Origin of the sequence: Campylobacter sp. W0066.2 (assembly GCF_024723515.1) — a bacterium.
GTDB lineage: Bacteria > Campylobacterota > Campylobacteria > Campylobacterales > Campylobacteraceae > Campylobacter_D.
The window spans coordinates 1-54,406 of record NZ_JANQCV010000011.1 but is presented as its reverse complement, the minus strand read 5'-3'; the positions used below and the strand labels follow the sequence as shown (position 1 = coordinate 54,406).

Below are 54,406 nucleotides of genomic sequence, written 5' to 3'. Positions count from 1 at the left end.
AGCAAATAAAGAAGGTGCTAAAAAAATAGCAGCTGAATTTGCAAAAGTTTTAAAAGCTAAAAACATAGAAGAAGCAGTGTTTGATAGAAATGGTTATTTATACCATGGTGTGATTGCAGCATTAGCTGAAGCACTAAGAGAAAACGGAATCAAACTATAACCCAAAAGGAAGATCGATGGAAAAATATAATAGAGAAGAATTTGAAGAAGTAATCGTCGATATCGGCAGGGTTACTAAGGTTGTTAAAGGTGGTAGAAGATTTAGATTTACTGCTTTAGTTATCGTTGGAAATAGAAAAGGTTTAGTTGGTGTGGGCTATGGAAAAGCTAAAGAAGTTCCAGATGCTATAAGAAAAGCAGTTGATGATGCTTTTAAAAACATTGTTGAAGTTAAAACAAAAGGTTCAACTATCCCTCATGATGTAGAAGTAAAATACAACGCAAGTAGAATTTTACTTAAACCAGCAAGCGAAGGTACAGGGGTTATTGCAGGTGGTTCAACACGTCCTATCGTGGAACTTGCAGGTATTAAAGACATTTTAACTAAGTCTTTAGGTTCAAATAATTCAGCAAATGTTGTGCGTGCTACTATCAAAGCACTTACAATGCTTAAAGGATAATCAATGAATTTAACAAAAGCACCAGGTTCAACACACAAAACCAAAAGAATAGGCCGTGGTCAAGGTAGTGGTATGGGTAAAACTTCTACTAAAGGTGGAAAAGGCCAAACTGCTAGAAAAGGTTATAATGAAAAAAGAGGTTTTGAAGGGGGTCAACAACCACTTCAAAGACGCTTACCAAAAGTAGGCTTTACTTCTAAATTTGAAAAACCTTATGTGATTAATGTTGAAAAAATCACAGCAATCAAAGAGCTTAGCGAAATTACATTTGAAACAATCAATAGCATTCATAAGCTTTCAAAAAATGTAAATAAAGTTAAGCTTATTGGGGCAAGCGCTAAAGATCTTGCTAGTAAAATTAAAGACGAGAAGATTACTTTTAGCGGACAAAAATAATGAATAAAACATTGACAAATAAAATTCTCATAACATTAGCTTTTTTATTCGCTTATAGAATATTAGCTTATGTTCCAGTTCCGGGGGTTAATGTCAGTGTTATCAAGGAATTTTTTGATTCTAATGCATCTAATGCATTAGGCTTGTTTAATATGTTTAGTGGGGGTGCTGCTGAAAGACTTAGCATCATCTCTCTAGGCATTATGCCTTATATTACTGCTTCGATTATTATGGAGCTTTTAGCGGCAACTTTTCCTAATATAGGAAAAATGAAAAAAGAACGCGATGGTATGCAAAAATATATGCAAATTATCCGTTATGCTACTATAGCTATCACTTTGATACAAAGTATAGGCGTTTCTATAGGTTTACAAAGTCTTCATGGAAAAGCAGGTCAATCAGCCATTATGATTGATATGAATACTTTTATCGCACTTTCTGCTGTTTCTATGCTTGCAGGTACCATGCTTTTGATGTGGATAGGTGAGCAAATCACTCAACGCGGTATAGGAAATGGTATTTCTTTAATCATCTTTGGTGGTATTGTTTCTACAATTCCAGGTGCAATTAGTGGAACAGTAAATTTGGTAAATACAGGTGAGATGAATTTCTTGACTATCATTGCCATTTTAGTTGTAATTTTACTTACTATTTGGGCTATTATAGTAGTAGAGCTTGGAGAAAGAAGAATTCCTATTTCTTACTCAAGAAAAGTAATCATGCAAAATCAAAACAAACGCATTATGAATTATATACCTATTAAGATCAACTTAAGTGGGGTAATTCCTCCTATTTTTGCAAGTGCGATTTTGATGTTTCCAAGTACTATTTTGCAAACAAGTACAAATGAATATGTGTTAAAAATTTATGACTTTTTAAATCCAAACGGATTTTTCTTTCATTTTTTAACATTCTTACTTGTTATTTTCTTTGCGTATTTTTATGCATCAATTGTATTTAACGCAAAAGATATAGCTGAAAATCTTAAAAGACAAGGTGGTTTCATACCAGGTATTAGACCAGGTGAAGGAACTGCAAATTATCTTAATGAAGTAGCGTCAAGACTTACCTTGTCAGGTTCTATTTATTTAGGGCTTGTAGCTACATTACCATGGCTTATTGTGAAGTTGTTTGGTGTGCCTTTTTATTTTGGTGGAACTTCTGTTTTGATCGTAGTTCAAGTAGCACTTGATACTATGAGAAAAATTGAAGCTCAAATTTATATGAATAAATACCAAACTTTAAGTGCAGTAGGCTTATAAGAAAGTAGATTTTCTACTTTCTTCTCTTTTAAGGATTTTGATGAGACTAGGCGTTTTTGATAGTGGTGTAGGTGGGCTTAGTGTTTTAAAATCTTTACTTCAAGCAAAACTTTTTAAAGAATATATCTACTATGGGGATACTGCAAGAGTGCCTTATGGGGTTAAAGATAAAGAAACTATCATTAAATTTTCTCTAGAAGCTTTAGAATTTTTCAAAGAAAAAAAAGTAGATATGCTTATCATTGCGTGCAATACAGTTAGTGCGCATGCTTTAGAAATTCTAAAAGCAAATGCACCATTTCCGGTTCTTGGAGTTATAGAAGCAGGAGTTTTAGCAGTTAAAAACTCTTTAGAAGATAAAAACTCTAATATATTAGTCATTGCAACTCAAGCTACCGTGGATTCTCACGCTTATAAGCAAGCTTTAATCAAAGAAGGCTTTTTAAAAGTAGAAGAAAAAGCAACGGGGCTTTTTGTACCTATGATTGAAGAAGGGATTTTTCAAGGAGATTTTTTAAAAGCCGCTTTTGAGTATTATTTTAATAAGCTCAAATTTCATCCTAATGCTCTAATCTTAGCATGCACGCATTTTCCTTTAATCGCTCATTCTTTGGAAGAGTATTTTGGCAAAAACACAAAACTTATTCATTCAGGTGAAGCTATAGCTTTGCAATTACAGCAAGAATTTAACTTAACATCAATCCAAGAAGAAGCTAATATCGAATTTTATGCTTCAAGTGATGTAGAAAAACTAAAAAAAATTGCAAATTTATGGCTTTAAATTAATAGCTATTTACTAAAGTATTTTTTATATTAATAATTTATTTTTATTTAAACATAGTTGCATTATAATCTTTATCATTTCTAATGAAAGGACTAACATGAAAAAAATGTTAATGTGTGCAGCTATGGCACTAAGTTTAGGAGCAGGAATTTTGGAAGCAAAACCAAAAGTTGCAATTTTAGCTACAGGTGGAACTATTGCAGGTTCGATTGATAGTTCAGTAGCTACTACAGGTTATACAGCTGGTGTTTTGGGGGTTGATACTTTGATTAAAGCAGTACCTCAAATTCAAGATTTAGCGGTAATTAGCGGAGATCAAATTGCTAATATTGATAGCAAAGATATGACAAATGAAATTTGGCTAAAACTTGCTAAAGAAGTTAATAGACTTTTAAAATCTGATGTAGATGGAGTTGTAATTACCCATGGTACTGATACTATGGAAGAAACTGCATATTTCCTAAATTTAACTGTAAAAAGCGACAAACCTGTTGTTTTGGTTGGTGCAATGCGCCCATCAACTGCAATTAGTGCAGATGGTCCTAAAAATCTTTACAATGCTGTAGCATTAGCAGCAAATCCACAAGCAAAAAATAAAGGCGTAATGGTAGCTATGAATGATAGAATTCAAAGTGCTAGGGGCGTTATGAAAACCCATAGTTTAAATGTAAATGCATTTAGCTCACCAGATATGGGTGATATGGGTTATATAGTAGATGGAAAAGCATTTTTCTATAATACTAATACAAAATTACACACTAAAAAATCTCCATTTGATGTTAGCAAACTAAAAGAATTACCAAAAGTAGATATTCTTTATAGTTATGCAAATGATGGTAGCGGTGTTGCAGCAAAAGCTTTGTTTGAAAATGGAACTAAAGGCATAGTTGTGGCTGGAACAGGTGCTGGTAGTATTCATGATTATCAAAAAGATGTGTTAAAAGAATTGCTTAAAAAAGGTCTTAATGTAGCGGTAAGCTCACGCGTAGTAGCTGGTAGAGTTGCGGTAAGTGATGCTGATGCAAAACTTGGTTTCATTGATACAGGTGATATGAGTCCTCAAAAAGCTAGAGTATTATTAATGCTTGCTCTAACTAAAACAAGCGATCCTAAGAAAATCCAAGAATATTTCTTAAAATACTAAAATCTTAAACACCCAAATGCTAAAATAACATTTGGGTGGATTTTTCAATCAAAACCTTAATTAATCACAAGGATATTAAATGAAACAATATGAAAGTTATAAATGCCAAAAATGTGGCAATGAAGTAGAAGTGCAAAATGTAGGCGGTGGAAAGCTTAGTTGCTGTGGTCAAGAAATGGAGTGTATTACTAAAGATCTAACAGCTGTAAATTTAATGAAAGCTTTTGCTGGCGAATCTATGGCAAGAAATAAATACGATTTATTTGCAGATATTGCTCAAGAAGAAGGTTGGCATGCTATTGCGAAACATTTTAGAGAAGCTGCAGAAAATGAAAAATGGCACGCAAGAGCTGAGTTTAAAGCTTATCATGAATTAGTAGATGGTAAAGCTTTAGAAGAAACTGCTAAAAATTTAATTTGTGCAGCAGAAGGTGAAAACTATGAGCATACCACTATGTATCCAAATTTTGCAAAAATCGCAGAAGATGAGGGCAAAAGAAATATAGCAAGATTATTTACAGCTATAGGTAAAGTAGAAATTGAACATGAAAGAGAATATCTAGCGCTTAAAAAAATGCTTGAAGAAGAAGATTTCTTTAATTCAGAAGTAGAAGAATTATGGGTTTGTGAAGTTTGTGGGCATATACACCGTGGCAAAAAAGCACCAAATGCCTGTCCTTTATGTAAAGCTCCAAAAGAATACTTCAAACGCGAATTTTTAGGATAATTTTAAAAACCTTGATAAAAATGATAAAATATTTTATTTTTATCAAGGTCTAATATGCAAATTCTAACTCATCCTTTTGAACCTTTTTTTGATGAAAACTCAAAAGTTTTGATACTAGGTTCTTTTCCATCTATTAAATCAAGAGAAGAAAATTTTTATTATCAACATAGTAAAAATCGTTTTTGGCGTATTTTTGAAATATTATTTGAGTGTGAGTTAAAAACAGTGCAAGAGCAAAAGGCTTTTTTAAAAGCAAATCATATGGCGCTTTGGGATGTTATAGCAAGTTGTAAGATAAAAAATTCAGATGATAAAACTATTTCTTATGCTAAAGCAAATGATATAAATATTATTTTAGATAAAGCAAATATAGAAAAAATTTATGTATTAGGTAAAGTTGCAAGTAAATATTTTACTAAATTTCATCCTGATAAAGATTTTTTTGAACTTCCTTCAAGCTCTCCTGCTAATATGAATTATTCTTTAGAAAATTTAGTAGAAAAATATAGCATTATAAAGGAAAAATAATGGCTTTGGTTGGAGTAGATGAGGCCGGGCGTGGAGCTTTGGCTGGAGATATGCACATAGGAGCTTGCAAGCTTTTAAAAAATATTGATGGTTTGGCTGATTCTAAAAAATTAAGTGCAAAAAAAAGAGAAGAACTATATGAGCAAATTCTTCACCATTCAAATTTTTTAATCCTTGCTTTTTCGCCTTTGCAGATTGATACTTTAGGGCTTAGTCAGTGTTTGCAACTAGCTTTAAACATCATCAAAAAACATTTTAACCAAGATGAGATTTTATATGATGGAAATTTAAATTATGGTGTTTTGGGCATAAAAACTATGATTAAAGCTGATATGAAAGTACAAGAAGTTTCAGCAGCTAGCATATTAGCCAAAGTAAGTCGTGATCAAAAAATGTGTTATTTTTCTAAAATATATAATAATTATGATTTTGATAAACACAAAGGTTATGGTACAAAAGCTCATATAGAAAAGATTAAAGTATTTGGTTATTCTCCCTTGCACCGCAAAAGCTTTATGTTAAAGTGTTTTGAGAAAAGCTTATTTGATTAAATTGTGTGATTTTTACACTTTTGTATTTTGAATTTTACTTTCTTTTAAAAATAATAGAATGTTTTAATATTTGAAATATTATTATTAAGATAAAAAATATAGTCAAAAAATATTTTTTTAATAATTATTTATTAAAAATAATAATATTAGTCAAAATTGCTATATGTTTTAAGAAAAATTAATTTTTTTCTATTATAGTAATATAAAAATATTTCAAGGGGTATTATGTCTTTACTTTTAAGTGAGCTAAAGATTGGAAATTTTTATGTAAAAAATCGCATTGTAATGCCCCCTATGGATATGTATGAAACGCAAGTTTTAGATGGTAAGATTAATCAATTTCACTTGATGCATTATGGAGCTAGAGCTTTGGGTGGTGTTGGGCTTATCATAGTTCAAGCTTGTGCGATCAATGAAAATGCAAAAATTGCTGATAATGATATAGGTCTTTGGGGGGATTTTCAAATTCAAGGACATAAAGAGCTTGTTGAGCTTTGCCATCATTTTGGTGCTAAAATTGCCATTCAGTTAAATCACAGTGGCCGTAAAAACTCGTGTAAAGAAGCCGTATCAAAAGCTCCAAGCAATATAGCTTTTAGTGAAAAATTTTCCAAACTTCATGTTTTAAGCAAAGATGAAATTTTACAAATAGAGCAAGAATTTATTCAAAGTGCTAAAAGAGCCAAAGAAGCAGGTTATGACGCAGTAGAGCTTCATAGCGCTCATGGGTATTTGCTTAGTTCGTTTTTATCGCCTTTATCAAATCAAAGAGACGATGAATATGGTGGTAGTTTTGAAAATAGAATTCGTCTTTTGTGTGATATTATTAAGCGTATAAAAAATGAAGTTGATATTACTTTGTTTGTAAGAATTTCAGCTACAGAGTGGCAAGAAGGTGGTTGGAATTTAGAAGATAGCAAAAAACTCGCCTTGATTTTAGAAAAATTAGGCATTGATATGCTAGATGTTTCAGCAGGAGGAAATATCAACAAACCTTCTTTGGTGCCCAACATAGCACCGCTTTATCAGGCTCCTTATGCTAAGGCCTTAAAAGAAGTTGTTAAAATTCCTATATCTTGTGTAGGGCTTATAAATAGTGCTAGCGAAGGTGAGGCTTTGCTTTTGGGTGAGGTGTGTGATTTGGTTTGTTATGGTAGAAAATTACTAAGAAATCCAAATTTTGCAAATGAAGCCGCAGTTGCTTTAAATGAAAGAGAAAAAATTATGCCAAATTATACTAGAGCGTATTTGTAAAATAATACAAAAAGTTTTTTAGGTAAAAGCTTTTTTTATTATTTTTTACAAGGAGAAAATGTGGACAATCTTAAGTGGAATTCTTTTGATACGCGTTGGATGCTTTCTCTTTTTGGGACTGCAGTTGGTGCGGGGATTTTATTTTTACCTATTAAGGCAGGTGTTGGTGGCTTTTGGCCGGTTGTTGTAATGGCTTTGATTATTTTTCCAATGGTATATTTAAGCCATAGAGCTTTAAGTCGTTTTGTGTGCCAAGCAAATGGTAATGATAAAGACATTACTCATGCAGCTGAAGAGTATTTTGGTAGAAAAGTAAGTATTTTTATTTCTGTGCTTTATTTCTTTGCAATTTTCCCAATTTGTTTAGCATATTGTGTAGGTATAACTAATACTTTTGAGAGTTTTATTTATAATCAATTCTTACCACTTTTAGATCCAAATGGTTCTTTTGCAAGTGCAATTAGTGCTATGTATCAAACAAGTGTTAATGAGCAAGGAAAAACTATAGCTAATTTGCTTCCTTTTTATAGAGCAGTTTTTGCTTTTGTTTTGGTAAGTATTTTTATGCTTATTATGCTTTTTAGTGAAGAATTAATCACTAAAGTATGTGAATGGCTTGTGTATCCTTTATGTGCTATTTTATTTTTATTTTCTTTATATCTTATCCCACAATGGTCATTTGAAAGTTTTAGTGCTATTCCTGGAACAAAAGAATTTATTACTATAGTATGGCTAACTTTACCAGTTTTAGTGTTTTCTTTTAATCACTCACCAGCAATTTCTACTTTTTCTTTAAGTGTAAAAAGACAATATCCTGAAAATTCAGTACAAAAAGCAAATCAAATTTTGCTTAGAACCTCTGTAATGTTGCTTGCTTTTGTTATGTTTTTTGTGGTATCTTGTGTGCTTTCTTTAACTCCTGCAGAACTTGCTGAAGCTAGAGCGCAAAACATACCTGTTCTTTCTTATTTTGCTAACAAACTTGATAATCCATTTATTTCTTATGGTGGTCCATTAATTGCGTTTTTAGCAATTTCTAGTTCATTCTTTGGACATTATTTTGGTGCTAGAGAAGGTGCTTATGGTATAGTTAGAAAATGCTGCAAATTAGCAGGTAATGAAAATCCTGATTTGAAAAGAATCGCAGTTTATTCAACTTTGGTAATGTATATTATTATGTTGATTACTGCTTATGTAAATCCAAGTATTTTAGGCTTTATTGAAAGCTTAGGTGGTCCAATTATTGCTGCGATTTTATTCTTAATGCCTATGATTGCAATTTATACTGTTTCTAAAATGAAAAAATTCCAAAACAAAGCTTTAGATGCATTTGTGTTTATCACAGGTATTTTGACAATCATCACTGTAATTTATACTTTTTAAGGTGCTAGTGAATGAGTAGTAATTTAAGTATATTTAAAGTTGGTGTTGGTCCTTCATCTTCTCATACTTTAGGACCAATGCTAGCGGGTAATATGTTTTGTGAAAAAATCAAAGATAAAATCACACAAATTACAAAAATTCAAATCAAACTTTATGGCTCTTTATCACTTACCGGTAAAGGCCATTTAAGTGATAAGGCTATTATATGGGGTTTGAGTGGATTAAAGGCAAAAGAGCTTAATGCTGCTTTGCAAGATCGCGTGTTTAATAAAATTTTGCAAGATAAAATTTTGGTTTTAAATGCTCAAAAAGAATTAAATTTTGATTATGATAAAGATTTGATTTTTGAAAAAGACTTTTTGCCTTTGCATGAAAATGGGTTAAAAGTAAGTGCTTATGATGAAAATGGAGAAATCATTGCTGAAGAAATTTATTATTCAGTAGGCGGTGGTTTTGTTATGAGTGAAGCTGAGCTTCAAAAACACAAAGATGGAGCTTGTGAGCAAAAACATACTAAATTAGAACTTGATATTAACAATGCAAGCGATGCTTTAAAAATTTGTGAAGAAAAATCATGGGATCTAGCAAAACTTTCTTATGAATATGAGCTTCAATTTCACACCAAAGAAGAAATTAGAGCTTATTGTTTAGAAATTTGGGAAGTAATGCAAGAGGTTTATTATAATGGTATTCATCCAAGTTCAGATTTCCTTCCAGGAAATTTACATTTAAAACGCCGTGCGAAAGGACTTAATGAACGTTTGGCTATGACAAGTGATCCTTTAGGAATTATTGATTTTATTTCTTTATATGCTATTGCTATTGCAGAGGAAAATGCAAGCGGAGCTAGAGTAGTAACTGCACCAACTAATGGAGCATGTGCTGTTGTACCTGCTGTAATGCTCTATCTTAAAAATCACACGGTTGGTTTTAATGATGAAAAGGCTATTAATTTTTTACTTACTGCTATGTTAATAGGCTCTTTTTATAAGAAAAATGCAAGTATAAGTGGTGCTGAAGCTGGTTGTCAAGCTGAAATTGGTAGTGCAAGTTCTATGGCAGCAGGAGCTATGGCTACTGTGATGGGTTTTGATGCAAAGATAGCTTGCAATGCTGCTGAAATTGCAATGGAACATCACTTAGGTTTAACTTGTGATCCAGTAAGTGGTTTGGTGCAAATTCCTTGTATAGAAAGAAATGCTTTTGGGGCGATTAAAGCTATTTCAGCTGCTAGAATGGCAATGAGTAGAAAATCAACTCCAAAAGTAAGTCTTGATGAGGTTATAAAAACTATGTATGAAACCGGCAAGGATATGAACTCAAAATACAAAGAAACTTCTTTAGGTGGCTTAGCTACTAATCTTACAAGTGTATGTTAAAACCTTAAGTTTTAGAACTTAAGGTTTTTTCCTTAAAGCTTTTAAAAGCGCATAAATGCTAAATTTTTAAAAATTTTAAGGAAAATATAAATGATAGAAATCAAAAAACCAGCAGAAATAGAAAAACTACGCAAAGCAAATGAACTTGTAGCTAGAACGCTTGACTATCTAGAAAGTATCATAGTTCCAGGTATGAGTTTAAAAGAAATTGATATTAAAGCAGAAGAGTTTATACTTGATCATGGTGCAAAACCATCTTTTAAAGGTTTGTATGGTTTTCCAGGTAGTATTTGTATCTCGCTTAATCAAGCTTGCATTCATGGTGTGGGCGATGAGCGTATTTTAAAAGAAGGTGATATTTTAGGGCTTGATGTGGGTACTTGTATGGATGGATATTATGGGGATGCAGCAAGGACTATACCTATAGGTAAAATTTCAGCTACTGATGAAGCTTTGATTGCTTGTGCTAAAGATGCTTTGTATTATGCTATAGATATTATCAAAGAGGGTATGCGTTTTAAAGAGCTTTCTTATGAGCTTGGTGAGTTTATTACTAAAAGAGGTTTTGTGCCTTTGAAAGGTTACTGTGGTCATGGTATAGGTAAAAAACCACACGGTGAGCCTGAAATTCCAAATTATTTAGAACCAGGAGCTAGTGCAAAAAGTGGCCCTAAAATCAAAAATGGTATGGTATTTTGCATAGAGCCTATGGTGTGTCAAAAAGATGGCACGCCAGTACATTTAAAAGGCAATTGGGAAGCAGGAAGCAAAGATGGTTTAAATGCGGCTCATTATGAGCATTGTGTTGCTATTATAAATGGCAAGGCAGATATTTTATCTAAGTAAGAAAGTTTAATCTTTCTTACTCGAATGTTTTTAGTTTTTCTGAAAGTTTAGAAGCATTTTCTAAAACATCTTGTGAAATTTGTGTTAAATCAAGGGAGTAATTTTTAACACAATTTGCAAGTTCGGTTACTTTTTCTATATTTTGTTCTAGCTCATTCATTTTAGCTTTTGATTCATCACTTTTTTCTTCCATGATTTTCGTAGAATGAATACTTGTTTTTAATTTTTCTATAGAAGTTCCAACCTTACCTTGTAAGATATTAGCTTTGTTAGAAGTGTCATTCATGGATTGATGAATTCCATCCATTAAGCTTTTATTATCATCGATTTGTTGTACTATGGTTCTTACGGTAGTTTCTATGGCAACCAAAGACTTTGTAGTTTTATCAGCTAGATTTCTAACCTCATCAGCAACCACAGCAAAGCCACGTCCATGCTCGCCTGCACGCGCAGCTTCAATGGCTGCATTTAAAGCTAGTAAGTTAGTTTGATCGGCTATATCTTTTATGGTTGTAGTAACTTCTACTATGCTATCGGCACTTTGCACTAGCATATCCATAGCACTTAAAACACTTTGTTCTTTTTCGCCACTTAATAATATAAGTTCTACTAATTCTTTAAGTGTTGTTTCAACCTCTCCCATCACTTCTTGCATATCATGCATATCATTTATGGTGTTTTTAGCTAAATTTTGTGTTAAGTCTATATGGCTTTCTAAGATAGAGCTTATTTCATGGACATTAGAAATTTGCTCATGCTGTAAAAGTGAGCTTTGCTGTAAAACTTCAGCATTTTGAGAGAGTTTTTGTGAGCTTTTATGGCTTGAATTTGCAGTTTGTATAGCTTCTAAAACTGAATTTTGCACTATTTGTATAAAAGAGTTTATATAGCCAGCACTTGTAGCCAATTCACTTTTTTTATCAATATCTAATCTTGCGCTTAAATTTGCATGCTCACCAGCTAAGTTTGCACTTAGTTTTTCAAGTAAAGATATAGGTATGATTACTTTCTTTAGTGTTAAAAGTATGAAAAAAATCAACACAGCTAAGGTAAATAAGAAAATTCCTATAGCGGTGTAAAGATTATATTTGTTATTAAGATTGATTTCTTGTGCAATTAAATTTTTATGAGTAATGATTTCTTTTTGTAATTCTTGATCAAGAAAACTTTGAGAATTATCTTTTAAAATTTTAATCTGACTGAGTATCATTTTACAATGTGTGCTAAAAAGCTCAAATAATTCTTGTGGCAATTGAGAGTCTTTTGCATTCAAATTTGCGACAAGATTTTGTAGTCTATTTTGTGCTAAAGGTTCTAATATATCCATAGTTCCTATAATACTTAATATATCTCCTATATAATCTATTTGTTTAGCTTCTTGGATAGTGAGTGCTAGTTGATTTGTTTGTTTGATGATTTCTTGTTGAATTTCATAAAGATAAAGTTTTGAATTTATAGCAATAGAATTAGCTGATTTAAAATGCTGTAATTGAGCATTTTTTTTCTCAAAAATGGTTTGTATTTTTTTGGTGTCTATTTTATTAGCTTTTAAAATTGCTAAAGTATTTTCAAAATCTTGTACTAAAGCAACACTAGTATCGTAATTTTGTAAGTTAAGTTTATTTTTAAAAATCTCATCTATTTTGGTATCTAAAATTTCTAATTTTTGAAAAGAACCCATGATGAGTGAATTTCTTTTTGTAGTGTTGTAGGTATTAAAAATAAACAAAGTTAAAGTTAAAAGCAATACCAAAACCACTATAGATAAAGTAATAAATTGTTTTAAAAAAGAAAAAGATTTTTTATTTGAGTGGGTCATGGTATTCTCCTGTTAAAGAATTTAAAAAAGCAACTATATCATCGACTACATTTTGTTCTAAAAATTTACCAAGTTGATAATAAGCCATAAATTGCACACAAGCATCAAGGGTTGGCATAGAGCCATCGTGAAAATAAGGAGCAGTTTTAGCTATATTTCGAAGACTTGGTACTTTTACTACAAATTGATCATGGGGATCTTGAGTAATCTCATAGCGTCCTTTCCAGTTTGTTCCATTATCATAAGGCACAAATACTCCCATTTTTTGATACATATTGCCACCTATATTTTGACCTTGATGGCATGCTATACAACCATTTGACAAAAAAGCATTATAGCCTCTTTTTGCTTGCTCGCTTATAGCGTTTTTATCGCCCTTTAGGTAGCGATCAAAAGGCGAATTTGGAGTGAGTAAGGTTTTTTGAAACTCAGCTAAAGCGTGTGTTATGTTTTCAAAGCTAATTTCTCCATAAAGTTTTTTAAATTCTTTTTCATAAATTGCATTAGTTTTTACTATTTGCACCACTTCATTTGCGTCTTTTAATCCCATTTCTTTAGGGTTTAACAAAGGATGTTTGACTTGATCTTGCAAATCTTTTGCATTACCTCTCCAAAATTGCGCTAGATTAAAAACCGCATTAAAATTTGTAGGAGTATGGAATGGTTCATCTACTATGCCATTAATACCTGTTGAGAAGGTTTTATTATCTACTCCAAAATTTGTAATATCATGACAGCTATTGCAAGATACTTTTTTATCTTTTGATAAACTTGTATCCATATAGAGTTTTTTCCCTAAAATAGCTTTTTCTTTATCATAAGGTATGCTTTCTGGTATGGGTGTGATCATTTCAAGCGCTAAAAGCGGTAGTAAAGAAAATATTAAAACAATAAAAATTTTCATAATCATTTTCCTTTATTTTTATAAATTTATAATTAATAATTTATATTAATTATAACATTAAAATCTTAATCTCTTATAAGTAAATACAGCAGCTAGCAATGTTATTAATGAAAGAAATAAAATATAAATAAAAATTCCATATACAAAAGGATTTTCAGGTTTTATAGCTAAAGAGTGCAATGCAAATACAAGTTGAGGTGTAAAACCACCTGCTATAGCATAGGCTATATTATAAGAAAAAGAAATCCCACTAAAACGAATACTTGGTTTAAAAATTTTACACATTAAAATAGGTGCTAAAGCATTAATACCACCAAAAAAACATGCTATGAAATAAAAATATATACTCAAATGTAAAATTTGTGCATAGAAAAAATAAAAATAAAAAAAGCAAGAAAGACTAAAACCTATTGCAAATACCAAACTAGTCATTAAAAAACCAAATTTATCTACCCAAATTCCAGCAAGCAAGGTTCCGTAAGATAAAATCACTATTGCAATCATTTGTATTAAAATAGCGTCTGTTTTATCAAGAACTAAAACTTCAGGTATAAAATTTGGCATAAGTAAAATAAGTATAATCACACAAGCTGTAAGCATCCATGTTAAAAGCATAGAAGCGATGATATCTAAAAAAATATTTTTTTCTTTAAAAAGTGTTTTTAAAGGAAATTTTTCTAAGTTGTTTTCTTGGTGCATTTTTTGAAAAACAGGTGTTTCTTCTAGAAATTTTCTAAGATATATAGAAATAATGCCAAAAATCCCACCTATGGCAAACGGAATACGCCAAGCATAATCATAAATTGATTCTTGATCAAAGCAATGATTAATTACTAATGCAACAACACATCCTAAAAGGATACCAAAAGCCATGGAAGCATTAATGGCACTGATATAAAAACTATCTTTTCCATCGGGTGCGTGTTCTTTTACAAATACCCAAGCACCAGGTAATTCTCCGCCTATGGCTATGCCCTGAGCTATTCTAACAAGTAGTAAAAAAATAGGAGCTAAGTAACCTATGCTTTCAAAAGTAGGTATAAAAGCTAAAGAAAAAGTTGGCACAACCATCAGCAAAATACTAAGCATAAACATTTTCTTGCGACCAAATTTATCACCAAAATGAGCCATAACTATACCACCAAGTGGTCTAGCTAAATATCCTGCTGCAAAAGCCCCATAAGTATTTAAAAGTTTCCAAAAATCACTTAAATCGCTTGGAAAAAAATTTCTTGAAATATAATTAGCAAAAAAGACAAAAATTACAAAGTCATAAAATTCTAAGGCCCCACCTAAAGAAGATAAGGAAAGTGTTTTATAATCACTTCTTTTTAAACTTTTTGGCATCTAAATACTTTCTTTTTTGTAGTAATTTTATAATTATAGTAAAAAATATCATAGTTTGTTAAAAAATATTAAAAAATTAAAAAGAAAAATTGTGTTAAAATAATAGTTTTGTATTTTATAGAAAGGAGAAAGCATTGGCAAAAGATGATATTATCGAAATCGATGGTAGTGTAATAGAAGCTTTACCTAATGCAACTTTTAAAGTTGAATTAGATAATAAACATGTAATACTTTGTCATATTGCAGGTAAAATGCGTATGCATTATATTAGAATTATGCCTGGCGATAGAGTTAAAGTAGAGCTAACGCCTTATAGTCTTGATAAGGGTCGTATTACATTTAGATACAAATAAGTCTAAGTTGTTTAAAAGCAAAAGTAAAGTATAATTAGCACTTTTGCAGAAATTGCAATAAAACTGTATGAAGAAGTATTTTCAAAATCACCACTTATTTTGAAAATAGTTGGTTGCTCTAAAAACCTGGTGCAGTTGTAAAAAAGTGGAATTTACAATAACAGGAGTAAAGCATGAAAGTTAGACCATCTGTTAAAAAGATGTGTGACAAATGCAAAGTAGTTCGTCGTAAAGGCGTAGTTCGCATTATTTGCGAAAATCCAAAACACAAACAAAGACAAGGATAATTTATGGCTCGTATTGCAGGTGTGGATTTACCAAAGAAAAAAAGAATTGAATATGGCTTGACTTATATTTATGGTATAGGTTTGCATACTTCAAGAAAAATCTTAGATAAAACAGGAATTTCTTATGATAAAAGAGTTCATGAGTTAAGTGAAGATGAAGCAGCAGCTATCCGTAAAGAAATTCAAGAAAACTACATGGTTGAGGGTGATCTTAGAAAACAAGTTGCTATGGATATCAAAGCATTGATGGATCTAGGAAGCTTTAGAGGCTTAAGACATAGAAAAGGCTTACCAGTTCGTGGTCAAAAAACAAAAACAAATGCCAGAACTAGAAAAGGTAAGAGAAAAACCGTTGGTGCAAAATCATAAGGATAGAAAATGGCAAAAAGAAAAGTAGTTAAGAAAAAAGTAGTTAAAAAAAATATAGCTAAAGGTATAGTTTATATCAGTGCAACATTTAATAATACTATGGTTACTGTAACTGATGAAATGGGAAATGCTATCGCTTGGAGCAGTGCAGGTGGTTTAGGATTTAAAGGTTCTAAAAAATCAACTCCTTATGCAGCACAACAAGCAGTAGAAGATGCTTTAAATAAAGCAAAAGAACATGGCATTAAAGAAGTAGGTATTAAAGTACAAGGACCAGGAAGTGGTCGTGAGACAGCGGTTAAGAGTGTAGGTGCTATGGAAGGTATTAAAGTAACTTTCTTAAAAGATATTACCCCATTAGCTCATAATGGTTGTAGACCACCAAAACGTCGTCGTGTCTAAGAATAAGATATAAGATTTAGGAGAATTATAATGGCAAGATATAGAGGACCAGTAGAGAAATTAGAAAGACGACTTGGCGTAAGCTTGGCAATGAAAGGCGAAAGAAGATTAGCAGGTAAAAGTGCTTTAGATAAACGCCCTTACGCACCAGGTCAGCATGGACAAAGAAAAGCTAAAATCAGCGAATACGGACTTCAATTAAGAGAAAAGCAAAAAGCTAAATTTATGTACGGGGTTAGCGAAAAACAATTTAGAAGATTGTTCAGCGAAGCTGCTAGAAAAGATGGTAACACCGGTGCACTTTTAATTCAGCTTTTAGAACAAAGACTTGATAATGTTGTTTATAGAATGGGTTTTGCTACAACACGCCGTTTTGCTAGACAACTTGTAACCCATGGACATATTTTAGTAAATGGCAAAAGAGTGGATATTCCTAGTTATAGAGTAGAAGCAGGTCAAAAAATCGAAGTGATTGAAAAAAGTAAAAACAATCCTCAAATTTCAAGAGCGATCGAACTTACTGCTCAAACTGGTATAGTTGCTTGGGTTGATGTAGAAAAAGATAAAAGATTTGGAATTTTTACAAGAAAACCTGAAAGAGAAGAAGTTATCATTCCAGTTGAGGAAAGATATATCGTTGAGTTGTACTCTAAATAATAAAGGTTTTTGATATGAGACTTATTACAACTTCTGCTTATACACCAACAGAGTTTAGTATTGAAAATATCAGTGATACAATAGCAAAAGTAAGTGCATGGCCTTTTGAAATTGGCTATGCTATTACTTTGGCGCATCCTTTGCGTCGTTTACTTTATTCAAGCACAGTAGGTTTTGCTCCAACAGGAGTTAAAATCAAAGGCGTAGCACATGAATTTGATAGTATGCGTGGTATGCTTGAAGATGTAGCATTGTTTATTATCAATCTAAAAAAATTAAGATTTAAACTAAAAACAGATTCTGAAAAAGAAATCGTAACTTTTAGTTTTAAAGGGCCAAAAGAAATTTGCGGAAAAGACTTAAACAATGAAGTTGTTGAAGTTGTGAATGCAGATAGCTATCTTGCAACGATTAATGAAGATGCGGATTTAGAATTTACTTTAATCATTGAAAAAGGTATAGGTTATGTGCCTTCTGAAGAAATTCAAAATTTCTTAGATCCTGAATTTATAGCACTTGATGCATTCTTTACTCCGGTAAAACATGCAGTTTATGATATAGAAAAAGTGCTTTTTGAAGATAATCCAGATTATGAAAAAGTTGTTTTTACAATCACAACCGATGGTCAAATTTCACCAAGTGATGCTTTTAAAAATGCTTTAGAAGCAATGTATAAACAATTATCAGTGTTTGATAAAATCACTAATGCACAAAGCGTTGTAAGAAGTCAAACACCAAATAATGAAGTAGAACATGTAAAATTACTTCAAAATATAACTGAGTTAAATTTAAGCGCAAGAAGCTTTAACTGCTTAGAAAAAGCAAATGTAGTTTATATTGGCGAGCTTGCTTTAATGAGTGTTAGTGAACTTGCAGATTTAAAAAATCTAGGCAAAAAATCTTTAGATGAGATTAAAAGCGTAATGGAATCTATAGGTTTCCCTATAGGAAATTCAAAACTCAGTGATAGTGCAAAAGAAACGCTAAAGAAAAAAATTACAGAATTAAAAGCACAAAACGAAGGATAATCAATGAGACATAGACATGGATATAGAAAGTTAGGTCGCACTTCTACTCATCGTGCAGCCTTATTAAAAAACCTTACCATTGCTATTATTAAAGCAGGTAAAATAGAAACAACATTACCTAAAGCAAAAGAATTAAGAGGTTATGTTGAAAGATTGATCACTCGTGCAAGAAAAGGTGATTTCAATGCTCATAGAGCAGTTTTTGCTAGCTTACAAGATAAAGAAGCTACAAATAAACTAGTAACAGAAATCGCACCTAAATTTGCAGATAGAAACGGTGGTTATACAAGAATTATTAAAACAAGAATTCGCCGTGGTGATGCTGCAGAAATGGCTTTCATCGAATTCGTAGCTTAATTTTTAGCCTTTTTAAAGGCTAAAAACTTCTTATTTTTATTTATTTACTTACTATTTTTTGTATTTTTATCCATTTTTTGCTACTATTAATCTTTTTAACTACAAAAAAGGAAAAAAATGCAAGAAAATTCAAGATTACGCATAGCTATACAAAAATCAGGTCGTTTAAGTAAAGATTCTATTGCCTTGCTTGAGTCCATAGGCGTAAAACTTCGCATACACGATCAAAGCTTGATTGCTTTTTCTACAAATTTACCTATTGATTTACTTAGAGTAAGAGATGATGATATACCAGGATTAATTTTTGATGGAGTGGTAGATCTTGGCATAGTTGGAGAAAATGTTTTAGAAGAAAATGAGTTAGAAAGAAAATCAAAAAACGAAAATGCAGATTTTATAATGCTTAAAAAGCTTGATTTTGGTGGGTGTCGTTTGTCTTTAGCATTACCAGAAAATAGTGAGTATAAAGGTATAGAAAGTTTTAAAAATTTACGCATAGCAACTTCTTATCCACAGCTTTTAAAGCGTTTTATGGAAGAAAATAACATTCCTTATAAAACTTGTATGCTAACAGGCTCAGTTGAAGTAGCACCAAGTGCAAATTTAGCTGATGGAATTTGTGATTTAGTTTCAAGTGGTGCTACTTTAAAAGCAAATGGGCTTAAAGAAGTTATGGTGATTTATAAATCAAAAGCTTGTATTATCCAAAGAAAAGAAAGTTTAGCTTCACACAAACAAGAATTAATCGATAAATTACTCATTAGAATTCATGGAGTTATGCAAGCAAGAGAGTCAAAATACATCATGTTGCATGCTCCTATTGAAAAGCTAGAAAAAATTACAGCTTTATTACCAGGTGTTGAAAAACCTACGATTTTACCTTTAGAAAATGATAAAGCTAGAGTGGCATTACATATGGTAAGTCAAGAAAATTTATTTTGGGAAACTATGGAAGCTTTGAAAAAAGAAGGTGCAAGTGCGATTTTAGTTTTACCTATTGAAAAAATGCTCTCTTAAAGGATAAAAATGCAAATACTTGATTTTGAAAAATTAAACCAAAGCGAACAAGAATTAGCACTCAAGCGTCCTGCTATGAGCGCTAATGCACAAGTTAAAACCATAGTAGAACAAATCATTGAAGATGTTAAAACAAATGGCGATGAAGCTTTAAAGCAAATGGCTGTAAAGTTTGATAAAGTAGAGTTAAATTCCATCAAACTAAGTGATGAAGAGCTTAGTAATTTAGCAGATCAAATTGATGATGAGTTAAAACAAGCTATTAAAATAGCTTATGAAAATATCTATAAATTCCACAAAGCCCAAGAAAGCCAAACCATAGAGGTTCAAACCTTTGAAGGGGTAACTTGTAAGGTGCTAACAAGAGCTATCGAAAAAGTAGGGCTTTATATACCAGGAGGCTTAGCGCCACTTTTTTCAACTGCACTTATGCTAGTTATCCCTGCTAAAATTGCAAAGTGCAAATTCATAGCCTTAGCTTCCCCAGCACCACTGCACCCTGCTATTGCTTTTGTAGCAAAGCTTTGCAAAGTTGATGCAGTGTATCAAATAGGCGGAGCAGGAGCCATAGCAGCGCTTGCTTATGGAACGCAAAGTGTGCAAAAAGTAGATAAAATTTTTGGCCCAGGAAATGCCTTTGTAACTGAAGCCAAAAAGCAAGTTAATAATCATGGAATGGCTATTGATATGCAAGCAGGGCCTTCTGAGGTTTTAGTTTTAGCAGATGAGTTTGCTAATGCTAAATTTATAGCTTCGGATTTACTCTCACAAGCTGAGCATGGAGCAGATTCTCAAGCGATTTTAGTTTGCACAAGTGAAAAACTAGCCAAAGAAGTAGATAGTGAAGTTGCTTTACAGCTTGAAAAACTCTCGCGTAAAGAAATTGCTTCAAAATCTTTAGCGCACTCTAAAATCATTCTTGCAAAAGATATAAAGCATGCCATAAGCATTTCAAATGACTATGCACCAGAGCATTTGATCATTCATACACAAAATCCATCTAGTTTGCTTGATGATATTATGCATGCAGGTTCGGTATTTTTAGGTGAGTATTCTCCAGAATCTATGGGAGATTATGCAAGTGGAACAAATCATGTATTGCCAACTTATGGTTTTACTAAGTCTTATTCTTCATTAGGGCTTGCTGATTTTATGAAAAGAATGACCGTGCAAGAACTTAGCAAAGAAGGCTTGAAAAAGCTTGGGCCTGTGGTGGAAGTTTTAGCAGCAGCTGAAGGGCTTGATGGGCATAAAAATGCTGTGAGTTTAAGATTAGAAAGTCTAAAATGAGTGCAAAAATTTTATTTATCGATAGAGATGGCACGCTCATTGATGAACCAAAAGATGATTTTCAAATCGATTCTTTAGAAAAACTTGAGTTTGAAAAAGGTGCCATCAATGCACTTTTAAAGTTAAAAAATTTTGGTTTTAAATTTGTTATGGTGAGTAATCAAGACGGCCTAGGCACAAATTCTTTTCCTAAGGAAAATTTTGACAAGGCTCATGAAAAAATGCTAAGTGTTTTTCAAAGTTGTGGCATAGAATTTGAAGATATTTTTATATGCCCACATTTTGAGCATGAAAATTGTGCCTGTAGGAAGCCAAAAACTGCCATGCTTGAAAACTATATCAAAAATAAACTTTATGATAAAAATAAAAGTTTTGTCATAGGCGATAGAGACAGCGATATGCTTTTGGCGCAAAATCTTGAAATTCAAGGTTTAAAATATGATAAAAACGATTTTAACTGGGAGCAAATCGCTGATTTTATCTTGCAAAATTACCGCAGTGCCTGTATAGAGCGTAATACCAAAGAAACCCAAATTCAAGTTAAAATAGCTTTTAATGAAAAAGCAAAAGCTAATATAAAAACAAATATCGCATTTTTTGATCATATGTTAGAGCAAATTGCTACGCATGCAAATATATCTTTAGAAATAAAATGCAAAGGGGATTTAGAAGTTGATGAACATCACAGCGTAGAAGATGTCGCACTTGCTTTGGGCGAGGCTATCAAAAGCGCACTAGATCAAAAAATAGGCATTGCAAGATATGGCTTTGTTTTACCTATGGATGAGTGCTTGGCAAGTTGTGCAATTGACTTTTGCAATAGACCGCATTTAGTTTATAAGGCTAAATTTAAAAAAGAAAAGCTTGGAGAATTAAGCACAGAAATGATAGAGCATTTTTTCTACTCACTAAGCTATGCTATGGGTGCGAGTTTGCATTTAAAAGTTAAAGGCAAAAACGATCATCACAAAGCCGAAGGACTTTTTAAAGCTTTTGCAAGAGCTTTAAAAATGGCTATAAAAATAGAAAATGAAAACCTAGCAAGCTCTAAAGGAGTGATATGAAACTAGCTATTATAGATACAGGTTGTGCGAATTTGGCTTCACTTGCTTTTGCGCTCGAGCGTTTAGGGCAAAAAAGTATTATCACGCATGATTTAAAAGAACTCTCACAAGCAGATAAGCTTTTACTTCCTGGGGTTGGCACAGCAGCTAAAGCAATGGCTAATCTACAAGCACTTAATTTAGAAAATTTTATCCAAACTACCACAAAACCACTTTTAGGCATTTGTCTTGGTATGCAAATTTTGGGTAAATTTTCAGAAGAATTACACCAAAAAACACTTGGTATTATGCCTTTTGAGACACAAAAATTCCAAGAAAAAGCAAATTTTACTTTCCCACATATGGGGTGGAATCAAGTCTTTAGCTCACATGAGCTTTTTAAAGGCTTAGATGGAGCTTATTTTTATTTTGTGCATAGTTATTGTGTGGGGTTAAATGAATACACCATCGCAGAGTGTGAGTATTCTACCAAATTTAGTGCAAGTTTAAATAAAGACAATTTTTATGGTGTGCAGTTTCATCCTGAAAGAAGCGGCGAAGCGGGCGAAGTATTATTAAAAAATTTCATAAATATGTAGGTAAAAATGCAAACTCAAATCATTCCGGCATTAGACTTAATAGATGGCAAAGTAGTAAGGCTTTATAAAGGAGATTATACTAAAAAGCAAGAATACAGCTTTGATCCTTTGGCTAAATTTCAAGAGTATGAGGCTCAAGGTGTTGCTTGGCTTCATTTGGTGGATTTAAGCGGTGCAAAAGATCCTAGCAAAAGACAACTAAAACTCATAGAAAACCTAGCTTCAAAAATTAGAGTAAATCTTCAAGTAGGTGGAGGAATTCGCACTAAAGATGAAGTTAAAGCTTTGTTTGATAGCGGTGTTAAACGCGTAGTTATAGGCTCTTTAGCGGTTAAAAACAAAGCCTTTACACAAGAGCTTTTAAATGAATTTGGCGTAGAAAATATAGTCTTAGCGCTTGATAGTATTTGTGTTAAAGATGAGTTTTTTGTAGCTGTTGATGCATGGAGTAAAACAAGCGATGAGAGTTTGTTTGAGCTTTTAAATTTTTATAAAGATGTAAAACATATCTTATGCACAGATATTTCTAAAGATGGCACGATGAGTGGAGCAAACATCACTTTATACAAAGCTTTACATGAGAAATTCCCACATTTGCAAACCCAAGCAAGTGGAGGCGTGGCGAGCTTAGAAGATTTTAAAAAGCTAAATGGCATAGTAAGTGGTATCATCGTAGGTAAAGCCTTGCTTGATAAAGAATTTAGCATAAAGGAGGCTCAAGAATGCTTACAAAACGCATAATAGCATGTTTAGATGTAAAAGATGGTAGAGTAGTTAAAGGGGTGCAGTTTAAAAATCATGAAGATATGGGAGATGTTATAGAACTTGCTAAATTTTACTCACAAAATGGAATTGATGAGCTTGTATTTTATGATATTACAGCTTCAGCTAAGAATGAGCGTATCAATAGAGCTTGGGTAAGCAAAGTAGCACAAAATATCTCTATACCATTTTGTGTTGCAGGGGGTATAAAAAGTGAAGATGACGCAAAAGAGCTTTTAGCAAATGGTGCTGATAAAATTTCTATTAATTCCCCTGCTTTAAATGATCCTGATTTAATCTCACGCCTTGCAAAAAGCTTTGGAGTGCAATGCGTAGTCGTAGGCATAGATACTTTTAAAGATGAAAACAACGAGTTTTTAGTCTATAAATACACCGGAGATGAGAGCAAATCTCATCATAGTGGTAAAAAAACACTAGAGTGGGTAAAGCAAGTATGCGAGTTAGGAGCGGGTGAAATCGTGCTAAATATGATGAATCAAGATGGTATGAGAAAGGGATATGATCTTGATCAACTTGCTAAAGTTAGACAAATTTGCCCTGTGCCTTTAGTAGCAAGCGGTGGTGCAGGAGCTAAAGAGCATTTTTTAGACGCTTTTAAACTCGGTGTTGATGGAGCTTTGGCAGCTTCAGTATTTCATAAAAAACTTATAGATATTAAAGAATTAAAACTATTTTTAAAAGATCAAGGTATACAAATTCGTATTTAAAAGGAAAAGCTATGGGTATAAATGAAGAAGAATTTATAAAAAGCATAAATTGGCAAAAGGTAAATAACCTTATCCCCGTGATCATACAAGATTATCATTCTTGTGAAGTTTTAATGCAAGGTTTTATGAATGAACAAGCTCTAAGAGAGAGTTTTAAGCACCAAAAGGTTGTATTTTACTCACGCACTAAAGAGCGTTTGTGGATGAAAGGTGAGCAAAGTGGGAATTTCTTGCATATCATAGATATGGGACTTGATTGTGATAGAGATTGTATTTTAATCCTTGTAAAAGCTCAAGGCGCTACTTGTCATACAGGCGATACTTCTTGTTTTGAAACGCTTTCTAAAAAAGCTGATTTTGTGTTTTTATCGCGTCTTGAAAGGCTCATCAACTCACGCAAAAACACTTGCGCAAGTTCTTCTTACACGGCTGAACTTTTTTCAAAAGGTACTAAACGCATAGCGCAAAAAGTAGGCGAAGAAGGCGTTGAAACTGCTTTGGCTGCTACTGCTAAAGACAAAGATGAGCTTATAAATGAAGCAGCTGATTTACTTTATCATTTAGATGTTTTATTGGCTGATGCGGATTTGAGTTTAAATGATGTGATTGCTAAATTAAAAGAAAGAAATAAAAGTTAAGCGTGATTTCTCACGCTTAATTAAGCAATATTTTTGAAAAGATTCACTAGCTATATCGAGTAATTTTAAAAAAACTTTACACTTTAAAGACATAGTATGCATTTTTATAACAATTTATTATGAAAATTGTAGACATTAATTTTTTGACTAAAAGCTTTATTTTCCATTATTTTACTAAATTACTTTTGCAATATATGTATTCAATTGAATAACATTTTATTTACATTTTTGGAACACTTATTGCTTTATATCTGCATAAGCAATAGAAGATTGTGAGATATTCACAAAGCAATATTTTTTAAAGGATTTAATTATGATGAGATCTCTTTGGGCTGGGGTTTCTGGACTCCAAGCACATCAATACGCAATGGATGTAGAAGGTAATAACATAGCCAATGTTAATACATTTGGTTTTAAATATTCTCGTGCGGATTTCTCAACGCTTATGAGTCAAACTTCTAAGATAGCTACAGCTCCAGATGGTAACCTAGGTGGTAAAAACCCTATGCAAGTTGGACTTGGTGCAGGCGTAAATTCTACTACTAGAATCCACTCTCAAGGTAATATCCAAACTACAGATAAAAACACCGATATGGCTATTAATGGGGATGGATTTTTCATCGTTTCAAATGATGGTGGTACTACTCAGTATTATACCCGTGCAGGGGACTTTAAAACAGATGCAGTAGGAAATTTCGTAGATAATAACGGCTATACCGTTCAAGGCTGGAACTACAACCAAGAAACAGGTCAAATTGACTCTTCAACTTCAGTGCAAGATATAGTTATCCCACCTGGTATGAGTATGCCTGCTAGGCCAAGTACTTCAGTAAGTCTTACAGCAAATTTAGACAGTGGTAATACTTTAGGTATGAATGCTTCTGCTAAGCGTCCTATCTATGCTCTTGATTCTACTCATGGCAGAAGAGAAGATACTGGAACGGCGATAGACGAAAATGATACTGGACATACTGAGTTTTATACTACTTCAAAAAGTGGAGCCCAAGTAACCGAAAAAGGTGTGGATATGGGCGTGGTGTTTAACGCTCAAGGTGAGGGCTTAAACCTAAGAAATGGACAAGGTATATGGGTAAGTTATGCCGATGCTAAACATACTTCCAATGTTATTATGGATCCACCGCTACCGTTAGATAGATCTGAATTTAAACCTAGTACTAATTATACTTTTTGGGGTTTTAAAGATGGAGAAACAACTCATGCCGCAAAACTAGATATTACTATTAATGGTGTAAATATACAAGCAGAAGGTGTAGGGCAAGAAACTTTTATTAATGCCATTAATGCTAAGACAGCTGAAACTGGTGTAGTAGCTTCAGTGGTAGATGGTAAAATCACTTTTACTAATGATAATAGCACGGGAACTACCGCTAAATCAAAAAATTTGAATATAGTTGTCAATCCTGCAACAACGGCAGGTGCTCAAGTGCAATCTAGAGCCGATAATGTTCCTGGAGATAATACAAATCTTGAAGGATTATTAACAGCTAGAGGGACAGCTGATAGAGCATGGTTGGGAACCACATCAAATGATACTGTTAGTGGTGAAGCAAAAATGAGTGTTCAAGTTATAACTGCTCATGAGTATATTTATAGTTCAAATAATGTAGATATAGGGGCTAATCCAAATCCAAATGCAGGCACACGGGAGGAAGCAAACATGCCTAGTGCAAATGGACAAAGAACTTTTCACACTACTGAGGATTTAAGAGAGCTTTTACAAAGAGATGCAAGATGGGCAGTTGATTATGATGGTGATGGAACTATAGAAAATTGGGCTAATGGAATGCAGGGTTCTACGGAAGATGCCAACAGAGGCGTAGAGGTTGTAGTAGAAAGTGATGGTAGATTTAAAATCACTAATCCTAAGTTAGATGATAATTCTAAAGATATGACTTTTAAAGTTACAGGTTATTCTAATGAGGCAAACAAAATTGCTACTAACGATAAATTCACAGCGATGTTTAGCGCCTTAGATGGAAATTTCAACGCAGGTAATAATGAAAAATATTCTCAAGATATGTACTTATCAGCTCATACTGCTAGTATAGAAATCTTTGATTCGCTAGGAACTAGACATGAGCTAACTGTGCAATTTACCAAACAAACTAAAACAGCAGATGGTGGGGCTGAATGGTCTATCATCATTTCAGTGCCTGAACCTGCAGAGATTAATTTTAGTGGTGATGGAGCTCCGGGAAATATAGTAGTAGGAAATTTAAGATTTGGCAATGATGGCTCACTTCAAAGCTATACACCAAATGTATTAAATTTCACCGGAAATAACGGCTCAAAACCTGATCAAGTTATAAAACTTGACTTTGGTACAACAGGTGGTTTTGATGGTTTAACAAGCTATGATAAAGACTCATCTACTACTAAACAAGAAACAGATGGTTACACAGGGGGTAATCTAAAGCCAGATGCATTAAGAACTGATGAGAATGGTTATATCTATGGAGAATTTACAAATGGTAAAACTCTAGCTCTAGCTAAGGTTGCTCTAGCTACTTTCCCAAATAATATGGGTCTTGAAGAAATGGGTAGTAACCTTTATAAAGCGACAGCAAACTCAGGAACAGCTACCATAGGTCATGCGGGCGAAGGTGGTAGAGGGGGTTTAAAAGGCTCAGCTATAGAAATGTCAAACGTGGATTTAAGTCGCGCATTAACTGAGCTTATTGTAATCCAAAGGGGTTATCAAGCAAACTCAAAAACGATTACCACAAGTGATCAGCTTTTAAATACTTTGCTTCAATTAAAACAATAATTCTAACCCAAGGTTTTAAAACCTTGGGGTCAAGCTTTACAAGGTTATCGAGGTAACCTTGTAATACTTGATAGCCTTGAAGCCTTCAATCTATTGCTAACTCACTTCTTTCTTGCCTTAAGGAGTGAGTAGCATTATTTGCATATCGACAAGTTAAAATAAAAATTTATAAACTTGGATTTTTAAAATTTATCATTAATGGTTCTAGCCATTTGGTGGTTTCAAATACTTCTAGCTTGCTATTTTTAAATTCTAAGAGTTTTTTATAATTTTGAGTATTGTCAAAAATAGTAATGTGATTACAGAATTTAGCAACGGTGTTAAAATTTTGTAAAGACTCATAGTATCTTTTTTCTATAAGTTCTTCTTTTATATCATGCCCGCCTTTAGCTACGCGAATTTTAACTCTTTGTTTTGCTGTGTTTGGAGAGTCTAGTCCGATGTAGTAAAGATTTATAGTGTAAGAATTTTTTTGTAGCTTTTTGAATAAAGATAAAATGCTAGTGCCACAAAGTGTGGTTTCTTGGTTAAAATCATAAGCTTTTTTGATATAGTTTTCACGCATTTTAATGGCTATCCTTGAAGCTCTAAATTGATCTTCTTGATTTTTCCAATCCCCAAAGCTACTTACGATTTCATCGATGTTGATTCTAAGTCCAAAGTCTTTGTTTTTTTCAAGTTCATTATAATACAAGGTAGTTTTTCCAGATCCATTAACACCTGCAAAAATAGTAGCTATTTTTTTCATTAATAAAGCCTTTATTGATTGATGAGAAATTTTAACATAAATTGTTTATAAGTGTTTTGAAAATAAATATAAAGTTTTTTGAAAAAGGTTCGATATAGTCAGTGAATCTTTTCAAAAATATTGCTTAATTAAGCGTGAGAAATCACGCTTAACTTCTTTTTGATTTTACTTAACTTTCTTTTATTGATTAAACTTAGATAAGAAATCAAAGATAAAAATGTACAAGTTCCTAAAATAAGCGATAAAAATATAGGTGTATTAGCATTTAAAAGACTTACTAAAAATGCCATTACTCCTGCCATAGCAAATTGCGCTGCCCCTAAGAGTGCTGAAGCACTACCTGCATTTTGTTTTGATCTTGCCATAGCTAAAGTGGTGGTATTTGGCAGGATAAAACCCAAACTTGCTATGATAAAACACAAAGGAATTTCAAAAGCCCAAAAACCTAGATCAAAAGTTGCCTCTAAAATGAGTAAAAAAGTTAAAAAGGTAATCATCATAAGTGCTCTTGGTAAAACATAATAAGGCGAGAGTTTAAGAACTATCCTTGCGTTTATATTAGCACATACAACAAAACTTAAAGCATGAGCTCCAAAAAGAGCTGCGTATTGTTGGGGGCTGAGTTCAAAAACACGCGTAAAAACAAAAGATGAGCCGGTTAAATAAGCAAAAAAACCTGCAAAGATTAAATTCCCGCAAAGCAAATACACCACAAAACGACGATCTTTTAAGATTTTTTTGTAACTTTTTGCAACTTCTTTGTGATTGAATTTTTTACCTTGGGTGTTGAGGTTGCTTTCTTTTAAGGAAAAAATAACAAGTAAAAATAAAATAAAACCTAAGATAAACAATGTCAAAAATATACTACGCCAAGAAAAAAACTCAAGCAAAATCCCACCAAAAGTAGGGGAAAGCATAGGAGCTAAAGAAGTAAAAACCATCATCAAAGCATAAACTCCTGCTGCTTCTTTAAGCTCAAAAACATCATTTACTATAGCTCTTGCTACAACTACACCCACACAACCTCCCAAAGCTTCAAAAAAACGCAAAGCTATAAAAGCATGAATGGAATCAACTAAAACACAAGCAATGCTTGAAGAAATAAAAAGAAAAAGTCCTATATATAAAGGTTTTTTTCTGCCATATACATCACTTAATGGCCCATAAAAAAGCTGACCCAAAGAAAAGGCTATGAAAAAACTTGCAAGAGAAAGTTGAGTATAAAAAGAACTTGTTTGAAAGCTTTTTTCTACCTCATTTAAAGCAGGCAAATACATATCAGTTGAAAGTGGTGCTATGGCAGATAAAAAGCCTAATATAAAAATGAGTTTGAGTTTTTCAAAACCTTTTATTTGAGTGCGTTTTTGCATAAAAAATCCTAAAATATTTTTATCATTGTATAGCAAAAAGTCTAAAATAAACAATAATTTACATTTTTTAAAGACAAATAAGATAAAATTAAACTAAAAATAATCAAGGAAAAGTTATGAATATGCCTTTTAGTGATGAGGAATTAATAGAGCCTGTAAAAGCAAGCTTGGCTAAAACTATGCATATTTTAGAAAATGACGGTGGTGGGCTTGATTTTTTAGGGGTTAAAAATGGTGTGGTTTATGTGAAGCTAACCGGAGCTTGTCATGGCTGTCCAGCTAGTGGAACGACTTTGAAATACGGCTTAGAAAAACAACTTAAAATCGACATACACCCAGATATTACTATAGTAAATTTAGCAGGCGGGGAAAGCGAATTTGCAAAATTATAAAAAAATAGCCATAGAATGCTTTTATAAAAAAGATTTTAAAAATGCTAAGATGTATTTTTCTCTTGCTTATGAAAAGCGTAAAAATAAAAGACTTTTAACTTTTATTAATATTTGTGATTTGGCATTAAAAAGTCCTGAAGAAGCCTTTGTTTTTTTTGAGTTTTTTATGCAAAATTATAAAAATACTAAAGTAGATAAAGACTTAGAAAAACTTATTAATCTTAGTCAAAGTGTGCAGTTTGAAGAAGATAGTGAGGATTTTGAGGGTTTGAGCTATCAAGATTTTTTACTGAGTGAAGCAAAAGTTGGGTTTAAACAAGCCTTAGAAAATGTTATAATATCAAATAAACTTATCATTAATGATAAAGAAGATTTTGTGGATTTTTTGGAAAAACTTTTAGAGCATGGTTATAAAGATATGCTTGTAGCCTATATGGAAGATGTTTCGGTGCATTTTTATTCTAATTATAGATTTATCAAGCTTAGTGAAAAAATCAAGGAATTAAATTATGATAGTAAAGATTGAAAATACTTTCATTTGTGATAATTCTAATGAATGCGAAAAAGATTGTTTTTTCTTAAAAACCGCTCAAAATGAAAAATTTATTCATCAGGCTTTAGAAAAACAAGCAAAAATTATAAATATAACTGAGTGTAAGAAACTTTTAAATATAGATGAAAATATAAAAATCATAGGCATAACAGGCACAAATGGTAAGACAACTACTGCAGGGGCTATTTACTCTATCTTGCTTGATTTAGGTTTTAAGTGTGCCTTGATGGGAACTAGAGGCAGTTTTATAAATGATAAAAATATCACTCCAAAAGGCTTAACTACTGCTCCTATTTTGCAAACCTTAGAGCTTTTATCTTTAGCAAGTAAGGAAAAATGTGAATTTTTAATTATGGAAGTAAGCTCACATGCTTTGGTGCAAAACCGCATTGAAGGGCTTGAGTTTAAGGCTAAAATTTTTACTAATATTACTCAAGATCATTTAGATTTTCATGGAAACTTTCAAAACTACCAAGTGGCAAAAGAAAGTTTTTTTACCGATGAGTGTATGAAATTTATCAATAAAGATACAAAAGCTATAAATTTTAATATCAAAGGTGCTTTTACTTATGGAGTGGAAAATCCAAGTTATTATCATATCAAAGCTTATGCTTTAAAAAATGGCATTGAAGCTGTGGTAAATTTTGGCAAAGAAACTTTTATGATTGACTCTTCTTTGGTGGGGCTTTTTAATCTTTATAATCTTTTAGCTGCAAGTGCTTGTGTGAATGAACTTGTTAAGCCAAATTTAAAAGAGCTTGAAAAGGCCATTAGTAATTTTGGTGGCATTGAAGGTAGAATGCAAGTCGTTGCAAAAGATGTGATTGTAGATTTTGCTCATACGCCTGATGGCATAGAAAAGGTTTTAGATGCTTTAAAATATCGCGATTTGATTGTGGTTTTTGGAGCAGGGGGAGATAGAGATAAAACTAAGCGTCCATTAATGGCTAAAATCGCCAAACACTATGCCAAAAAACTCATCATCACAAGTGATAATCCGCGTTCAGAAGAGCCTATGGATATCATTAATGATATTTTAAGTGGTATAGAAAAAGATGAGAGTGTTTTTATAGAATGTGATAGAAAAGAAGCGATAAAAAAAGCATTAGAGCTTAAAACTAAAAATGATTTTGTAGTGATTTTAGGCAAGGGCGATGAAACTTATCAAGAGATTAAGGGTGTAAAATATCCTTTTAATGATAAAGAAGTAGTATTAGAGATATTAAAAGAAGGAAAATAAATGTTTGAAAATATGGATTTTTCTAAAATGGGCGAGCTTTTAACTAAGGCTCAAGAAAAAGCAAATGAATTAGAGCAAGAAGCTTTAAAAAAAGAATTTAGTGCAAAAAGTGGCGGTGGTTTAGTAAAAGTTAGTGCTAATGGAAAAGGTGAAATCATCGATATAAGCATTGATGATTCTTTGCTTGAAGATAAAGAATCTATGCAAATTTTATTAATCGCAGCGGTGAATGATGTGATGAAAATGGTAGAACAAAATAAAAAATCAATGGCTAGTAATTTATTTAGCGGAATGGGAATGCTATGAGAATTTTACTTTGTATTTTAGGTATAACTTGTGTGCTTTTTGCTGTGCCAAGACCGACTTTTAATGATTTTTTGGGTTGTTATGAAAAAAACAAAGCTAGTATGTTAATTTATGAGGGCTTGCCTGCTTTTGCTTTAAATGAAAACACCCTAGCAGTAGTTAAAACCAAAAATGCGAAATTAAACAGCTATACTAAGTATGATCCTTTTTTAAATTTATATTTAGTAAAAACAGATTTTAGTTTAATCCCTGCGCCTATGGGAAATGAAGAAGAATTAACACGCAATAGTTGGGTGGGAATTTTAGATAGCAATAAAAGCTATATAGGGCATTTGAAGTATTTTGGACAAAGTTTAACAGAGCGTGATCAGCTTGATTTTACTTCTAAAATCGGAGAGCTTAATTCACCATGTTGTAAAATGCTTGGTATAAGCTTAGAAGATGGTAAGCTTATAGGCAATCGCTATTTAAAACACTTTGCAAAATATCCTGATGTTTATTGGGGTGATATAGGTGTGGATTTTGATATGCGTGATGGTAAAATTTATGTAAAAAATGTGCGTAAAAATGGACAATTTTTACTTAATGATGAGCTTGTGAGTGTAGATGGACAAGTTTATGATGATATAAGAAAATTAAATGAGAAAATTTTATTTGCTGATCGTGGTGCAACTTTGTATTTTAATATGCTAAGAGATAACAAAGATGTCAATATTTCTGCGACAGTTTTTGATAAAGATTTGGGTGTATTTGCTAAACCTAAAAAAGTAGTTCAAGCTAAACCGACTTCTTTTTATAGTAATCTAGGATTGCGCGTAGATATGAAAATGAATGTTACAGAAGTAACTCCAAATTCTAAAGCACAAATGGCTGGATTTATGAAAGGGGATAAGATTTTAAGAATTAATAATCAAAAAATCAACAATTTTAATGAACTTCAAGCTGTTTTAGCTCAAGCTAATACTTTTGATGTTTTAGTTTCAAGACAAGCAAGTAATATCCCTTCAGCTAAAAATAATGATTTTGAACATTTTAATAAAGGATATTTTGACTTTTTTATAAGGCTAAATAAGTGATTTTAGAAAAATTCAAACAACATTTAGAGCAAAATTTTCCTAAAACTCAAAGTTTTCATCCATTTTTTAATGAGGCTTTAAAATGGATGTTAGAAGCTGGTGGGAAGCATTTTAGAGCTCAACTTCTTTTAGGGATAGTGAATGCCAAAAATCCTGCTTTGTTTGAAAAGGCTTTAAATGCAGCTTTGGCTTTGGAATTTATCCATACCTACTCTTTAATACATGATGATTTACCCGCTATGGATAATGCTTCTTTACGCAGAGGAAAACAAACTTTACACAAAAAATACGATGAAACCACCGCTATTTTAGTGGGTGATGCTTTAAATACCGAAGCTTTTTTATTACTTTCAAGACTTGATTTAAAAGAAAATGTTAGATTAAAACTCATAGAAATCCTAGCTTTTAATGCAGGGCTTAATGGTATGATTATTGGGCAGGCTATTGATTGTTATTTTGAAGATATACCTTTAAATTTAGAACAAGTTGAGTTTTTGCACATTCATAAAACTGCAAGATTAATCGCAGCGGCTTTAAGAATGGGCTGTGAAATTTGTGAGTTAGATGAAAAAGAATGCGAGCAAATTTATGAAATAGGGCTTTTGATAGGATTAGTTTTTCAAATCAAAGATGATATTATCGATGCGACTTTAGATACTCAAGAAGCAGGAAAGCCAACTCATAATGACTTGCATAAAAATTCTTTTGTAAAACTTTTGGGTTTAGAAGGTGCTAAAAAGGCAAAAGATGATAAAATTGCATTATGCGAAGAAAAAATGAAAAATTTAGACTCTAAGCTTGCTAATGAGCTTCAAATTTTGATTGATAAATATTTAAAAGGTTAAACAATGTTACAAAAACAAGCCAACACTATAAGATTTTTATGTGCGGATATGATACAAAAAGCAAATTCAGGCCATCCAGGCGCACCTATGGGTTTAGCAGATATTATGAGTGTTTTAAGTACTCATTTAGTGCATAATCCAAAAGATCCTACATGGTTAAACCGCGATAGATTAGTCTTTTCAGGCGGTCATGCTAGTGCTTTGCTTTATAGTTTTTTACATTTGAGTGGTTATGATGTAAGTTTAGAGGATTTAAAAAATTTCCGTCAATTACGCTCTAAAACTCCAGGTCATCCTGAAATTTTCACTCCAGGTGTTGAAATCGCCACAGGGCCTTTAGGACAAGGCATTGCAAATGCGGTTGGTTTTGCTATGGCAGCTAAAAAAGCAAGTTTACTTTTGGGTGAAGATATTATCAATCACAAAGTATATTGTTTATGTGGTGATGGGGATTTGCAAGAAGGAATTTCTTATGAAGCTTGTTCTTTGGCAGGACTTCACAAACTTGATAATTTAATCATCATTTATGATAGTAATAATATTTCAATCGAAGGTGATGTGGCTATTGCTTTTAATGAAAATGTAAAAGAGCGTTTTAGAGCGCAAAATTTTGAAGTGCTTGAGATAGATGGGCATGATTTTGAGCAAATTGATTTAGCATTAAAAACGGCTAAAGAAAGTAAAAAGCCTTGCTTAATCATCGCTCATACTACCATAGCTAAAGGAGCTTTGGAGCTTGAAGGAAGTCATCATTCTCATGGAGCACCTTTGGGTGAAGAGCTTATTAAAAAGGCAAAAGAAGCTTTAGGCTTTGATCCGCAAAAAACTTTTGAAATTCCAGAAGAAGTTAAAATTCGCTTTAATGCCGCAATAGAACTTGGAGATTTAGCACAAGCTAAGTGGAATCAAAAAGTGCAAAATTTAAATGTAGAAAAACAAGCTTTATTAAAAGAGCTTTTAGAACCTGATTTTTCAAAAATACAATTTCCTGATTTTAAAGGACAAGATTTAGCTACTAGAGATAGCAATGGTATGATTTTAAATGCTATTGCTAAAGCTTTACCGGGATTTTTAGGTGGTAGTGCAGATTTAGGTCCTTCAAATAAAACTGAACTTAAAGATATGGGCGATTTTCCAAATGGAAAAAATATCCACTATGGCATAAGAGAACATGCGATGGCTGCTATATCAAATGCTTTTGCAAGATATGGTTTGTTTTTGCCTTATTGTGCTACCTTTTTTATATTTAGTGAGTATTTAAAACCTGCTGCAAGAATAGCAGCTTTGATGAGGGTTAAACACTTTTTCATCTTTACTCATGATAGCATAGGGGTTGGCGAAGATGGCCCAACACACCAACCTATAGAGCAACTTAGCACTTTTAGAGCTATGCCAAATTCATTAACATTTAGAGTTGCTGATGGAGTTGAAAATGTAAAAGCATGGCAGATTGCACTTAAAACTAATATGCCAAGTGTTTTTGTTTTATCACGTCAAAAATTAAGTGCTTTAAGTGAGCCTGTTTTTGGAGATGTGGAAAATGGAGCTTATTTATTAGAAGAAAACGCAAATGCACAATTTACACTTTTAGCAAGCGGTAGTGAAGTATCATTGTGTTTAAAAGTAGCTAAGAATTTAAAAGAAAAAGGTGTGATTGCTAATGTAGTTTCTATGCCTTGTTATGAATTATTTATCGCTCAAGAAAAATCTTATAAAGAAAGAATTTTACAAGGTAAGGTTATAGGTGTGGAAGCTGCAAATTCAAATGAACTTTATAGAATTTGTGATGAGCTTTATGGCATAGAAAGTTTTGGTGAGAGTGGTAAAGATAAAGATGTATTTGAGCATTTTGGATTTAGTGAGGAAAAATTAAGCTCATATGTTTTAAGTTTATGTAATGAAAAATAAAATCATCAAAGACATTAAAAATCAAGAATGCATTTTTAGTGTTTTTGGTATATGGGATAAAACTAGCGTAGGAAAATTAGAAAAATTAGACTTTCCTACTCAAAAAAATATTATTTTTGATTATGCAAATTTAGATTTTATAGATACTGCCGGGATTAGGTATTTTCTAGCTTTAGAAAATGAACTTAAGCAAAAAGGTTTTGAGCTTAGTAGAGTAAATCTTAAAAGTGAGCATGCTAAGCTTTTTGAACTTTGTCAAAAAAACTATAAAAGCTTTTATAATTCTTATGAAGATAAAAAAACACTTAAAGATTTTTTTGAAAATTTAGGAAAAAATGTTGTTGAATCTTTTGCGCTTTTAGTGCAGTTTTTAAATTTCATAGGGCTTATTATTTATACTTGTTTTAAAACACTTTTAAATCCTAAAAAACTTCGCTTTAAGGCATTTTTATATCATGTAGAAAATAGTGCTATTAATGCTTTGCCTATTATTATGTTAACTTCATTGCTTGTGGGTGTGGTACTTGCTTATCAAGCTGCGTATCAACTTGCACAGTTTGGAGCTAATATTTACATTGTTGATTTAATGGGAATTTCTGCTACTAGAGAGCTTGCACCATTAATTAGCGCTATTGTTATAGCTGGTAGGAGCGCAAGTTCTTATACAGCTCAAATTGGAGTAATGAAACTCACTGATGAAATTGATGCGATGAAAACTATGGGTTTTAAAGAGAGTGAGTTTATTATTTTACCTAGAGTTTTAGCCCTAGCGCTTGCCATGCCTTTGGTGGTAATAGTGGCGGATATTTTAAGTATTATAGGTGGAATTGTAGTTGCTTGGTTTAGTTTAGAAATTAGTATGAGTGAGTTTATGAGTCGTTTTAAAGAAGCAGTGGAGCTAAAACATATCATCATAGGGCTTATAAAGGCACCTATTTTTGGATTTTTGATTGCTTCTATTGCTTGTTTTAGGGGATTTTTTGTGCAAAAAACTACTGAAAGCATAGGTGTTTATACGACAAAAAGTGTGGTAAATGCTATTTTTTGGGTGATAGCTTTTGATGCAATTTTTTCTGTATTTTTAACAAAGGCTGGATTTTGATTATAAAAGCTAAAAATATTAGCACTTATTTTGGAAGTAAATGTGTACATGAAGATATTAGCTTTGAAGTGCATGATAATGAAATTTTTGGCATTTTAGGCGGTAGTGGTAGTGGTAAATCTGTACTTTTAAGACAAATGTTAATGCTTGAGCATTTTGATAAGGGTGAGTATGAAATTTTAGGCAAGAGATTAAAAAATATAAGCGATGAAGATGCTTTGTTTTTGCAAAAACAATGGGGTGTTGTTTTTCAATATGGAGCATTATTTAGCTTTTTTAATATACTTGAAAACATTAGCATACCTTTAGTTGAATATACAAAACTTAGCAAAAACGATATCAAAGAAATAGCTATGATGAAGCTTAAGATGGTAGGGCTTGATGAGAGTGTGGCTAAGCTTTATCCAAGTGAATTAAGCGGGGGTATGAAAAAAAGAGTGGCCATAGCTAGAGCTTTGGCACTTGATTCTAAATTGCTTTTTTTAGATGAGCCAACTTCAGGGCTTGATCCTTATAGCTCGAGAGAATTTGATGAGTTGCTTTTGAGTTTAAAACAAAGCTTTAAATTATGTGTAGTTTTAATTACTCACGATAAAGAAAGTATGAAAAATGTATTAAATCGCTTTTTGATTATAGAGAATAAAAAAGTTGGTTTTTTGGGAAATGTTGAGGCTTTACAAGAGCAAAATCCAAGACTTTATGAGAGGTTTATGCAATAATGGAAAATAAAGCAAATTATATTTTGATCGGAATTTTTGTTTGTGTGTTATTTTTTATCAGCTTATTTTTTATAGTGTGGTATGGGAATTTAAAAGATGAGAAATCTTTTAAATATTATGAAATTTATATGGAAGAATCAGTTGCAGGGCTTAGCGTCAAAGCTCCGGTTAAATTTTTAGGAGTGGATGTTGGAAGTGTTGAAAATATCAGCATAGATAGCTCGAGCAAGCAACTAAGAGTGAAAATTTTAGTTAAGCTTGATTCTAGTTTAGTTGTTAAAACAGATACTTATGCAAGCTTACAAATTCAAGGTATAACAGGGTTTAAATTCATTCAGCTTGCAGGGGGTAGTGAGGAAGCTAGTGTTTTAAAAGCAGATGATGATGTCTATCCTATCATAAAATCAAAGGAAAGTTTTTTTACGAGTATAGACAAGCAAGCAAATAATCTTTTAGAGCTTATTAATGTTTCAAAGCTTAAACTAGAAAATCTTTTAAGTGATAAAAATTTAAAAAATATCGAGCAAATTTTACAAAATTCATCAGAATTATCCGCACATTTAAATGCTAATGCGCCAGCATTTTTAGAAAATTTAAATAAAACAAGTTCTAAACTTGGTAAAAGTGCAGATGAATTTTCAAATTTTTTAAACAATGCTAATAGCCAACTTAACGAGCTTAATAAAAGCAGAATGCTTTTAAATGAAAATTTAGATATTTTAAGAGTTTTATTTTTAGATTTTACGCAATTATTAAAAAATTTAAAACAAAATCCTTCCGATGTAATTTATAAAAATAAAGCCATTCAATATGCTCCAGGAGAATAAAATGAAATTTTTATATATTAGTTTAGTAGCTATTTTTTTTAGTGCTTGTTCTTTGATTAGTCCAAGTCAAACTTTGCCTGCAAATAAATATTTTAGTATTAATTTAGAAAAGCTAGAGCAAAGTCAAAATAAAATGAAAAATACAACTATTATAGTTTCTTTGCCTAAGGGTTTAGCTTATACTAATGAAATTTTTTATAAAAAAGATCATGTTGTTAATGCTTATGCTTATCATTTTTGGAAAGAAAATCCTGCTTTGATGATTAAAACTTTTTTGGAATTTCATTTGCAAGATTTGGGGGTATTTAAAGCAGTTTTAAATCAAGATAGTCTAGCTAGTGCTGATTATGTTTTAGAAAGTAAAGTAGATATATTAGAGCAAGATTTTAGTGATGAGGTGTATTCTAAAATAAAGTTTGGTATTAATTTAAATTTGGTGCAAATAAACACTAAAAAACTTATAGCAAGTAAGTATTTTTACTACGAAAAAGAATTAAATGATAACAATCCTCAAATTTTAATCCAAAACTACGATGAGGTTTTTTTACTTTTTGCTAAAGATTTTAGAGTTTGGGTAGATCAAAATTTGGAATAAAAAATGCTTTTCTTGTTGTAGCAATAACAAGGAAGGTATATTATGAGAGATGAATTAGAAATCTTACAAAAACATTTAGGACAAGTAGGTTCAAGTATAGATGGTGCGAATTTAAAACACCAAACACAAAAATTTAGTGAAGATATTACCGATGCAAACGACTTTGTCGGTGCTTTGCAAATTTTAAATTCTTCGTTGAAAAAAATTTCAAAACTTTTAGAAGATAAAAATTATGAAGATGTGCAAGATAAAGTATTAATCGCAAGTGAAAGTTTGAAAATAGTAGATAATTGCTCATTTTTAGGCAATGCTTTATTTGATAATAATTATAATGTAAATGTAGGCTCAAAGGCTTTTGCTTTTGAAATTTATAACCCTTTAAAAATTTTAGAAACTAGTGATTATGAAGGAATGAAAGCTTATATAATAGATAAAAGAGAAGAAATAGCTTCTATGCTTAGTGAGCTTGCAGTGGCTATTGCTACTTATAGTCCTAGTCAAAGTTTTGGCGGATCAAGCCACGATTTTATGAATGATTTTGATTTTACTAAGCTTTTTAAATAATACTAAAGGCTAAAAAGCCTTTAGTATGTGTTTTATTTAATTACCCCACAAGCCATTCTAGCGCCACCGCCACCAAGAGCTGCAGGATGATCGCTATGATTATCTCCTCCAAAATGTATCATTAAAGAGTGATTTTTAAGCTCATTAAGTGTTTTGATTTTTGGTGCTAATACAGGATTAGTTGCTTTACCGTCTTTTTCTACATAAAGTGGTGGTAAATCACCTCTGTGGCCTTTATCATCCCATGGGCTTGAATGTGCGTCAGTTTTTTCAGGATCCCAGTGACCACCAGCTTTCATACCTAAACCTTTATCAGTTGTTCCACAATCAGCGTTTGCATGAACATGAAAACCATGAATTCCACTTTCTAAACCTTGAAGATTTGGGTAAAATGCCACTCCATAAGGAGTTTGTACTGCTACAACTTCACCTGCATTTTTGTTGGCATTTTTATCAAGAATTTCCATTTTGATAACTAAATGATCTTTTTGTGCTTTTGGATCAAAATTCTCTAAATTTGCTCCAATTAAAAAACTTGATGCTAGTAAAGAACCTAGTATAATTTTTTTCATTTTCTCTCCTTTTGTTAAAAATTATTTTATTGTAGCATATATTTTTAATGAAAAATTATTTTTTATTATTTTTTATAAAATACAATAATCAAAAAACTTATAAAAATGTCAAAATGTTAGTTTTTCCAAAAGACTTTGATAAAGTTAGTTTCAATGTGTTAGAAAATTCTTTATTTTCTTTGTGTTATTATCAAAAAAATTCTTCAAATGATAAAAATCAAGAAGTTGTATTTAAAGACTATGCTTTGGTTTTTATATTAGAGGGTTCTAAAAGTATTTATACTATTGATAATCATTTTAAAGCAAGCAAAGATGAAATTATTTTTTTTACAAAAAATTCCTTTTCTATTAGAGATTATTTAAATAGTGAAAATACTTATAAGTCTATTATTTTATGTTTTAAAGAGAGTATTTTGATAGAGCTTGTTTTTAAATATCAAGATTTAATTTCTAAATTAAACTCTTTAGAGTATTCTAAAAGTTTATTTAGTTTAAAATCAGATTTTGTAACTAAGAGTATTTTTCAATCATTTTTACCTTATATAAACAGTTCTAAAAATAACGAATATTTGCTTAAGTTAAAATTTGAAGAATTATTTTTATCTTTACTGTATAGTGAAGACAATGCAGAATTTTTAGCCTTTTTAAAAGCAATTTTAAGTGGTTTTAAATTAGATCTTTATCAGATGTTTGCGTATTGTAAAAATGATTTTGAAAATGTGGCTTCTATGGCTAAATTTAGTAAAATGGATATAGCAAGCTTTAGTCGTAATTTCAAACAAAGTTTTGGGATAAGTCCTAAAGAATGGCTTGATAATAAGCGTTTTGAAAAAGCTAAATTTTTACTAGAATTTTCCACTAAGAATATCACTCAAATTTGTCATGAGCTTGGATTTAATTCCCCTGCTTGGTTTATAGCAAGATATAAAAAAAGATATGGCATTACACCAAAACAAGAGCAAAAATCAAAAAACTTATATTTTTTGTCTTAAAAGTGATAGATTTTAATTTTAAATTATATTAAAATTTACTAATAATAATTAAGAAAGGTAACAGTATGAAAAAAAGTATTTTAGCTTTAGCTTTATTTGCGTTTTGTAGTGCAGATGCTTTAGAGTTTCAAGAATTTAAAGGTTTTGCACATCCTGAAAGTGTATATGTGGACAAAAGTGTGGTTTATGTGTCTAATGTAGGAAAAGAATTGACTCCACTAAATAAAGATAATGATGGTTTTATTTCAAAGTTAGACAAAGATGGAAAAGTTGTAGAACTAGAATTTATCAAAAACCTTAATGCTCCAAAGGGTATGTCTAAAATAGCTGATGTTTTGTATGTTGTAGATATTGATGTTTTATATGGTTTTGATGTAAAAAGTAAAAAAGAAATTTTCAAGCTCCCTATAAAAAATGCAGTATTTTTAAATGATATAGCAGTTTTGGATAATAATACATTGTTAGTGAGTGATACAGGTACAGGATATATTCATAAAGTATTTTTAAAAGAGAAAAAATACGAAAATTTCATCCATTTAGATTTAAAATATGGTGGCCCAAATGGATTGTTGATAGAAAAAAATACTTTATTTGTAGCAGGTTATGATCCAAGTGATAAAGCAGGTGGAAAAATCATTAGTATTGATTTAAACACAAAGAAAATTCAAGAATTAAGTAATAAAATAGAACAGTTTGATGGTGTAGTGTTTGATAAAGATAAAAATCTTTTAGTGTCAAGCTGGGGTAAAAATCTTCAAGGATATATTTATATTCTAAAAGACAACAAAGAGATAAAGCTAGATCTAAACCCTATAAAAGGTCCTGCAGACATGTTTTTTGATGGTGAGTATTTATGGGTGCCAAAAATGGCAGAAAATGCCTTGATTAAAGTAAAATTATAAAACTTTTAAGCCTTTTGGCTTAAAAGTCAAATAATTCTCCAATCCAACTTTCTTTTTTCTTGTATTTATAGTCATTATTGTGATGATAGTTTGCTTGTTGGTTGTAATTTTGTTGATGAGATGGTTGTGGCGCGCTTTGAGAAGAACTTCTTTCTATGATTTTATCAAGTTCACCACGATCAAGCCAAACGCCACGACATTTTGGACAATAATCAATCTCAACTCCATTTCTTTCACTCATTAATAAAGCTGTATTTGCACAAACTGGGCAATTCATATTAATCCTTTATAAAAATTTTCCTAAAGTATATAGATTTAAAGTAAATTATGAGTTTAAATCCCAATCAATAGGACTTTTGCCGAGTTTTAATAAAATTTCATTGCTTTTTGAAAAATGTTTGCAACCCAAAAAAGCATTTCTTGCTAAAGGCGAAGGATGTGCTGCCTCTAGGATAAAGTGTTTTTGAGGATTGATTAAAACTTTTTTGTTTTTAGCATAATTTCCCCAAAGTAAAAATACCAAACCCTCTTTTTCATTGCTAAGTTTTGATATAACCGCATCAGTAAATTTTTGCCAACCAAAATGTGCGTGCGAAGCAGGTTTGTTTGCTTCTACGCTTAAGATAGAGTTTAAAAGTAAAATTCCTTGTTTAGCCCATTTGCTTAAATCACCATGTTTTGCTATAGGGATATTTAAATCATCTTGCAATTCTTTGTAGATATTAAGCAAAGATGGAGGAATTCTAACTCCCATTGGCACACTAAAGCTTAAGCCCATAGCTTGATTTGGGTTATGATAAGGATCTTGTCCTAAAAGTATGATTTTTAAATCTTGTAAAGGAGCTAGGTTAAAAGCATTAAAGATTAAATTTGCTGGTGGATATATGATTTTTCCTTCGTTTAGGGCATTGATATAATGAGTTTTTATCTCTAAAAAATAAGGTTTTAAAAACTCATCTTTTAAAAATTCTTTCCAAGTTTGTTCCATTTTTATTTTTTCTAAACAAATATCCATTTTTATCCTTACCAAGAAAGTATAAACTCACTTCCTTCATTCTCTTTGCTTAAAACTTTAATGTTGATATTATTTTTATCAGCTATTTGCTTGACTAAGTTTAAACCTATGCCAAAGCCACCTTGGTCTTGATTAAAGCGCTTATAGCGTGTAAAAATTTGAGCTATTTCCTTAGCACTCATACCTTGACCCTCATCTTTAATGCTAAGTGTTTTTTCTTTTAAACAAATATAGATTTTTTTATGAGTATTAGTGTATTTTATAGCATTGCTTAAAATATTGTCGATTAAAATTTGTATTTCTTCTTTATTAGCATAAAAGCTTTGCTCTAAAAGATTTCTTTCAATGATGAGATTTTTTTGCGTGATTAAAGTTTCAAAGTATTCTAGCCTTTGTTCTAAAAGCTCTTTTAAATTAATATCTTCTTTGAAATTTTCTTTTTGTAAGAAAAAATTTAAGGCTATGAGGTTTTGATAGATATGGTTTAAATTTTTACTTGCTAGTTTGATATGATTTAGTTTTTTAGTGTTATTTGGATTCAAATTTGTATCATCAAATTTTTTAATACTAGCTAAAATCACACTTAAAGGCGTATTAATTTCGTGCGTGGTGTCTTTAATAAAATCATTGAGTGTTTTAAATTGTTCTTTGATGTTTTTAAAGACAAGTAAGATGAGTATATAAGCAATTATAGCAAGTAGTAAAATACATATAAGTGTATAAAAAATAGTTTTTAATTTTAATTTCCAAAGTTCATCGGCAAAATCATTGATGTCTAGATTGTTATAATTATCTTTGCGGTATTGTTCTTTTTTAAAACCAAGATCATTAGTTTCTATAATGATATGAATATTTTTATGTCTTAAGAAATGAGAATGGTGTTTTGGTTTTTTTAGATTACTTGTGTCTATATAGGTGTTGAGATTTCTAATCCTTGAAAAATCTATAAATAATCTTTTGTTTTCATTGTAAATAAAATCATTTTTTTTAAGTTGTGTTAATATTTTTAAAGCATCGAAAGTTAAATTGCTAAAAATAACTTGGTTGTTTGCGATAATGGCAAATTGAGTGTTGAGTCTTTTGGATATATAGGAAAAATCTTCTTGATTTAAATATGTTCTATCGTGTCTTGCTTCGATGATATTTTGCAAAATATAATTATAGTGAGTGTATGAATGTGTTATTTGGTTTAATCGTATATAATTTGCTTCTTTTTGATAAAAAGTAATAAAAAAAATTGTAAGAAAAGTACCACTTGTGATGATATAAAGAGCTAGAATTTTAAAAATAGTATTATTAAAATTTTCACTTTTCATTTTCTAACCTTATGGCATAACCTATGTTTCTTTGATTGATAATAAGGTCTTTTCCAAGAATTTTTCTTAAATTTTTCACATAAACTCTAAGGCTCATAATTGCTGGTTCTTCATCCAAACTCCAAATTTCATCAAAAATGGTTTCTATGCTTACAAAATGCGGACGTTTTTTTAAAAGTAAAGCTAAAAGTTCTTTTTCTTTGTTGGTAAGATTGATGATTGTTTTATCTTGATAAAGAGTTTTGTTGAGTGGATCAAAAGAAATATTTTTTGAGGAGTTAAGAAAAATTAGATCTTCTTTTTGGTGGCTAAAATTTCTTTTAATGATATTTTTTACACGGATAATCAATTCATCTATATCGAAAGGCTTTTTAATATAATCATCACAACCTGATAAAAATCCTTGTCTTACATCATCAGGCATAGATAAAGAAGTTAAAAATATAGCAGGAGTATTTTTACCACTTTCTCTTAATTCTTTTAAAACTTCAAAACCATTGCCTTTTGGGACTTTAACATCAAAAATCCAAAGATCAAAATTTTCTTCATAAGCTTTTTCTAGTGCCTCTTGTGCATCAAATACACAAGAGACTTTAAAGCCTTCATCGCTTAAAGCTTCGTTTATAATTTCATTTAAACTTAAATCATCTTCTAAGAGTAGAATTTTTGCTGCCATTTTATCTCATCGGACAATTTGCATGGTGTGATCTTAAACCATGATGATTTTTATGGGAATGGGCATTGTTGTAATGATGCAAATTTAACTTTCTTATTTCTTTGCCGCTCATTTCATCGGTTAGTTTTTGCATACCTTCTTGAACAATAGCCTTTCTTTGGTTTCTTTCTTGCGCAGAAAGTTTAGAGATATTTTCGCGCAAATTAGTTTTAAATTGTTGATGAAAATCTCTTGCGTCTTTGTATTTCATCTCATTCATTCTTTTTTTCATCTCAATAACCAAATCAGCTTGATCTTGCGCGCTAACGGTTTTTGCAAGATTTAAAATCTCATCATTGCTTTTTTTAGAAAAATCAGCTCCTATGGCAAATGAAGCAGCCAAAGAACCCACTATAAATAAACTTACAATTTTTTTCATTGTTTCTCCTTTAAATTAATGATGAGAAATTATAAAAACTCAAAATAAAGCCAAAATGAAATTTATTGACAAACAAAAAGCACATTAGCTTTTAAGTTTTGTTTGTCGCTTTTAACAATAGGCAATACAATGCTATCTGCACCAGCTGCTAAACTTGGAGCATTATGTTTGATATTGCAACTATCAAAATGAATGTTTTTTATCGCGCAAGTTTTTGCTAAAGTTTTAGAATAATATTGAGCCTTTTCAAAAGCTTTTTTAAATGCAAGATCATATAAATCTTCTTTGTTTGCTTCTAAAATAGCCTCATCAAAGCCAGCTTGCAAAGTTTTGGTATTAAAAGAAATTAAAGCATTAGTAGCGCTAATACTTTCTATATCTTTTATAAGATTTTCATAGTCTTTACTTTTATTTTGCGGAATTTGGCAAGTAAAATTAGAGTGCAATCTATATCCATTTAGCGTTTTTACTCCTTGATAATAATTATAATTTGGCTCTAAAGTATAACTTCCACCTTTGCAATAATTTTCTTTAGCAATACGATCTGAGATTTCTTTAAATGTTTTAGCAATATGATTTTTTTCTTCACTAGAAATAATAGTTTTTTTACTAAGTTCTTCGCTGGCACTAAAATTTAAAGTAGCATTGAAGATATTTGGCATAATTTCATTAGATACTTCTATATTTCTTGAAAATTCTATATTTTGTTTATTATGATTTTTTAAGCCTAAAAATTCAGTGTTAAAAACCACTCCTAGTACAAATAATACTAAACAAAGTAATCCTAAACCCAAACCTTTCAAAAAACTTTTCATTTTTACTCCTTTTTAAAAATATTTTTTTATTTTAACATAAAGCCTTTAAGAATAGATTGTATAATTTTTTTAAAAATAAAGAAAGTCTTAATGCAAAAAATTCATGAAAATATTTTGAAATGGTATGATCAAAATGGTAGGAAAAATCTTCCCTGGCGTATTTTGCATGATGAGTATAAAAAATACGCTAAAGCAGATGATTTAGAAAAATTAAAAAATATTGATATTGCTTATGCTGTTTATGTTAGTGAGATTATGCTTCAGCAAACTCAGGTAAAGAGTGTTTTGCAAAATTATTATTTTCAGTTTTTAGCTAAATTTCCTTCTTTAAAAGCGCTTTCTATGGCAAGTGAAGATGAGGTTTTAAAAGCTTGGCAAGGACTTGGGTATTATACTAGAGCTAGAAATATGCACAAATGTGCAAAAATTTGTGTGCAAGAATTTAATGCAAAATTACCATTTGATATTAAAGAGCTTCAAAAGCTTCCTGGTATTGGAGAATATACAGCTGGTGCTATAGCTTGTTTTGGTTTTTTGCAAGCTAAGTCTTTTGTGGATGCAAATATAAAAAGAGTTTTGAGTAGATTTTATAGTTTGCAAAATCCAAATTCTAAACTTTTAACACAAAAGGCAAAAGAATTTTTAAACTATGACAATGCATTTGATCATAACCAAGCTTTGTTAGATATAGGGGCTTTGGTTTGCTTGCCTAAAAATACAAAATGTGAAATTTGTCCTTTAAAAGACTTTTGTAGTGGAAAAAACGAATATAAAAAATTTAACCCAACTAAAAAAATTCAATACGAAAATACTATTTTAAAAATACTTATAGTGCAAAAAAACGAGCAGTTTTTACTCATTAAGAGTCAAGAAAAGTTGTATTTTAATTTATATAATTTTTTAGAATACAAAAACCAAAAAAAAGCAAAATTTATAGGAGAATTTAAGCATTCTTATACCAAATACAAAATCAATGCTAAGGTGTATTTTTTAAAAGATGATGATTTTGAAGACTTTCAAGCTAAAGCTTTTGCTTATAAAGAATTAGAGTATATCACGCTTTCAAAACTTGCTTTAAAAGCATTTGAGCTTTTTAAAAAGAGTGATTATGTATTTTGAGAAAATTTATATAGAATTAAGTGATATTTGTGGTTTAAAATGTGATTTTTGTCCTAGTCAAAAAGCCCAAAGAAAACAAATGAGCCTTGAAGACTTTGAAAAAATTTGTAAAAGCGTGCATAATCATGCCAAGCTTTTTACTTTCCATGTACTTGGAGATCCTTTAAGGATTTTAAATTTAAAAGAGTATTTAAAAATAGCTTTAAAATTTAATATGCAAATAGAGCTTACTACGAGTGGATTTTATTTTGATGAAGAAAAAATCAATTTTGCTTTAAGTTTTAAAAATATACACCAAATTAATATCTCTTTGGGTGCTTTTTTATCTCAAAGTAGAATGAGCTTAAAAGAATACTTTGAGCCTATTTTGAAGCTTATTTTTTTACACTTAGAAAATAAAAATAATTCTTTTATCAACTTAAGACTTTGGAATTTAGATAAAAATTTCAACCCGCCTTTAGAAAATGAAAAAATTTATGATTTTTTAGAGCAAATTTTTAAAATAAAAATTCAAAAGCAAAAAGCTAAAAATCGCTTAGAAAAGCATATTATCTTACACCAAGCTAGACTTTTTAAATGGCCTTCTTTGAAAGATGAGATTATTAGAGAGAAGGGGTGTTGTCATGCTTTAAATGGGCAAATTGCTATTTTAAGTGACGGGACTTTAGTGCCTTGTTGTTTGGATACTAAAGGGGATATAAAACTTGGAAATTGTTTTGAAAAAGATTTTAGTGAGCTTTTAAATTCCTCTTTATATATAGAATTAAAAGAAGGTTTTAAGCAAGGAATTTTAAAAGCTGAGCTTTGTAAAAGGTGTGAGTTTTTAGAGGCTAAAAACCTAAATTAACCCCACCTTCATTGTTGATTTGATAGTTTGCATCTAAACCTTGCTCTATTTCTTCTTCTTGATCGTCTTTAGAATGTTTAAAAATATCTTCTGTAATTTTTGTAGCAATACCCCTAAGGGCTTTTTGCTTGCTTGAATTGCTTGTAGAGCTCATTTTAAACTCTAAAGTATCAGAAGCTTTGATTTGAGTTGTAGCAAATTCTATCAAACGATAATCAATGTTAATATTATAAGTTTGAGTGCTAATTTCATTTTGTGTTTGTGTTATTTTAGGATTTAAAATGAGTAAAAAATCAGCACCCAAAACATTGTAAAGTTTAACAAGTTCATCATCGCTTGCATTTTTTATAAGTAAAGATTTTTCTTGATTATAAAGATCAAGATTTGCTCTATCTAAAATTCTAAATTTTTTACTTTGGAGTAAAACGCTTAAAAGTTCTTGTTCAAATTTAGCCGAAAGCTCATCTTTAACTTTGTTGATGATAATTAGCGAACTTTTATCCTCAAGGTTTTTTTCATTGTAAAGTTTTTTATAAATTACAACTTTTGCATGAAATTCATTTTGATTTGTTTGAGTTAAAGATTTAATATCATAACTATTAAAAACTCCATTACTAACAAAATCAATTTCCTCATCATAGCCTATATTAAAATTTCCATTAAAATTAAATTCAAATTTTTTAAGTTTGACTTGTTTTAAACCTTCCATTTTTCCCAGAGCTTCATTGATAGCATTTTTTATTGCTTCACTTCTTGTATTTCCAAAACCCTCGCCATAACTTTCTTTGTTTAAAGCACTTTGTGCTTGACAAAGACAAACGAGGGTTAAAAAAAGAATTAGTAGTTTTTTTACCATGTTACACTTTTGCCTTTACCTGTTTTGTTGATGGTTTTTTCATCTTCCCAAAAGGCTAAGCCACTAGTTAAATCCGTAAGAATTAAATGGAAAAAATATTCGGTTTGAATTTTGCCATTGTAAAGCTTCACAGTATCTTGTCTGATTTTACCAGAAAGCGAGAAATTTGGAGCTAAAAGTGTGCCTTTTTTAGCAATGGAGTTTTGATTAAATTCTTCATTGTCTCTTAAGTCTCTTACATCATGAGATAAGCTATCTTTTGCTCCGCCTGCTGCCACAGCGGTTGTTAGTATAAATTTTCCAGATTTTCTTAATGCTATGGTAATTTTTGAAGTGAGTTTGTCTGTGTCTATTCTTTGTGGGGTGTCATTGATGATTTTTCCTATGGCAACAACTTTTCTATTAGAGCTATTTAAATTTGCAAAAGCAGGATCGCTAAGCAAACTTTGTATCATATCTTCGGCAGTTTTTTCAAAATCTTCTCTATCAAGTCCCAAAGTAAGTGCATCGCCTTGCACTTTTTGAGAAGCTTTACCATCAGTATATTTTGGCTGTGAAGAGCAAGCACTGAAAACTAAAAGTGCAAAAATCATAAAAAATAAACTTTTTTTCATTTTATCTCCTTATTGTTCTTTAATTTTATAAATAATATTTGAACTTGGTACAAAAGATCTTATAAGTACAATATAATTTTTATCTTTTTCCAACGCATCTTCAAAGATTATTTTTTCTTTATCATCATAAATTTTAACTAAACCTTCATTTTTTAGCATTAAAATACTAGCACTTTTTGGTAAAGCTTGCCACATTCTAAGATCGGCTTTGTTAATTAAAGCAGTGCTAACAGTGCTAATAAATGATAAAAAACCACTAGAGTCATTATTAGCTATGGCTAAATTAATTGAAGTTTTAAGTGCGCTTGAGGCTAGGGTTTTCATTACCATGGAAGGCAAAAGAGTTTTAAACTCACTTGCTATAATATCATCAAAATAAATTAAATTTTGAGTTTTTTCATCTTGACTTTGCAAGAATTTATAAGAAGCATTTCTTGATTTTAAGTAAGCAAAAGCTACGCTAATATTTGCAAGATTATCATTAAAAACAAATGGTAAAGTGAGATTAAATTCTTCTTTTGTGGCGCTAAAACCATTTTCATAAATGATAAAAATATATTTTTGCTGAGGGAAGGATGTTTTTAAATGAGTGAATTTTTCAAATACTTGAAATTGTTTTTGAAGTTGTTTGTTTTTCACATCGCTTAAGGCTACTTCTTTTAAAAGATCATAAGCTTTAATATAATCTTTGTCAAAAAAGAAAAATAAAGCACTAAGATAGCTAGCATAGATATTAGTATAATTTTTATTTGCGTTAAATGTGCTAAGAAGATTGTCATATTGTTTATAGATAGGGTTTAAATTTTGCTGAAAACTTGTATATATTTTTTTATTTTTTTGAAGTTCTTTTTGGTATTCTTCTTGAGCTTTTTGTATATAATCATAAAAATATTCTTTCATTCTATCTTGTCTGTATAAAGCTCGGTTAAATTCCACTCTTGCGTTTTTAAAATCACCTAAGCTCATATAATTTAAACCTTTGTAGGTATTTAGCATAATCCTTTCATAAAAATAACCTTGATAGTCATTGATGGTATCATTAAGTAAAATTTCACTAAAATTTCTAGTGGCTTTTTGAAGCCCATTTTGTAAATCTACATCATATTTATAAGCTTCTTCTGCTTTATCAAAAAAAGTATTACTTTTTTCATAATCTTTACAAACTCTTGCTAAAGAAGCTAAATTTAACCCTGTATATATGGTGTCTTTATCTGCATTTTTTAAAGCTAGGATGTTTTCATCACATTGTTTGTTTATAAAGGCTTTTTCGTAAGATAAATTAACATTAGCATGATTTGAACAAGCACTTAAAAAAAGTAAAATAAGAAGATAAAAACAAGAGTAAAAAAGCTTCATAAAATCCCTTTTTAGTGTAAATTTAAAAAAATAAGTTATAATTTTCATTTTTAGAGAGGTGTCCGAGCGGTCGAAGGAGCACGCCTGGAACGCGTGTGTGGGGCAACTCACCGAGGGTTCGAATCCCTTCCTCTCTGCCACTATGCGCTTTTGTTATACTGACTTCCTATATAATCTTGTGATGAATTTTGTGTGTATGATTTTATAGCTTTGGAATTTGAATTTGTTTTTTCCGCATTTTCATTTTTACTTTTTTCATTTTGTGCTTTTAGCTCTTCTGCTTTTATTTTAGCTTGTTCGGTGCGCGCATCATTTTGCATTTGCATAGCATTAGCCGCTACTTTATAATCTTGCGGACTAGGATCAGCTGGTGCCATAGCTGCAGCAATTACTTGCATAGCATTTGCTATAGTTTCTTCAGGAGTATTGCCTTTTTGCATTCTTATAGGCACTTCTCCTTCAACTGCATACATTTTATTATCAGGGCCTCTTGTATAGCCAAAACTTGCAGCACCTGCTAAGGCTCCACCTGCTGCTTGATGGGCTGCTTCATGAGCTCTTACTTCTCTGTCGATTTTTTCAAGTTCTCGTACTTGTTTTACTTCCTCGTTGCTTAAGTCTTTACCATTGACTTTTTGAGTTTTTTCATCTTTTTCTTGATTGTTATCATTTTCTTTTATTTGCTGTGGATTTTCTTTTTCTGAAATGTTTTCTTTGGTTTGTTTTTTATCTTCGTTTTGATAAGGATTTTGCGTGTAAAAGGCATTGCCATAACTTGAGCTAATTTGCATTAAAATCCTTTTTTAATATAGTTTTATATTTGTAGCACAAAAAAGTTAAAAAATATATAAAAAATTACAAAATAAGCATTTTATAAAATGTTAAGCAAAATAAAGTATAATTTTAACTTCTTATGTCAGGGTAGCTCAGCTGGCTAGAGCGCTGGTCTCATAAGCCGGAGGTCGGGAGTTCAAGTCTCCCCCTTGACACCATCTAGCTTTCAAAAAAACATTTTCCAATGATTTTTTAGTATTTTGATGATATTTTTGCAAATTTCTTTCTTTTTACTTTCTTCTATTTGAAGTTTATCGAAAAAAGTTTCTTCAAGGGTATCAATAAGTCGTACACATTCTTTTACATCAAATGTTTTTGATTCATTTAAAGATGACAATGCTTTTAATAATAAATCTTTATATTCTATAAGAGTTTTAATTTCTACCTCTGAAAGTTGAGCTAACAGAGATAGAAATTGCATAAAATTGTAAAATGGCATATTCCCGGTCTTTACTTATATAAAACTACTCAAGAGTACTATTGTAAGAATCACTTGACCAAGAATCCCACTCAAAGCCTTTATATCCATATCGCGTTACAGCTGTTAAAGAATATTTTTTTCCATCTACATATAAATCCATATAATAAAGATCCCCAACATTCCCAACAGTACACCATATAACACCCTCTCTATAGGTTGCTTTTCCGTTTCTATCAAATTTTGCATCTTTTTGTAAAACTTTATAACTACTCATCCCAATCATCCATGTCCATTGTGGTTTTACTTCTATTGGTGCATTTGGCATTCCATTAGAAAAATAAGAATTTGCTGGAACCCAGCAACCGTGTTGTAAATCATTAATACTTTCAAAATGAATATTAATTACATCAGGTGGTCTCACGAAAGATGAGATTGTTTTTTCAGCAGTAGGTTCATTATTACTTTTTCTATAAGTAAACTTGACTCTAAAAAATCTATTATCATAATCATCCGTATTAACAGAAGAAACAGGATTAAAATGTAATTTAATCTCCCCGTTTTTATTGGCGTTCAAAATTCTACCACTTTCCTCTAAAGCAGTATAATACAACTTTTCTAAACCAATAACAACTTCACTGTTAGGTTTTAAACCGGTTATTGTTATTACCCCTCCTTTATCAAAAGTAATTTTATCATCATCATGTATAATAGGGTCAAAGCTATAATATATGGTTGTGTTTGCTTTTTTACTATCAAATTCTGCTTCAGCTTCTATTTTAACATCATCGTATGGAGCTTTTGCGGCCAAAATTATAGTGCTTTCTCCTTTGTCGTTAAAAGTTGTTTCATTGTGCGATAAGACACCACTACCACTTATAATTTTCCATTTTACTTTTGTTTTAGGTTTCCCATTAATCGCCTTCAAGGTTAAAACTTTTCCTTGCTTAGCTTCAATTATACCAAGACTTTCAATATTTAGACCATATTGATATAGATTTATAATATCTGTTGTAAAGATTTCTTCTGTATCTTTTGTTTTATTATATTTAAATTTAACTTGAAAATCTTTAACACTATAATCTGAAATTGGTCTAAAATGCAATTGCGCTTTTCCATGCTCATCAACTGCTAAAGTGTATGAATGTATTGGTTTTACAGTTTGATTTTTAAGAATCTCAATGTAAGAATTTGGCATTAATCCGCTAATAGGAATTTCAAAATCAGTTTCATAATCTATTGTTTTTTCTTTTCCTTTAAAGCTTGGGTAGGTTATTTTTGGGGTATAAATTTCTTTATCTGAATAAGCTATAGTTTGACTTAATCTTTGACCTATAGTTTCTACGCTAATTACAGGATTAGCTTTAAATGGAGCTTTAGAAGTAATAGTTGCTTTAGCTTCACCACTAGCATTAAATACTTTATCAGCTTTAGTTAAAGTAGCATCCCCACTTAAACTCCACTCTACTTTTTCATTAGCTTTACCACTTTTTAATACGGCATGAGCTTCTTCTCCTTCTCTTTTTAAGAAAGAATCTTTGTCAATATCCAAAACAAGTTTAGTATCTTGTTTATATATATAAATCCAATCAGTTGAAAAATCCGCTGATTTGCTTTTTGTTTTCATATATTTAAATTTGATATAGAATTTATCGACTGTTGGTATCCATACTCCATTAAATTCTAAAGTAGCTCTACCAAGAGAATTTACTTTAACATGATCTTGTTTAGGCTGAGCTTCAGACAGTATATTATGATAAATTTCAATTTCCGTATTTGGAATTAAATTGCTTACCTCAAGATTAAAATCTTGGTTTAAGTTTACTGTTTTTTCATGACCTTTATAATTAGGATAAACAATACTAGGGATATATTCTTTATCTACATAAGCAATAGCAGTACTAACGTTTTGTCCGATAGTTTCTACACTAATTACAGGATTAGCTTTAAATGGAGTTTTAGAAGTAATAGTTGCATATGCATATCCACTACGATTAAAAGTTGTATCATGACTTCCTAAAGTAGCATCACCATCTTTTAAACTCCATTCCACTTTAGCACCTTTTTTACCACCTTTTAGTGTAATATTAGCTTGTGCATTTTCTTCTGTGTATATTGTCTTATCTCCTTCAAATTTTAATTCTCTTTG

Annotated in this window: 62 protein-coding genes and 2 tRNA genes (1 of these 64 cut by a window edge); 46 read left to right on the top strand and 18 right to left on the bottom strand. The window is 31.1% G+C overall.

Annotated elements, in window-relative coordinates:
* From rplR to map, 13 genes are all read left to right on the top strand, one after another.
* Positions 1-160, top strand: the end of a protein-coding gene (gene rplR, locus CAMP18498_RS06175; protein WP_039617157.1) for a 50S ribosomal protein L18. 197 nt of this gene lie to the left of the window's left edge; the window shows 160 of its 357 coding nt (coding positions 198-357); the start codon falls outside the window, past its left edge; its stop codon occupies positions 158-160.
* Positions 161-176: 16 nt separating this feature from the next.
* Positions 177-620 (top strand): 30S ribosomal protein S5, encoded by a 444-nt coding sequence (gene rpsE, locus CAMP18498_RS06170; RefSeq protein ID WP_039617161.1) that lies wholly within the window; start codon positions 177-179, stop codon positions 618-620.
* A gap of 3 nt (positions 621-623) precedes the next feature.
* Complete coding sequence (rplO, locus tag CAMP18498_RS06165; protein WP_039617163.1) at positions 624-1,016, top strand: 50S ribosomal protein L15; 393 nt, start codon at positions 624-626, stop codon at positions 1,014-1,016.
* Entirely contained in the window at positions 1,016-2,278 is a 1,263-nt protein-coding gene (secY, locus tag CAMP18498_RS06160; protein ID WP_047207857.1) for a preprotein translocase subunit SecY, read from the top strand. The genes rplO and secY overlap by 1 nt, the downstream gene beginning before the upstream one ends.
* A gap of 40 nt (positions 2,279-2,318) precedes the next feature.
* Positions 2,319-3,059: a glutamate racemase gene (gene murI, locus CAMP18498_RS06155; RefSeq protein ID WP_337198025.1), complete on the top strand. Its 741-nt coding sequence runs from the start codon at positions 2,319-2,321 to the stop codon at positions 3,057-3,059.
* A gap of 115 nt (positions 3,060-3,174) precedes the next feature.
* Complete coding sequence (locus CAMP18498_RS06150) at positions 3,175-4,206, top strand: type II asparaginase (RefSeq protein ID WP_263726778.1); 1,032 nt, start codon at positions 3,175-3,177, stop codon at positions 4,204-4,206.
* A gap of 79 nt (positions 4,207-4,285) precedes the next feature.
* On the top strand, positions 4,286-4,933 hold the full coding sequence (locus CAMP18498_RS06145; protein ID WP_012660833.1) for a ferritin family protein: 648 nt from the start codon (positions 4,286-4,288) through the stop codon (positions 4,931-4,933).
* 54 nt (positions 4,934-4,987) lie between these two features.
* Positions 4,988-5,461 carry a DNA-deoxyinosine glycosylase gene (locus CAMP18498_RS06140; RefSeq protein ID WP_337198024.1) on the top strand — a complete coding sequence of 158 codons (474 nt, stop codon included), beginning with the start codon at positions 4,988-4,990 and terminating at the stop codon, positions 5,459-5,461.
* Positions 5,461-6,012: a ribonuclease HII gene (locus CAMP18498_RS06135; RefSeq protein ID WP_337198023.1), complete on the top strand. Its 552-nt coding sequence runs from the start codon at positions 5,461-5,463 to the stop codon at positions 6,010-6,012. The genes CAMP18498_RS06140 and CAMP18498_RS06135 overlap by 1 nt, the downstream gene beginning before the upstream one ends.
* A 225-nt stretch (positions 6,013-6,237) precedes the next feature.
* Complete coding sequence (locus CAMP18498_RS06130; RefSeq protein ID WP_337198022.1) at positions 6,238-7,266, top strand: oxidoreductase; 1,029 nt, start codon at positions 6,238-6,240, stop codon at positions 7,264-7,266.
* Between the two features lie 99 nt (positions 7,267-7,365).
* Positions 7,366-8,649, top strand: a complete 1,284-nt coding sequence (locus CAMP18498_RS06125) for an aromatic amino acid transport family protein (RefSeq protein ID WP_442867724.1) — start codon at positions 7,366-7,368, stop codon at positions 8,647-8,649.
* Positions 8,650-8,660: 11 nt separating this feature from the next.
* A complete protein-coding gene (locus CAMP18498_RS06120) occupies positions 8,661-10,028 on the top strand; it encodes an L-serine ammonia-lyase (RefSeq protein ID WP_337198020.1) in 1,368 nt (455 codons plus the stop codon).
* A gap of 90 nt (positions 10,029-10,118) precedes the next feature.
* On the top strand, positions 10,119-10,874 hold the full coding sequence (map, locus tag CAMP18498_RS06115) for a type I methionyl aminopeptidase (protein WP_337198019.1): 756 nt from the start codon (positions 10,119-10,121) through the stop codon (positions 10,872-10,874).
* Between the two features lie 16 nt (positions 10,875-10,890).
* On the opposite strand, the gene CAMP18498_RS06110 is transcribed toward map, so the two are convergent.
* Genes CAMP18498_RS06110 through CAMP18498_RS06100 form a run of 3 tightly spaced genes read right to left on the bottom strand, consistent with a single transcriptional unit; the run spans position 10,891 to position 14,944 of the window.
* A complete protein-coding gene (locus CAMP18498_RS06110; protein ID WP_337198018.1) occupies positions 10,891-12,693 on the bottom strand; it encodes a methyl-accepting chemotaxis protein in 1,803 nt (600 codons plus the stop codon).
* Positions 12,677-13,600: a cytochrome-c peroxidase gene (locus tag CAMP18498_RS06105; RefSeq protein ID WP_337198033.1), complete on the bottom strand. Its 924-nt coding sequence runs from the start codon at positions 13,598-13,600 to the stop codon at positions 12,677-12,679. The genes CAMP18498_RS06110 and CAMP18498_RS06105 overlap by 17 nt, the downstream gene beginning before the upstream one ends.
* 54 nt (positions 13,601-13,654) lie before the next feature.
* Entirely contained in the window at positions 13,655-14,944 is a 1,290-nt protein-coding gene (locus tag CAMP18498_RS06100) for an MFS transporter (RefSeq protein ID WP_337198017.1), read from the bottom strand.
* A gap of 134 nt (positions 14,945-15,078) precedes the next feature.
* Here CAMP18498_RS06100 and infA point away from each other — a divergent pair, with 134 nt between their 5' ends.
* The 15 genes from infA to flgE all read left to right on the top strand — a co-directional run bounded on the left by infA (position 15,079) and on the right by flgE (position 27,262).
* On the top strand, positions 15,079-15,297 hold the full coding sequence (gene infA, locus CAMP18498_RS06095) for a translation initiation factor IF-1 (protein WP_337198016.1): 219 nt from the start codon (positions 15,079-15,081) through the stop codon (positions 15,295-15,297).
* Positions 15,298-15,470: 173 nt separating this feature from the next.
* Positions 15,471-15,584 carry a 50S ribosomal protein L36 gene (gene rpmJ / locus CAMP18498_RS06090; protein WP_002781429.1) on the top strand — a complete coding sequence of 38 codons (114 nt, stop codon included), beginning with the start codon at positions 15,471-15,473 and terminating at the stop codon, positions 15,582-15,584.
* Positions 15,585-15,587: 3 nt separating this feature from the next.
* Positions 15,588-15,953, top strand: a complete 366-nt coding sequence (gene rpsM, locus CAMP18498_RS06085) for a 30S ribosomal protein S13 (RefSeq protein WP_012660843.1) — start codon at positions 15,588-15,590, stop codon at positions 15,951-15,953.
* Positions 15,954-15,962: 9 nt separating this feature from the next.
* The gene (gene rpsK, locus CAMP18498_RS06080; RefSeq protein WP_012660844.1) at positions 15,963-16,355 is read left to right on the top strand and encodes a 30S ribosomal protein S11; all 393 of its coding nucleotides are present in this window, start codon (positions 15,963-15,965) and stop codon (positions 16,353-16,355) included.
* A gap of 30 nt (positions 16,356-16,385) precedes the next feature.
* Positions 16,386-17,012, top strand: coding sequence for a 30S ribosomal protein S4 (gene rpsD, locus CAMP18498_RS06075; RefSeq protein ID WP_039617184.1), 627 nt, complete (start codon positions 16,386-16,388; stop codon positions 17,010-17,012).
* A gap of 14 nt (positions 17,013-17,026) precedes the next feature.
* Entirely contained in the window at positions 17,027-18,040 is a 1,014-nt protein-coding gene (locus tag CAMP18498_RS06070; RefSeq protein WP_337198015.1) for a DNA-directed RNA polymerase subunit alpha, read from the top strand.
* Between the two features lie 3 nt (positions 18,041-18,043).
* A complete protein-coding gene (rplQ, locus tag CAMP18498_RS06065) occupies positions 18,044-18,397 on the top strand; it encodes a 50S ribosomal protein L17 (protein WP_012660847.1) in 354 nt (117 codons plus the stop codon).
* Positions 18,398-18,514: 117 nt separating this feature from the next.
* A complete protein-coding gene (gene hisG / locus CAMP18498_RS06060; protein ID WP_133319147.1) occupies positions 18,515-19,414 on the top strand; it encodes an ATP phosphoribosyltransferase in 900 nt (299 codons plus the stop codon).
* Positions 19,415-19,423: 9 nt separating this feature from the next.
* Positions 19,424-20,704 (top strand): histidinol dehydrogenase, encoded by a 1,281-nt coding sequence (gene hisD / locus CAMP18498_RS06055; protein ID WP_337198014.1) that lies wholly within the window; start codon positions 19,424-19,426, stop codon positions 20,702-20,704.
* Positions 20,701-21,768, top strand: a complete 1,068-nt coding sequence (hisB, locus tag CAMP18498_RS06050) for a bifunctional histidinol-phosphatase/imidazoleglycerol-phosphate dehydratase HisB (protein ID WP_039627714.1) — start codon at positions 20,701-20,703, stop codon at positions 21,766-21,768. Before hisD ends, hisB begins: the two co-directional genes overlap by 4 nt.
* The gene (gene hisH / locus CAMP18498_RS06045) at positions 21,765-22,346 is read left to right on the top strand and encodes an imidazole glycerol phosphate synthase subunit HisH (RefSeq protein WP_263666448.1); all 582 of its coding nucleotides are present in this window, start codon (positions 21,765-21,767) and stop codon (positions 22,344-22,346) included. Before hisB ends, hisH begins: the two co-directional genes overlap by 4 nt.
* A 6-nt stretch (positions 22,347-22,352) precedes the next feature.
* The gene (gene hisA, locus CAMP18498_RS06040) at positions 22,353-23,087 is read left to right on the top strand and encodes a 1-(5-phosphoribosyl)-5-[(5-phosphoribosylamino)methylideneamino]imidazole-4-carboxamide isomerase (protein WP_337198013.1); all 735 of its coding nucleotides are present in this window, start codon (positions 22,353-22,355) and stop codon (positions 23,085-23,087) included.
* Positions 23,069-23,836, top strand: coding sequence for an imidazole glycerol phosphate synthase subunit HisF (gene hisF / locus CAMP18498_RS06035; protein WP_337198012.1), 768 nt, complete (start codon positions 23,069-23,071; stop codon positions 23,834-23,836). The genes hisA and hisF overlap by 19 nt, the downstream gene beginning before the upstream one ends.
* Before the next feature lie 11 nt (positions 23,837-23,847).
* A complete protein-coding gene (gene hisIE / locus CAMP18498_RS06030; protein ID WP_337198011.1) occupies positions 23,848-24,474 on the top strand; it encodes a bifunctional phosphoribosyl-AMP cyclohydrolase/phosphoribosyl-ATP diphosphatase HisIE in 627 nt (208 codons plus the stop codon).
* Positions 24,475-24,787: 313 nt separating this feature from the next.
* Positions 24,788-27,262, top strand: coding sequence for a flagellar hook protein FlgE (gene flgE / locus CAMP18498_RS06025; protein WP_337198010.1), 2,475 nt, complete (start codon positions 24,788-24,790; stop codon positions 27,260-27,262).
* A gap of 166 nt (positions 27,263-27,428) precedes the next feature.
* Here the strand turns inward: flgE and CAMP18498_RS06020 are convergent, their stop codons facing one another.
* Both CAMP18498_RS06020 and CAMP18498_RS06015 read right to left on the bottom strand, forming a co-directional pair.
* On the bottom strand, positions 27,429-28,010 hold the full coding sequence (locus CAMP18498_RS06020) for a zeta toxin family protein (RefSeq protein WP_214125571.1): 582 nt from the start codon (positions 28,008-28,010) through the stop codon (positions 27,429-27,431).
* Positions 28,011-28,138: 128 nt separating this feature from the next.
* Positions 28,139-29,380, bottom strand: a complete 1,242-nt coding sequence (locus CAMP18498_RS06015; protein ID WP_337198009.1) for a multidrug effflux MFS transporter — start codon at positions 29,378-29,380, stop codon at positions 28,139-28,141.
* A gap of 122 nt (positions 29,381-29,502) precedes the next feature.
* On the opposite strand from CAMP18498_RS06015, the gene CAMP18498_RS06010 reads away from it, so the two are divergent.
* Genes CAMP18498_RS06010 through CAMP18498_RS05955 form a run of 12 tightly spaced genes read left to right on the top strand, consistent with a single transcriptional unit; the run spans position 29,503 to position 39,507 of the window.
* Positions 29,503-29,772 (top strand): iron-sulfur cluster biogenesis protein NfuA, encoded by a 270-nt coding sequence (locus CAMP18498_RS06010; RefSeq protein ID WP_039619526.1) that lies wholly within the window; start codon positions 29,503-29,505, stop codon positions 29,770-29,772.
* Positions 29,759-30,298: a histidine kinase gene (locus CAMP18498_RS06005; protein WP_263659160.1), complete on the top strand. Its 540-nt coding sequence runs from the start codon at positions 29,759-29,761 to the stop codon at positions 30,296-30,298. The genes CAMP18498_RS06010 and CAMP18498_RS06005 overlap by 14 nt, the downstream gene beginning before the upstream one ends.
* Entirely contained in the window at positions 30,282-31,565 is a 1,284-nt protein-coding gene (locus tag CAMP18498_RS06000; RefSeq protein WP_337198008.1) for a UDP-N-acetylmuramoyl-L-alanyl-D-glutamate--2,6-diaminopimelate ligase, read from the top strand. The genes CAMP18498_RS06005 and CAMP18498_RS06000 overlap by 17 nt, the downstream gene beginning before the upstream one ends.
* Positions 31,566-31,871 carry a YbaB/EbfC family nucleoid-associated protein gene (locus tag CAMP18498_RS05995; RefSeq protein ID WP_263675555.1) on the top strand — a complete coding sequence of 102 codons (306 nt, stop codon included), beginning with the start codon at positions 31,566-31,568 and terminating at the stop codon, positions 31,869-31,871.
* Positions 31,868-32,947 (top strand): DUF7488 domain-containing protein, encoded by a 1,080-nt coding sequence (locus tag CAMP18498_RS05990; RefSeq protein WP_337198007.1) that lies wholly within the window; start codon positions 31,868-31,870, stop codon positions 32,945-32,947. Before CAMP18498_RS05995 ends, CAMP18498_RS05990 begins: the two co-directional genes overlap by 4 nt.
* Positions 32,947-33,792, top strand: a complete 846-nt coding sequence (locus CAMP18498_RS05985) for a polyprenyl synthetase family protein (protein ID WP_337198032.1) — start codon at positions 32,947-32,949, stop codon at positions 33,790-33,792. Before CAMP18498_RS05990 ends, CAMP18498_RS05985 begins: the two co-directional genes overlap by 1 nt.
* A 3-nt stretch (positions 33,793-33,795) precedes the next feature.
* The gene (gene tkt / locus CAMP18498_RS05980) at positions 33,796-35,700 is read left to right on the top strand and encodes a transketolase (protein WP_337198006.1); all 1,905 of its coding nucleotides are present in this window, start codon (positions 33,796-33,798) and stop codon (positions 35,698-35,700) included.
* Between the two features lies 1 nt (position 35,701).
* Complete coding sequence (locus CAMP18498_RS05975; RefSeq protein WP_442867723.1) at positions 35,702-36,802, top strand: MlaE family lipid ABC transporter permease subunit; 1,101 nt, start codon at positions 35,702-35,704, stop codon at positions 36,800-36,802.
* Positions 36,799-37,521 (top strand): ABC transporter ATP-binding protein, encoded by a 723-nt coding sequence (locus tag CAMP18498_RS05970; protein WP_337198004.1) that lies wholly within the window; start codon positions 36,799-36,801, stop codon positions 37,519-37,521. Before CAMP18498_RS05975 ends, CAMP18498_RS05970 begins: the two co-directional genes overlap by 4 nt.
* Positions 37,521-38,348 carry an MlaD family protein gene (locus tag CAMP18498_RS05965; protein WP_337198003.1) on the top strand — a complete coding sequence of 276 codons (828 nt, stop codon included), beginning with the start codon at positions 37,521-37,523 and terminating at the stop codon, positions 38,346-38,348. Before CAMP18498_RS05970 ends, CAMP18498_RS05965 begins: the two co-directional genes overlap by 1 nt.
* Position 38,349: 1 nt before the next feature.
* Positions 38,350-38,943, top strand: coding sequence for an ABC-type transport auxiliary lipoprotein family protein (locus CAMP18498_RS05960; RefSeq protein WP_337198002.1), 594 nt, complete (start codon positions 38,350-38,352; stop codon positions 38,941-38,943).
* Positions 38,944-38,985: 42 nt separating this feature from the next.
* Complete coding sequence (locus CAMP18498_RS05955; protein ID WP_337198001.1) at positions 38,986-39,507, top strand: flagellar FLiS export co-chaperone; 522 nt, start codon at positions 38,986-38,988, stop codon at positions 39,505-39,507.
* Between the two features lie 32 nt (positions 39,508-39,539).
* Here CAMP18498_RS05955 and CAMP18498_RS05950 read toward each other — a convergent pair whose 3' ends face one another.
* Positions 39,540-40,079, bottom strand: coding sequence for a superoxide dismutase family protein (locus CAMP18498_RS05950; protein WP_337198000.1), 540 nt, complete (start codon positions 40,077-40,079; stop codon positions 39,540-39,542).
* A 47-nt stretch (positions 40,080-40,126) separates the two neighbouring features.
* Here CAMP18498_RS05950 and CAMP18498_RS05945 point away from each other — a divergent pair, with 47 nt between their 5' ends.
* Together CAMP18498_RS05945 and CAMP18498_RS05940 are read left to right on the top strand one after the other, a co-directional pair.
* Positions 40,127-41,071, top strand: coding sequence for a helix-turn-helix domain-containing protein (locus CAMP18498_RS05945; RefSeq protein ID WP_337197999.1), 945 nt, complete (start codon positions 40,127-40,129; stop codon positions 41,069-41,071).
* 65 nt (positions 41,072-41,136) lie between these two features.
* Positions 41,137-41,973, top strand: a complete 837-nt coding sequence (locus CAMP18498_RS05940) for an ATP-binding protein (RefSeq protein WP_337197998.1) — start codon at positions 41,137-41,139, stop codon at positions 41,971-41,973.
* Between the two features lie 19 nt (positions 41,974-41,992).
* Here the strand turns inward: CAMP18498_RS05940 and CAMP18498_RS05935 are convergent, their stop codons facing one another.
* The 6 genes from CAMP18498_RS05935 to CAMP18498_RS05910 form a co-directional block, all read right to left on the bottom strand.
* The gene (locus CAMP18498_RS05935; protein WP_337197997.1) at positions 41,993-42,250 is read right to left on the bottom strand and encodes a TFIIB-type zinc ribbon-containing protein; all 258 of its coding nucleotides are present in this window, start codon (positions 42,248-42,250) and stop codon (positions 41,993-41,995) included.
* A 48-nt stretch (positions 42,251-42,298) separates the two neighbouring features.
* Positions 42,299-42,988 (bottom strand): uracil-DNA glycosylase, encoded by a 690-nt coding sequence (gene ung / locus CAMP18498_RS05930; protein WP_337197996.1) that lies wholly within the window; start codon positions 42,986-42,988, stop codon positions 42,299-42,301.
* Between the two features lie 8 nt (positions 42,989-42,996).
* A complete protein-coding gene (locus tag CAMP18498_RS05925) occupies positions 42,997-44,304 on the bottom strand; it encodes a sensor histidine kinase (RefSeq protein ID WP_337197995.1) in 1,308 nt (435 codons plus the stop codon).
* The gene (locus tag CAMP18498_RS05920; protein WP_337197994.1) at positions 44,294-44,980 is read right to left on the bottom strand and encodes a response regulator transcription factor; all 687 of its coding nucleotides are present in this window, start codon (positions 44,978-44,980) and stop codon (positions 44,294-44,296) included. Before CAMP18498_RS05920 ends, CAMP18498_RS05925 begins: the two co-directional genes overlap by 11 nt.
* A 1-nt stretch (position 44,981) precedes the next feature.
* Positions 44,982-45,398, bottom strand: coding sequence for a DUF1104 domain-containing protein (locus CAMP18498_RS05915; protein WP_337197993.1), 417 nt, complete (start codon positions 45,396-45,398; stop codon positions 44,982-44,984).
* Between the two features lie 62 nt (positions 45,399-45,460).
* The gene (locus tag CAMP18498_RS05910; RefSeq protein WP_337197992.1) at positions 45,461-46,213 is read right to left on the bottom strand and encodes an SIMPL domain-containing protein; all 753 of its coding nucleotides are present in this window, start codon (positions 46,211-46,213) and stop codon (positions 45,461-45,463) included.
* Positions 46,214-46,288: 75 nt separating this feature from the next.
* On the opposite strand from CAMP18498_RS05910, the gene mutY reads away from it, so the two are divergent.
* A complete protein-coding gene (gene mutY / locus CAMP18498_RS05905) occupies positions 46,289-47,332 on the top strand; it encodes an A/G-specific adenine glycosylase (protein ID WP_337198031.1) in 1,044 nt (347 codons plus the stop codon).
* On the top strand, positions 47,322-48,179 hold the full coding sequence (locus CAMP18498_RS05900) for a radical SAM/SPASM domain-containing protein (protein WP_337197991.1): 858 nt from the start codon (positions 47,322-47,324) through the stop codon (positions 48,177-48,179). The genes mutY and CAMP18498_RS05900 overlap by 11 nt, the downstream gene beginning before the upstream one ends.
* On the opposite strand, the gene CAMP18498_RS05895 is transcribed toward CAMP18498_RS05900, so the two are convergent.
* From CAMP18498_RS05895 to CAMP18498_RS05885, 3 genes are read right to left on the bottom strand one after another with little or no spacing between them, the layout of a single operon-like run.
* Positions 48,163-49,035, bottom strand: a complete 873-nt coding sequence (locus tag CAMP18498_RS05895; RefSeq protein WP_337197990.1) for a CsgG/HfaB family protein — start codon at positions 49,033-49,035, stop codon at positions 48,163-48,165. The two genes, CAMP18498_RS05900 and CAMP18498_RS05895, sit on opposite strands and share 17 nt — an antisense overlap.
* Positions 49,029-49,649 carry a penicillin-binding protein activator LpoB gene (lpoB, locus tag CAMP18498_RS05890; protein ID WP_039627756.1) on the bottom strand — a complete coding sequence of 207 codons (621 nt, stop codon included), beginning with the start codon at positions 49,647-49,649 and terminating at the stop codon, positions 49,029-49,031. The genes CAMP18498_RS05895 and lpoB overlap by 7 nt, the downstream gene beginning before the upstream one ends.
* A gap of 9 nt (positions 49,650-49,658) precedes the next feature.
* A complete protein-coding gene (locus tag CAMP18498_RS05885) occupies positions 49,659-51,005 on the bottom strand; it encodes a hypothetical protein (protein ID WP_337197989.1) in 1,347 nt (448 codons plus the stop codon).
* A 52-nt stretch (positions 51,006-51,057) separates the two neighbouring features.
* Here CAMP18498_RS05885 and CAMP18498_RS05880 point away from each other — a divergent pair.
* Positions 51,058-51,145: transfer RNA gene (locus CAMP18498_RS05880), tRNA-Ser, on the top strand.
* On the opposite strand, the gene CAMP18498_RS05875 is transcribed toward CAMP18498_RS05880, so the two are convergent.
* Positions 51,146-51,796 (bottom strand): putative metalloprotease CJM1_0395 family protein, encoded by a 651-nt coding sequence (locus CAMP18498_RS05875; RefSeq protein ID WP_337197988.1) that lies wholly within the window; start codon positions 51,794-51,796, stop codon positions 51,146-51,148.
* Between the two features lie 124 nt (positions 51,797-51,920).
* Here CAMP18498_RS05875 and CAMP18498_RS05870 point away from each other — a divergent pair.
* Positions 51,921-51,997 (top strand) — tRNA-Met (locus CAMP18498_RS05870).
* 8 nt (positions 51,998-52,005) lie between these two features.
* Here CAMP18498_RS05870 and CAMP18498_RS05865 read toward each other — a convergent pair.
* Complete coding sequence (locus CAMP18498_RS05865) at positions 52,006-52,278, bottom strand: hypothetical protein (protein WP_263676886.1); 273 nt, start codon at positions 52,276-52,278, stop codon at positions 52,006-52,008.
* A 25-nt stretch (positions 52,279-52,303) separates the two neighbouring features.
* A partial coding sequence (locus CAMP18498_RS05860; protein WP_337197987.1) for a hypothetical protein occupies positions 52,304-54,406 on the bottom strand: 2,103 nt, incomplete at its 5' end.

Excerpts from the sequence above, each read along its gene's own strand:
- CAMP18498_RS05990 (WP_337198007.1), top strand. The coding sequence starts at position 31,868 with ATGAGAATTTTACTTTGTATTTTAGGTATAACTTGTGTGCTTTTTGCT.
- CAMP18498_RS05965 (WP_337198003.1), top strand. The coding sequence starts at position 37,521 with ATGGAAAATAAAGCAAATTATATTTTGATCGGAATTTTTGTTTGTGTG.
- CAMP18498_RS05940 (WP_337197998.1), top strand. The coding sequence starts at position 41,137 with ATGAAAAAAAGTATTTTAGCTTTAGCTTTATTTGCGTTTTGTAGTGCA.
- CAMP18498_RS05885 (WP_337197989.1), bottom strand. The coding sequence starts at position 51,005 with ATGAAGCTTTTTTACTCTTGTTTTTATCTTCTTATTTTACTTTTTTTA.
- hisF (WP_337198012.1), top strand. The coding sequence starts at position 23,069 with ATGCTTACAAAACGCATAATAGCATGTTTAGATGTAAAAGATGGTAGA.
- CAMP18498_RS05900 (WP_337197991.1), top strand. The coding sequence starts at position 47,322 with ATGTATTTTGAGAAAATTTATATAGAATTAAGTGATATTTGTGGTTTA.
- CAMP18498_RS06000 (WP_337198008.1), top strand. The coding sequence starts at position 30,282 with ATGATAGTAAAGATTGAAAATACTTTCATTTGTGATAATTCTAATGAA.
- hisIE (WP_337198011.1), top strand. The coding sequence starts at position 23,848 with ATGGGTATAAATGAAGAAGAATTTATAAAAAGCATAAATTGGCAAAAG.
- hisH (WP_263666448.1), top strand. The coding sequence starts at position 21,765 with ATGAAACTAGCTATTATAGATACAGGTTGTGCGAATTTGGCTTCACTT.
- CAMP18498_RS06140 (WP_337198024.1), top strand. The coding sequence starts at position 4,988 with ATGCAAATTCTAACTCATCCTTTTGAACCTTTTTTTGATGAAAACTCA.
- lpoB (WP_039627756.1), bottom strand. The coding sequence starts at position 49,649 with ATGAAAAAAAGTTTATTTTTTATGATTTTTGCACTTTTAGTTTTCAGT.
- CAMP18498_RS06020 (WP_214125571.1), bottom strand. The coding sequence starts at position 28,010 with ATGAAAAAAATAGCTACTATTTTTGCAGGTGTTAATGGATCTGGAAAA.
- CAMP18498_RS06150 (WP_263726778.1), top strand. The coding sequence starts at position 3,175 with ATGTGTGCAGCTATGGCACTAAGTTTAGGAGCAGGAATTTTGGAAGCA.
- CAMP18498_RS05995 (WP_263675555.1), top strand. The coding sequence starts at position 31,566 with ATGTTTGAAAATATGGATTTTTCTAAAATGGGCGAGCTTTTAACTAAG.
- CAMP18498_RS05945 (WP_337197999.1), top strand. The coding sequence starts at position 40,127 with ATGAAAAATTATTTTTTATTATTTTTTATAAAATACAATAATCAAAAA.
- CAMP18498_RS05865 (WP_263676886.1), bottom strand. The coding sequence starts at position 52,278 with ATGCCATTTTACAATTTTATGCAATTTCTATCTCTGTTAGCTCAACTT.
- CAMP18498_RS06110 (WP_337198018.1), bottom strand. The coding sequence starts at position 12,693 with ATGACCCACTCAAATAAAAAATCTTTTTCTTTTTTAAAACAATTTATT.
- CAMP18498_RS05915 (WP_337197993.1), bottom strand. The coding sequence starts at position 45,398 with ATGAAAAAAATTGTAAGTTTATTTATAGTGGGTTCTTTGGCTGCTTCA.
- rpsD (WP_039617184.1), top strand. The coding sequence starts at position 16,386 with ATGGCAAGATATAGAGGACCAGTAGAGAAATTAGAAAGACGACTTGGC.
- CAMP18498_RS05895 (WP_337197990.1), bottom strand. The coding sequence starts at position 49,035 with ATGGTAAAAAAACTACTAATTCTTTTTTTAACCCTCGTTTGTCTTTGT.
- CAMP18498_RS06135 (WP_337198023.1), top strand. The coding sequence starts at position 5,461 with ATGGCTTTGGTTGGAGTAGATGAGGCCGGGCGTGGAGCTTTGGCTGGA.
- map (WP_337198019.1), top strand. The coding sequence starts at position 10,119 with ATGATAGAAATCAAAAAACCAGCAGAAATAGAAAAACTACGCAAAGCA.
- rplQ (WP_012660847.1), top strand. The coding sequence starts at position 18,044 with ATGAGACATAGACATGGATATAGAAAGTTAGGTCGCACTTCTACTCAT.
- CAMP18498_RS05920 (WP_337197994.1), bottom strand. The coding sequence starts at position 44,980 with ATGGCAGCAAAAATTCTACTCTTAGAAGATGATTTAAGTTTAAATGAA.
- rpsK (WP_012660844.1), top strand. The coding sequence starts at position 15,963 with ATGGCAAAAAGAAAAGTAGTTAAGAAAAAAGTAGTTAAAAAAAATATA.
- ung (WP_337197996.1), bottom strand. The coding sequence starts at position 42,988 with ATGGATATTTGTTTAGAAAAAATAAAAATGGAACAAACTTGGAAAGAA.
- flgE (WP_337198010.1), top strand. The coding sequence starts at position 24,788 with ATGATGAGATCTCTTTGGGCTGGGGTTTCTGGACTCCAAGCACATCAA.
- hisD (WP_337198014.1), top strand. The coding sequence starts at position 19,424 with ATGCAAATACTTGATTTTGAAAAATTAAACCAAAGCGAACAAGAATTA.
- hisA (WP_337198013.1), top strand. The coding sequence starts at position 22,353 with ATGCAAACTCAAATCATTCCGGCATTAGACTTAATAGATGGCAAAGTA.
- CAMP18498_RS06010 (WP_039619526.1), top strand. The coding sequence starts at position 29,503 with ATGCCTTTTAGTGATGAGGAATTAATAGAGCCTGTAAAAGCAAGCTTG.
- CAMP18498_RS06145 (WP_012660833.1), top strand. The coding sequence starts at position 4,286 with ATGAAACAATATGAAAGTTATAAATGCCAAAAATGTGGCAATGAAGTA.
- rpmJ (WP_002781429.1), top strand. The coding sequence starts at position 15,471 with ATGAAAGTTAGACCATCTGTTAAAAAGATGTGTGACAAATGCAAAGTA.
- murI (WP_337198025.1), top strand. The coding sequence starts at position 2,319 with ATGAGACTAGGCGTTTTTGATAGTGGTGTAGGTGGGCTTAGTGTTTTA.
- CAMP18498_RS05960 (WP_337198002.1), top strand. The coding sequence starts at position 38,350 with ATGAAATTTTTATATATTAGTTTAGTAGCTATTTTTTTTAGTGCTTGT.
- hisG (WP_133319147.1), top strand. The coding sequence starts at position 18,515 with ATGCAAGAAAATTCAAGATTACGCATAGCTATACAAAAATCAGGTCGT.
- CAMP18498_RS05935 (WP_337197997.1), bottom strand. The coding sequence starts at position 42,250 with ATGAATTGCCCAGTTTGTGCAAATACAGCTTTATTAATGAGTGAAAGA.
- CAMP18498_RS05950 (WP_337198000.1), bottom strand. The coding sequence starts at position 40,079 with ATGAAAAAAATTATACTAGGTTCTTTACTAGCATCAAGTTTTTTAATT.
- rpsM (WP_012660843.1), top strand. The coding sequence starts at position 15,588 with ATGGCTCGTATTGCAGGTGTGGATTTACCAAAGAAAAAAAGAATTGAA.
- rpsE (WP_039617161.1), top strand. The coding sequence starts at position 177 with ATGGAAAAATATAATAGAGAAGAATTTGAAGAAGTAATCGTCGATATC.
- CAMP18498_RS05955 (WP_337198001.1), top strand. The coding sequence starts at position 38,986 with ATGAGAGATGAATTAGAAATCTTACAAAAACATTTAGGACAAGTAGGT.
- CAMP18498_RS06015 (WP_337198009.1), bottom strand. The coding sequence starts at position 29,380 with ATGCAAAAACGCACTCAAATAAAAGGTTTTGAAAAACTCAAACTCATT.
- CAMP18498_RS06070 (WP_337198015.1), top strand. The coding sequence starts at position 17,027 with ATGAGACTTATTACAACTTCTGCTTATACACCAACAGAGTTTAGTATT.
- secY (WP_047207857.1), top strand. The coding sequence starts at position 1,016 with ATGAATAAAACATTGACAAATAAAATTCTCATAACATTAGCTTTTTTA.
- CAMP18498_RS06125 (WP_442867724.1), top strand. The coding sequence starts at position 7,366 with ATGCTTTCTCTTTTTGGGACTGCAGTTGGTGCGGGGATTTTATTTTTA.
- CAMP18498_RS06100 (WP_337198017.1), bottom strand. The coding sequence starts at position 14,944 with ATGCCAAAAAGTTTAAAAAGAAGTGATTATAAAACACTTTCCTTATCT.
- hisB (WP_039627714.1), top strand. The coding sequence starts at position 20,701 with ATGAGTGCAAAAATTTTATTTATCGATAGAGATGGCACGCTCATTGAT.
- tkt (WP_337198006.1), top strand. The coding sequence starts at position 33,796 with ATGTTACAAAAACAAGCCAACACTATAAGATTTTTATGTGCGGATATG.
- CAMP18498_RS06120 (WP_337198020.1), top strand. The coding sequence starts at position 8,661 with ATGAGTAGTAATTTAAGTATATTTAAAGTTGGTGTTGGTCCTTCATCT.
- CAMP18498_RS05925 (WP_337197995.1), bottom strand. The coding sequence starts at position 44,304 with ATGAAAAGTGAAAATTTTAATAATACTATTTTTAAAATTCTAGCTCTT.
- rplO (WP_039617163.1), top strand. The coding sequence starts at position 624 with ATGAATTTAACAAAAGCACCAGGTTCAACACACAAAACCAAAAGAATA.
- CAMP18498_RS05875 (WP_337197988.1), bottom strand. The coding sequence starts at position 51,796 with ATGCAAATTAGCTCAAGTTATGGCAATGCCTTTTACACGCAAAATCCT.
- CAMP18498_RS05910 (WP_337197992.1), bottom strand. The coding sequence starts at position 46,213 with ATGAAAAGTTTTTTGAAAGGTTTGGGTTTAGGATTACTTTGTTTAGTA.
- CAMP18498_RS06130 (WP_337198022.1), top strand. The coding sequence starts at position 6,238 with ATGTCTTTACTTTTAAGTGAGCTAAAGATTGGAAATTTTTATGTAAAA.